The 57671-nt window shown below is 58.3% G+C and carries 41 protein-coding genes (2 of these 41 cut by a window edge); 18 read left to right on the top strand and 23 right to left on the bottom strand.

The features are described 5' to 3' along the window. Positions 1-219, top strand: partial view of a hypothetical protein gene (locus VFQ24_12005; protein HET9179072.1) — the final stretch only. Its footprint begins 855 nt before the window's first position; the window shows 219 of its 1074 coding nt (coding positions 856-1074); the start codon falls outside the window, past its left edge; it ends in the stop codon at positions 217-219. Between the two features lie 16 nt (positions 220-235). Here the strand turns inward: VFQ24_12005 and VFQ24_12000 are convergent, their stop codons facing one another. The 3 genes from VFQ24_12000 to VFQ24_11990 form a co-directional block, all read right to left on the bottom strand. Beyond that, positions 236-2113 (bottom strand): ABC transporter ATP-binding protein, encoded by a 1878-nt coding sequence (locus tag VFQ24_12000; protein ID HET9179071.1) that lies wholly within the window; start codon positions 2111-2113, stop codon positions 236-238. Between the two features lie 137 nt (positions 2114-2250). After that, positions 2251-2862, bottom strand: coding sequence for a VTT domain-containing protein (locus tag VFQ24_11995; protein HET9179070.1), 612 nt, complete (start codon positions 2860-2862; stop codon positions 2251-2253). A gap of 169 nt (positions 2863-3031) precedes the next feature. Next, positions 3032-3238 (bottom strand): CsbD family protein, encoded by a 207-nt coding sequence (locus VFQ24_11990; GenBank protein HET9179069.1) that lies wholly within the window; start codon positions 3236-3238, stop codon positions 3032-3034. 973 nt (positions 3239-4211) lie between these two features. On the opposite strand from VFQ24_11990, the gene VFQ24_11985 reads away from it, so the two are divergent. The 6 genes from VFQ24_11985 (at position 4212) to VFQ24_11960 (ending at position 10152) form a co-directional block, all read left to right on the top strand. Next, complete coding sequence (locus tag VFQ24_11985; GenBank protein HET9179068.1) at positions 4212-4625, top strand: hypothetical protein; 414 nt, start codon at positions 4212-4214, stop codon at positions 4623-4625. Positions 4626-4677: 52 nt separating this feature from the next. Next, complete coding sequence (locus VFQ24_11980; protein ID HET9179067.1) at positions 4678-5028, top strand: hypothetical protein; 351 nt, start codon at positions 4678-4680, stop codon at positions 5026-5028. Positions 5029-5585: 557 nt separating this feature from the next. Beyond that, on the top strand, positions 5586-6707 hold the full coding sequence (locus VFQ24_11975) for a PAS domain S-box protein (protein ID HET9179066.1): 1122 nt from the start codon (positions 5586-5588) through the stop codon (positions 6705-6707). A gap of 124 nt (positions 6708-6831) precedes the next feature. Next, on the top strand, positions 6832-7371 hold the full coding sequence (locus tag VFQ24_11970; protein HET9179065.1) for a response regulator transcription factor: 540 nt from the start codon (positions 6832-6834) through the stop codon (positions 7369-7371). A 612-nt stretch (positions 7372-7983) separates the two neighbouring features. Beyond that, entirely contained in the window at positions 7984-8643 is a 660-nt protein-coding gene (locus tag VFQ24_11965; protein HET9179064.1) for a response regulator transcription factor, read from the top strand. 504 nt (positions 8644-9147) lie between these two features. After that, positions 9148-10152: a hypothetical protein gene (locus VFQ24_11960; GenBank protein HET9179063.1), complete on the top strand. Its 1005-nt coding sequence runs from the start codon at positions 9148-9150 to the stop codon at positions 10150-10152. A 112-nt stretch (positions 10153-10264) separates the two neighbouring features. On the opposite strand, the gene VFQ24_11955 is transcribed toward VFQ24_11960, so the two are convergent. The 8 genes from VFQ24_11955 to VFQ24_11920 all read right to left on the bottom strand — a co-directional run bounded on the left by VFQ24_11955 (position 10265) and on the right by VFQ24_11920 (position 19073). Then, positions 10265-11743, bottom strand: a complete 1479-nt coding sequence (locus VFQ24_11955; GenBank protein HET9179062.1) for a sulfatase-like hydrolase/transferase — start codon at positions 11741-11743, stop codon at positions 10265-10267. Between the two features lie 274 nt (positions 11744-12017). Beyond that, entirely contained in the window at positions 12018-12890 is an 873-nt protein-coding gene (locus VFQ24_11950; GenBank protein HET9179061.1) for a cupin domain-containing protein, read from the bottom strand. 190 nt (positions 12891-13080) lie between these two features. Beyond that, positions 13081-13461, bottom strand: coding sequence for a cytochrome c (locus VFQ24_11945; GenBank protein ID HET9179060.1), 381 nt, complete (start codon positions 13459-13461; stop codon positions 13081-13083). A gap of 15 nt (positions 13462-13476) precedes the next feature. Next, positions 13477-14016 carry a quinol:electron acceptor oxidoreductase subunit ActD gene (locus tag VFQ24_11940; protein HET9179059.1) on the bottom strand — a complete coding sequence of 180 codons (540 nt, stop codon included), beginning with the start codon at positions 14014-14016 and terminating at the stop codon, positions 13477-13479. Next, entirely contained in the window at positions 14017-15375 is a 1359-nt protein-coding gene (nrfD, locus tag VFQ24_11935) for an NrfD/PsrC family molybdoenzyme membrane anchor subunit (GenBank protein HET9179058.1), read from the bottom strand. Then, positions 15359-16066: a 4Fe-4S dicluster domain-containing protein gene (locus VFQ24_11930; protein ID HET9179057.1), complete on the bottom strand. Its 708-nt coding sequence runs from the start codon at positions 16064-16066 to the stop codon at positions 15359-15361. The genes nrfD and VFQ24_11930 overlap by 17 nt, the downstream gene beginning before the upstream one ends. 51 nt (positions 16067-16117) lie before the next feature. Continuing rightward, positions 16118-18382 (bottom strand): molybdopterin-dependent oxidoreductase, encoded by a 2265-nt coding sequence (locus VFQ24_11925; GenBank protein HET9179056.1) that lies wholly within the window; start codon positions 18380-18382, stop codon positions 16118-16120. Positions 18383-18443: 61 nt separating this feature from the next. Beyond that, positions 18444-19073, bottom strand: coding sequence for a cytochrome c3 family protein (locus VFQ24_11920; protein HET9179055.1), 630 nt, complete (start codon positions 19071-19073; stop codon positions 18444-18446). A gap of 575 nt (positions 19074-19648) precedes the next feature. Between VFQ24_11920 and VFQ24_11915 the strand changes: the two genes are divergently transcribed. Further along, on the top strand, positions 19649-21361 hold the full coding sequence (locus VFQ24_11915) for a DUF4091 domain-containing protein (GenBank protein HET9179054.1): 1713 nt from the start codon (positions 19649-19651) through the stop codon (positions 21359-21361). 190 nt (positions 21362-21551) lie between these two features. Continuing rightward, positions 21552-23252, top strand: a complete 1701-nt coding sequence (locus VFQ24_11910) for a CRTAC1 family protein (protein ID HET9179053.1) — start codon at positions 21552-21554, stop codon at positions 23250-23252. A 19-nt stretch (positions 23253-23271) separates the two neighbouring features. Here VFQ24_11910 and VFQ24_11905 read toward each other — a convergent pair whose 3' ends face one another. The 5 genes from VFQ24_11905 to VFQ24_11885 form a co-directional block, all read right to left on the bottom strand. After that, positions 23272-24423: a tetratricopeptide repeat protein gene (locus VFQ24_11905; GenBank protein HET9179052.1), complete on the bottom strand. Its 1152-nt coding sequence runs from the start codon at positions 24421-24423 to the stop codon at positions 23272-23274. 53 nt (positions 24424-24476) lie between these two features. After that, entirely contained in the window at positions 24477-25520 is a 1044-nt protein-coding gene (locus tag VFQ24_11900) for a tetratricopeptide repeat protein (protein ID HET9179051.1), read from the bottom strand. Next, positions 25517-27631, bottom strand: coding sequence for a sulfatase-like hydrolase/transferase (locus tag VFQ24_11895; GenBank protein ID HET9179050.1), 2115 nt, complete (start codon positions 27629-27631; stop codon positions 25517-25519). The genes VFQ24_11900 and VFQ24_11895 overlap by 4 nt, the downstream gene beginning before the upstream one ends. 75 nt (positions 27632-27706) lie before the next feature. Next, positions 27707-31309, bottom strand: a complete 3603-nt coding sequence (locus tag VFQ24_11890) for a TonB-dependent receptor (protein HET9179049.1) — start codon at positions 31307-31309, stop codon at positions 27707-27709. 404 nt (positions 31310-31713) lie between these two features. Continuing rightward, a complete protein-coding gene (locus VFQ24_11885) occupies positions 31714-35679 on the bottom strand; it encodes a beta-galactosidase trimerization domain-containing protein (GenBank protein HET9179048.1) in 3966 nt (1321 codons plus the stop codon). A 313-nt stretch (positions 35680-35992) separates the two neighbouring features. Here VFQ24_11885 and VFQ24_11880 point away from each other — a divergent pair, with 313 nt between their 5' ends. Both VFQ24_11880 and VFQ24_11875 read left to right on the top strand, forming a co-directional pair. After that, positions 35993-38068 carry a S9 family peptidase gene (locus VFQ24_11880; protein ID HET9179047.1) on the top strand — a complete coding sequence of 692 codons (2076 nt, stop codon included), beginning with the start codon at positions 35993-35995 and terminating at the stop codon, positions 38066-38068. Positions 38069-38742: 674 nt separating this feature from the next. Beyond that, complete coding sequence (locus VFQ24_11875; protein HET9179046.1) at positions 38743-39294, top strand: transposase; 552 nt, start codon at positions 38743-38745, stop codon at positions 39292-39294. Positions 39295-40260: 966 nt separating this feature from the next. Here the strand turns inward: VFQ24_11875 and VFQ24_11870 are convergent. From VFQ24_11870 to VFQ24_11860, 3 genes are all read right to left on the bottom strand, one after another. Then, positions 40261-41118: a sugar transferase gene (locus VFQ24_11870; GenBank protein HET9179045.1), complete on the bottom strand. Its 858-nt coding sequence runs from the start codon at positions 41116-41118 to the stop codon at positions 40261-40263. Continuing rightward, a complete protein-coding gene (locus VFQ24_11865) occupies positions 41109-41369 on the bottom strand; it encodes a helix-turn-helix transcriptional regulator (GenBank protein HET9179044.1) in 261 nt (86 codons plus the stop codon). Before VFQ24_11865 ends, VFQ24_11870 begins: the two co-directional genes overlap by 10 nt. Positions 41370-41785: 416 nt before the next feature. Next, a complete protein-coding gene (locus tag VFQ24_11860; GenBank protein HET9179043.1) occupies positions 41786-43063 on the bottom strand; it encodes a right-handed parallel beta-helix repeat-containing protein in 1278 nt (425 codons plus the stop codon). A 1108-nt stretch (positions 43064-44171) separates the two neighbouring features. On the opposite strand from VFQ24_11860, the gene VFQ24_11855 reads away from it, so the two are divergent. The 4 genes from VFQ24_11855 to VFQ24_11840 all read left to right on the top strand — a co-directional run bounded on the left by VFQ24_11855 (position 44172) and on the right by VFQ24_11840 (position 48831). Then, on the top strand, positions 44172-44813 hold the full coding sequence (locus tag VFQ24_11855) for a TetR/AcrR family transcriptional regulator (GenBank protein ID HET9179042.1): 642 nt from the start codon (positions 44172-44174) through the stop codon (positions 44811-44813). 113 nt (positions 44814-44926) lie between these two features. After that, positions 44927-45754, top strand: coding sequence for a prephenate dehydratase (gene pheA, locus VFQ24_11850; protein ID HET9179041.1), 828 nt, complete (start codon positions 44927-44929; stop codon positions 45752-45754). Between the two features lie 176 nt (positions 45755-45930). Next, positions 45931-48153 carry an alpha-galactosidase gene (locus VFQ24_11845; protein HET9179040.1) on the top strand — a complete coding sequence of 741 codons (2223 nt, stop codon included), beginning with the start codon at positions 45931-45933 and terminating at the stop codon, positions 48151-48153. Between the two features lie 156 nt (positions 48154-48309). Then, positions 48310-48831, top strand: coding sequence for a hypothetical protein (locus VFQ24_11840; protein HET9179039.1), 522 nt, complete (start codon positions 48310-48312; stop codon positions 48829-48831). A gap of 8 nt (positions 48832-48839) precedes the next feature. On the opposite strand, the gene VFQ24_11835 is transcribed toward VFQ24_11840, so the two are convergent. Then, a complete protein-coding gene (locus VFQ24_11835; protein HET9179038.1) occupies positions 48840-50150 on the bottom strand; it encodes a ribonuclease H-like domain-containing protein in 1311 nt (436 codons plus the stop codon). 101 nt (positions 50151-50251) lie between these two features. Beyond that, positions 50252-52660: a DEAD/DEAH box helicase gene (locus tag VFQ24_11830; protein ID HET9179037.1), complete on the bottom strand. Its 2409-nt coding sequence runs from the start codon at positions 52658-52660 to the stop codon at positions 50252-50254. A gap of 214 nt (positions 52661-52874) precedes the next feature. Here VFQ24_11830 and VFQ24_11825 point away from each other — a divergent pair, with 214 nt between their 5' ends. Continuing rightward, positions 52875-54986, top strand: coding sequence for a dehydrogenase E1 component subunit alpha/beta (locus tag VFQ24_11825; protein HET9179036.1), 2112 nt, complete (start codon positions 52875-52877; stop codon positions 54984-54986). Positions 54987-55102: 116 nt separating this feature from the next. Here the strand turns inward: VFQ24_11825 and VFQ24_11820 are convergent, their stop codons facing one another. After that, positions 55103-55258, bottom strand: coding sequence for a hypothetical protein (locus VFQ24_11820; GenBank protein ID HET9179035.1), 156 nt, complete (start codon positions 55256-55258; stop codon positions 55103-55105). Between the two features lie 49 nt (positions 55259-55307). Beyond that, complete coding sequence (locus VFQ24_11815; protein HET9179034.1) at positions 55308-55973, bottom strand: alpha/beta family hydrolase; 666 nt, start codon at positions 55971-55973, stop codon at positions 55308-55310. A 296-nt stretch (positions 55974-56269) separates the two neighbouring features. On the opposite strand from VFQ24_11815, the gene VFQ24_11810 reads away from it, so the two are divergent. Together VFQ24_11810 and VFQ24_11805 are read left to right on the top strand one after the other, a co-directional pair. Continuing rightward, positions 56270-57208 carry an SH3 domain-containing protein gene (locus VFQ24_11810; GenBank protein ID HET9179033.1) on the top strand — a complete coding sequence of 313 codons (939 nt, stop codon included), beginning with the start codon at positions 56270-56272 and terminating at the stop codon, positions 57206-57208. Positions 57209-57245: 37 nt separating this feature from the next. Continuing rightward, positions 57246-57671 carry the 5' portion of a hypothetical protein gene (locus VFQ24_11805; GenBank protein HET9179032.1) on the top strand. 975 nt of this gene lie beyond the right edge of the window, so 426 of the gene's 1401 nt are visible here — the first part of the coding sequence; it begins with the start codon at positions 57246-57248; its stop codon lies off the right edge, out of view.

Genomic DNA, 57671 nt, shown 5'->3' with positions numbered 1-57671 from the left:
TTCTTCCTGAACCTGCCGGAGTACATCGTCCGGCTGCAGATGGGACAGGTTTGCAAAAATGTTCCCCGAGAAGACGTCCAGTGGATCGGGCATCTTCTGGCACAGTTGTCGCCTGAGCAGATTGACGACGCATTCCGGGCCGCCGGATATACGCCAGAAGAAGTGGAAGGGTATTCCAAGGTTGTCCTCGAGAGAATCGCAGAGCTTAATGACCAGTGACCGGAATTCCAGAAGTTTACGGTGCGCCTCTTCGTGAAGTCTCCGGCTCCGCCAGGTCCCCGCGGAATTGGATCTCGTAGAGCTTCGCGTAGAGGCCGCGGGCGTCCAATAGCTCCTGGTGTTTTCCACTTTCTGCAATGGTCCCATTGTCCACCACATAAATAATGTCAGCGCGGCGGACGGTTGAGAGCCGGTGCGCGATAACGACACAGGTCTTCCCCTCCATCAGGCGGTCTAATGCTTCGAACACCAGCTTCTCTGAATTTGCATCAAGCCCTGAGCTTGCCTCATCCAGAAGGAGAATCGGAGTGTCGCGGATAATGGCGCGCGCGATGGCAATACGCTGACGCTGGCCGCCCGAGAGCGTCACCCCGCGCTCGCCAATCAATGTATCGTAACCTTCGGGCAGTTTCTCAATAAACTCGTGCGCGTTTGCCAATTCGGCAGCCCGGAGGATTTCAGCCCGCCTGGCTTCCGGCTTCCCGTAAGCGATGTTCTGCCAGACCGTAGCTCGAAAAAGCAGAGTTTCCTGCAGAACAAAACTGATCTGACTCCGCAGAGACTTCACGCGGAAGGTCCGAATATTGTGGCCATCGATCTTTACATTTCCCGAGACCGGTTCATAAAAACGGGCAACAAGGCTGATGATGGTGGTCTTCCCAGCGCCCGTCGGGCCTACCAGAGCGGCCACCTGTCCAGGTCCAATCTGAAGGCTGAGATCTTTCAGCACCGGCGGGCCATTGACATAATTGAAGCTGACGTCCTCAAATTCAATTTTGCCTTTGAAGCGCGGAGCAGAGCGCGCTTTGCGAACGTCCCTGATCAAGGGGTCCGTTTCGAGGACTTCGCGAATGCGTTCGTAGCCAACGGCAGCTCTCGAATACGTGTCCGTCATTTTTGAGAGGTTTTGCATCGGCTTGTACATTTTGCCGAGGTACAGAATGAAAACGATGAGTGAACCTACCGAGAGCCTGTTGCTCATGACTGCCTGCGCTCCGAACCATAGGACCAGGCACGTGCCGGTGGCCACTACGATGCCCACCAGAGGCGTAAGCCTGGCTTTCAGATTACGCGCGCACAATCCTGCTTCGACACTTTCGAGGCTTTCTGCTTCAAATCGGCGCTCCTCATAATCCTCACGTGCAAACGCCTTGACCACTCGCATCGAGGAAAGGACTTCCTGCACGATGGAGGTGATCTCACCCTCCTTCTTGCGTACCTGCCGTGACGCTTTCTTGATCCGGCGTGTATACGAATAAACAATGACAAAGAGGACAGGTGAAATTGAAAGGGCGATAAGGGTAAATCGCCAGTCCAGGTACAACATCACGCCGAGCATGCCGAAGAGCGTTATTCCGTCGACCAAAGATCCAAGCGCGGCGGTGGTGATGAAACTTCGGATGGCATCGATGTCGCCGGTGATCCGGCTGATCAGATCGCCAGTTTGCTTCTGGTCATAGTAAGCAAGAGAGAGCCGGTGGATGTGCGAGTAGAGCATCCGGCGCAGATCGTGCATGACCCACTGGCCGACACTGGCCATTAGAAAGCTTTCTTCGTACGAGCAGAGGGCGTCCAGAAGAGCAATAAGGGCGAGGGAGCCGACGGCGAATTCCAGAATGGCGGTCTTGTCCGTTCCGATAGTGGAAAAAATCCATTCGTTCAACCATCCGTGCCCGGATTTCGACCGGAGCACGTTATCGATTACGATCTTCAGTGGCCACGGCTCGAGCAGTCCGGCGGCACTTTCGCCGACCGCTGCAAGCAATCCGATTGCAAAAGCTTTCGAGTGTGGCTTGAGCAGGTCCCAGATGCGAAACCTGTGGGCGGATTTTCTGTCGCCTTTTTCCATGACGCTGTTCGCAATTTCGATGTCCTTGTCAGGGATGCAAATCAAGGACTATCTGCTAACTTCTCTCGAGCGCACATTGCGGCCAGGCTGGCCCATTGTAACGGATTCGCTTCCGAGATTCTCCAAGACCGCGTGACCTCCACGTTCACACAAGTGGTCTCAGAACTCACCCGCGTTTCGGGTCAAGCCGGCTTTTCGTGTTTCTTTCGCTTCTCGACCCATTTGTAGGCTGTTAAGACGCTTCCCGCCAGAGAGATGACTATGAGGATGATTACCGCCAGTTCCACGCCCTTCGACCTGGAAATTTCCATCAACTGGTGGCCGAAATAGAGCGCCAACAGCGCCTCCGTCATGTATCGTGCGAGGCGAGCGATGCCGACAACTGTCAACAGCTTTCTCCGAGGGTATTGCAGTGCCGAAGCCGCGATGATGATGGGAGTGAATGGAAAGGGAGGCGGCATCAGCGATGCAACCGACAGGGCCCAGGGAGCGCTTTTCCTCACTCGTTTGGTGACGGATTGGACCCGATGCCGCGATAGCAGCCTTTCCAGGCCCTTCTCTCCTTCTTTCCGGCTCAAGGGGTCTATGATCGCGCATCCCGCCACAGATCCTGCGGCCGCCAGTAGAGCATAAAAAGGCGCCATCGTATGTTCTCGAGCCACCATGGCAACGAGCAGAAAATCTGGTCCAAAGGGGATAAACAGGAAAGAAGCATCGAGGAGGGTCAGCGCAAACAGGCCAAGTCCGCCGAAGCGGCTTACAAATGAAAAAAGGTTGGATACAAGTTCGTGCAACCGATGCGGCCTCGCAGACCAGTTCCACGGCCCTCTGAAGCCTCCATGATTGGCCGGTGCCTTGCATGTCTGGGCGACTTCGGCAGCGATTTCCCCATCGGACCCTGCAATCTCTCCATCCAAGCGAATGTTAATAGCATCTGCCGTCTGCACGCCCCATGCTGTCATGTCATCCTTTCATAACGACCTTAAACCAGGTGTAGACCTGGCGCTCAGCAGCCTCTTTGGGCACTCCATATCTTTCGCGGATTTTCCCGACAAGGACATCTTTTCGACCACCGATCGTTTCCAGATCAGACTCCGTCAATCTGCCCCACCTTTGCCTGACCGGCGTCTTAAATTGTCTCCAACTGCCTTCGATTTGATGCCAGTTCATAACATGCCTCGCTTCCAAAGGTTTCAGACCGCTTCAGCAGGCCGGACCGATACCTATCGAGTGCCGCAGACGGCCCGCAGTCGCCTGTGCGATGGCCAGCAGTCACGTCACGCTCGCCACACACCAATGGCTTGGCTTTGGCCCGCGTGCCATTGCCCAGAAAGTTCAGAATTGCCTCGACCCGCAACGGAGGTGCGTCCGGCGCCGCACGCCTTGCAGCGCGCAATCAGCGGGCCAAAAGGCACGCGATGTGAAACCACTGAAACGACAGGCCCAAATCGAATGCAGTTGACAAGCGGGAATTGACGCACATGGAAGAATTTTCACAATAATGGCCGGCAGTGCAGCAATTCATGGACGTTTTGTTGCCGGAAGTCCCTCATATCCTTTCCGTTGGCCGAACCGCATGGGCGGGGACCCTTCGTCGGCAAGGGATTTGCAACGCCAGATGTTGCACTGCAGGAATACCCCTTGCGTGAGCGGGTGTAAGACTTGATATAAGGTTGGTGCGACCATTGCGTCACTCATCGTGCCGTTGGGGCGCACACCAGTGGGACGGTGCGACTGGGGGAGGGCCGCCTGGCCGCCTGCCGCGAAACAGCCCGCACGCGCTCAAATTGAAAGTGGTTCTCTCAGCTTTGCTTCCATGCTGGACCCATGCGTAAATGTACTTAGCACGGCGGTACGTACACTTCCGAATTGAACAAAAGCAGCCCTGCAAGATACATTAAGCCTTCCAAGGCGGAGCGAATCCAAACATCGTCCACGGAGGAGGGCGTGCATTTGACTTCATTCTTCCTCCCTTTGAAGGAGGGCCGCTAGCCCATATCGTTACTACGGCTGCGGATGATGCCCGCTCGCGGAGAGTGCGACTGTCCGTAACGGCAGTGGCATGATTGCCAAAGCTTTGGACCGTCCGGAATGTCTTCATGCCGCGCACAGAGAGATCAGGCAACTAGCACGGAGGTGCATTATGGGCCCGCAAGTATCGGAGTCTTCGGCCAGGTCAGAGAGCGCCGAAGGATGTGTGGTTCTTGTCTTCAGCACTGACCGCGATTTTCTCGAACACTATCGTGGAGTTTTCCTGTCTCTGGGGTTCGTTCCCATTACAGCGGCCACCGTCGAAGCGGCGTTGGCCATTCTGCGGTTGATGGTCGTCGCATTCGTGGTCGTGGACCAGAGCAGCGGGATCGAGGCAGACCGCAACATCCTGAAACGCGTCCAGAGTGCTCAGCCGCACGCCCTGGCCCTGGTGATTGCGGAGCAACCCGATCCACTCTTTCGCCGCGAAGCGCTTGCGCTGGGAGCTGCGGAGTATCTGCACCACCCGGCGGATTCTAAAGATTTCGCGCATGCGTTCCACCTGGTCTGTGAAGAGGTGCAGTAACGGCGACCAGGGCCGAAATCGCCAATTGCCGGCCACAGGGAGGTCAATCAGTATGCCAACATCATTCGAATATGGAAGGGTTTTGACTCAGGCCCAAAAGCCAGTCAAGGAACCCACGGTACTGTTCATGTGCGAAGATTCCGCGGAAGCCGAAAGGTGGAGCAAATTGCTTACGTCTACCGGTTGTGCGGTGAAGGTATGCAGCAATTTTGTTGAAATGCTCCTCTATCTTGAACATGAGATCTTTCACCTGGTCATCATCCTCGAGGGTGAAACTCACAGCCCAAGCTGGCGGACGGCGGCTGAATTTATCGCCGAAGCCAACCAGGGCACTCCTTTCTTCGTGATCAATCGCATGGGAGAAGCCGCTGGTCTTGCGCCTTCGGTAGGGAGCCTGAATTAGGTAGGCGTTCGAGGACGCCGTTTTCGTTCACTGTAATCACAGGCGTCAACCAGCGCCGGCACGAAAAGAGCGTGCGTTCCAGGATGGTGCGGGTCCAACCGAGGCCCAGCCGAGGCATGAGGGCGAGGATGGACCCCAACGTTAAGTCACAGTGTTGAGTCCTCGATTTAAAAATCATAAGCTCCAACATCCTGGCAGCCTCCCGCCGCCCGGAGGCTTTTTTGACCGGCCCGTCGGACCTCTTCCCGCATTCACATGGCCGGCATTCCCGTTAAGCCGGATGACTGATGTTGTGGTGAGCAGCGGGCCTGAATAATGTGCTTTCGGCAGGGGACCGGCCGTGTTAGCTTGAAAATTCACGGAATCCCGACCGGGGCTGGCGAAACAGCATACAGGGCAGGGCAATCTAGGGAAGATTGCATAATCTAGTGACGTCGTTTTTGTAGCGCCGCCGTCTCGGCAGCTTTTATCGAGGCCGGTCCCGCTTGGCGGGACCGGCGCTACGCGAAAACGTCACTATATTTTGAAATCCTCAAAAACAAGGGCCTGGGTGAGACGTGATTGAATCTCCCTCTCGGATTGGGCAACCATCTGGCATTCTCGACGAGCGAGGCCATGACACACGATGGCACGTCGAGGAGCAGTTCCGCCTGGTGGTGGAATCGGTCAAGGACTACGCGATTTTCATGCTGGATACGCGGGGAAACATCGTGAGCTGGAACCAGGGCGCGGAAAGGATCAAAGGGTATCAAGCCAGTGAGATTATCGGCCGCCACTTCTCCGTTTTCTACACACCGGAAGATATAAAATCCGGCGTGCCGGAAGAAGTGCTCCGCATCGCCGCCAGAGACGGCCGCTTTGAAAGGGAAGGCTGGCGGCTCCGCAAGGATGGCTCGCGTTTCTGGGCTGATGTGGTGATCACCGCCCTGACGGACCCCCAGTCACGCCTGATAGCATTTCTGAAGATCACGCGGGACCTCACTGACCGCGTGCAAAAAGAGCGCGCGCTCCAGGCATCTCAGCAAAGTTTGCGCGAGCTTTCTGCCCAGATCCTTCGCGCCCAGGACGAAGAACGGCAGCGAATTGGCAGGGACCTGCACGATGGCGCCGGCCAGTATCTGGCCATGCTGAAAATGCATCTGGAATCGCTGAAATCCGGGCGGGTCCCCATCGAGACGGTCCAACAAAGGCTCCCTGACCTTGTCCAATTGGCGGAAGAAGCCTTGAAAGAAATAAGGGCCACCTCCTATCAATTGTCTCCTCCGATGCTGGAAGAGTGTGGATTGGCGCTCGCCATCCCGTGGCTCCTGGACGGATTCATGGACCGTAGCGGGATCGCCACGACTTACGACTTATCCGGTTTCGACAGGCTGCCGCGCAGCGTTGAAGTCGTGATTTATCGAATCCTTCAGGAATGTCTGGCCAATGTTGGGCGGCACTCCGGGAGCAAGACAGTTTGCGTTAGCTTACGGAAGAAGGATGGCTCGATGTGGATGGAGGTCAGAGATCAGGGCAGAGGCATCCCCCAGGACGTTCTGGAGGCTTTTCGTCATGATTCTCCGGGCAAGCTCGGCGTGGGGTTGCGAAGCATCAAGGAGCGCGTCTATCACCTTGGTGGCGAACTGACACTGAATTCCGATGGGCAGGGAACCATCATCGGCGCCAGGCTCCCGGTTTAGAAGTTGTTGAAAACTCCCTCTGCCACGGGACCGGCTTTTTAACGGCCTGCCAGGGATCTCGCGGCATGATTTCGGGTCAGGAGGTCAGGCTTGGCGCGGAGATTACGCGCCGGAAAGGTTAGCAATGGAGTGGACGGTCCTTATCGCGGATGACCATGAGATCGTGCGCAAGGGTATTCGCGATATGATCCGGCAGTTCAGGCCCGAATGGAAAGTGTGTGGCGAAGCCGGCAACGGCGCCGATGCCGTGGAGATGGGCAAGACATTAAGCCCTGACGTTGTCATTCTGGACATCGCAATGCCCGGCATGAGTGGCATCGAGGCAGCATCTCAGCTTGCAAGGTCTCATGTTGCGTGTCGCGTCCTTTTGTTTACGATGTACGAATCGAGCAGGCTGGCAGAAGCGGCGCGGGAAGCCGGAGCACATGGGTACGTGTTAAAGTCCCAGGCTGCGCATCACCTGATTCTGGCAATTGATCGCATCATGGCAGGTGGCACATTTTTCGGCGCTCCTGAGGCCAGCGGCGACCCTGACGGGAAGACATCCTCAGGGGGAGGGCCCATACTCTGCGAGGACCTGGGCGCTCGGGGGGCGATTGCTCCCCCGAAAAGGAGCATCGAAAAATTTCGCTGGTTGTGGCCGGGGAAAGGACTTTCAACCTGACGGGGACATGTTACATCTCGCGCGGTCTGGTGGTAATTTCGCCAACTGATTTCGGCCTATGGCCTGCGTGCTGGGAAACCCCGCCGCCCCGCGTGCGGGTCACCGCCACGCCGTAAGAAGTCACGTGCGGCGGGTTGGAAGAAGCCTAAAGGGGCATCAGAATTCTCTGTTGCTTTTTGAGTCATTGAGGTGTAGTGTACGGCCATCAGGAGCATTTGAATACCGCTAGTCGGTTGAGACGTTGCCGCAATCTTTTTCTGCGTTGCGAAGGGACTGGTGTTCTTGATTTTTTGCGGGGGGGGCCTTGTGGGGTGTTTTGTTTTACACGTCTCGTCTCGACGCCCTCCGAAAAAGGTAAATCAAGAAAAATCTGATAGAGCAGCAGTCCAGCGCTTTGGGTTGCGCGCGCCGGAGATACTACGACCGCTGACTCACACGGCCGGGTAATACTCCGGATTCGCGTCGCGCTCCTCGAGGGCGAGAGGCGTGGTAAGACCTGGCGGCCTCCGCGCTGGGTTTGGCCGTGTCCCAGGAGCGTTTTCGATTTCCCAAGGATACGGTAGCACCGAGGGTCCCTTCGTGAAAGTCAACGGGGAGAAAGGAGGCCCTTATATGATGAATGCCATTCGCATATTGATTGCAGACGATCATCCGGTGGTCCGGCGAGGGGTGCGGACGCTGCTGGAAACTCGCGATGGATGGTCAGTCTGCGGAGAAGCTCGCACAGGCGAGGAGGCTTTGGAGCGGGTCAAGACGCTGAAGCCCGACATTTTGATCATGGACATTTCCATGCCTGGAATGCGGGGCTTTGAAGCGATCCGGAAAATCCATGAGATCGACCCGAACGTCGGCATTCTCACGCTGACGATCCACGACACCGAGTCAATGTTCCGGGGGGCGATGGAGGCAGGGGCCCACGCCTACGTGCTGAAGTCAGACCTCGACGGCCGGCTGATCGAGGCCGTGGAAGCTTTATGCGAAAATCGGGAATTCTTCAGCCCCGGCATTACTCAGACCGTTCTGAAAAGCTGCATTGAGGATTATCATGACCGGCAGCCTGGACCGCAGGACCCTAAGGTCCTCACACCTCGCCAGTTGGAGGTCCTGAGACTGGTGGCCCGCGGAAACAGTAACAAAGAAGTGGCAAACATCCTGGGCATCAGCAACCGTACGGTTGAGGCGCACCGTTATCAGATTATGAGCCGGTTGCATGCCAACACGTTAAGTGACCTGGTCATCTTCGCCGTGCGAAATAAACTGATCGGGACTTAGCGGCGTTCAGGAAAAACGGTCCGCCACTATCGAGATTGTCTGCACAGGTCAGATCCAACTCCATGCTTCCATTTCCATGCGCCTGCATTTTTGCCATCACCCAAATCTCAGCCGCCGCGCGCCGTGATTAGCTGCGGGACCCGCCATCAAACCACTAAAACTTCAAGTATCACGGAAGTGAGTAATTTGGATCGGTATTTATCGCGACGAATGCAGCCACGTTCCATGGCCGCCAAGAATTCCACCGGGAAGAACTTTGTGCATCATTGAAAAGGCAGGCGGGCCCCGCGCCACGTCCGTTAACCCTCCGGCATTCAATGACTTTGAGAATTGCAGAGAACGGAACTGGAGTTGCTCATGTAAAAGAGGGATAGCTGCTAGCTGTGTTCAACAGCATCGTCTGCGGCCGCGGACCGGAACAGTTGAGGGTCTTGCTGAACCTGGAAAGCGCCATGGCTGCGCAGGCGAGCCCGCACGGTGGCGAGGGACCGGAAGAAGAACCACGTGAGATTGCATGAACAACAGTACAATGCAACAGCCACGGTTCCACTGCAAATCAGGTCCCAGTTCGAGATACGGCACAAAGGCCCGATGACGCCCACGGTGGAGTGGGTCGAACGGTGGGGATGTTCGATAGTAATTCTGGGCCTGTTGCTCAACGGGCCAGGAGCTCTTTTCTGCGCCTCAGCCAAGGGCAAGCAACCGGCTCATCTCAGCGCCCGCGACCTCGTCAAGGATGTTACCCGCAAGGAACAATTCGCTCGCAAGAATCCGCAGAATTATTACAAATTTGTTCAGGAAGAGAAAAGCCCCGACGGCACACAAACAAGCATCAGAATAGAAACCCCGAACGGAGAAATTGGAGAGGTGGTTTCTGTCAACGGGAAACCGCCTTCACAAGCGCAATGCCGCAAAGACTCTGATTCTTTGAAGAAACTTGCCTCGGACGCAAAACTTCAGCAGCGCCAGGCACGGGACGAAAAAGAACAATCGGACCGGATTGATACGTTGATGGCGGCGGTCCCGGACGCTTTCATTTTTAAATATCAGGGAGAGCAGCAAAGCGGCCAATGGATTGTCATCAAGTTTCGTCCCAATCCAGGATTTCAGCCACAGTCGCATGAAGCTTCCTTGCTCAAGGGCATGCGAGGCACTCTCTGGGTGGACCCCGCAAGTCACCGCCTGGCCAAAATCGAAGGCACCTTATTCGAGGACGTGAATTTTGGGTGGGGATTTCTGGCGAGCCTTAAACAGGGAGGTCATTTCACGATGCAACAGTCAATTGTTCCGGGCGGAAGTTGGAAACAAACATTCCTCAAAGTAGACCTTGATGGCAGCAAATTGGTGCTGGGACGAATCCACGTGCATTTCAAAGACGTTTCCGAGTCGTTTGTCAGACTCGACGATCCGGGCACTGTGGCCGGCGCGGTGAGCATGCTCGAACATAGCCCGGTGGCGTGCAACAAAAGCCAGGACACGGCGACGACTGCCCAGGCCGAAGCCCGTTAAAGGCGCGCGATAGACGAAGGTCGGAGGGACCCAACTGCGGCTGGCGCGCGTCTCCTCCGCTGCCTCTGAAGAGCGCGCTGATAAAGGACGACCGCGGCGACGGCAGAGGTCCTCAGGGATAGAAGCGGGCTGGATCGATTTGCGGCGCTTCCTCACCGGCATCAACCATCCGCGCCATCAGCCTTTCACGCAGGTACGCAGCAATTTCGGGCAGCGGCCGGTCACCCTCATAATGGACCAGGTGCGGCGGGTCTTTGCGGCCGGCCAGATTCAGCAACTGGTGCGGATCGGCACCAAGGTTGTACATCTGATATTCCTGGTAGTGCATGCTGTGGGGATCGCGGTCTCCGTTGCCGTTGGGATCGAGAACGCAGTAGGTCCACTGATCGGTCCGCAGCGCCCGGGCCACCATCGACGCGCTGATTTGAATGAACGCTTCGCTCCGCCAGTTTGCCCGGCCTTTCGGCTGGTTGAGCAGCGGCAGGAAGCTTCGGCCTTTCATCGAGGCAGGGACCGGAATGCCCGCGGCATCCAGCAAAGCAGGGGTCACGTCCACCATGCTGACCACTTCGCTTACTCTCCGCGACAGGTTCAGCCCTGGCCCTTGCATGATGAGCGGAATGCGGATGGAACTATCGTGCGGGCTTCGCTTGTATTCGGTGTTCCGGGTGCGGAAATGGCAACCATGGTCGCTGATGAACAAAACGATCGTGTTCTCCTCCAGGTTTTCCTCCGCCAGAGTTTTCAGCACGGTCCCAACCGATTCATCAATGCGCTTGATGTCGCCGTAGTAGCCCGGAAGCTGCGCCTGCCAGTCACCGGGAAAGAAGCGCAGGTCTTCGGGCGCGAAGGGATTCTGGTAGCGCTCCGTATATCCCCTGGGCGGCACGAAAGCGTTGACCTCGTTCTGAAAATGCGGCTCGAGCTGCGAAAGGACCAGCAGAAACGGCTTCTGATGGCGCTGCTTCAGGAAGCGCACCGCCAGGTCGGTCAGATAGTCCACCCGGTAAACGTCCTTGAAATGCATCGGCTTGCCATCGCCGTCCCATATAGTGCCTTCATAAGGATGCGAAGTTAATTCAATAACGTTGGACGCTTGCCACAGGTCGAGGAAACCACCGCGATCCTGTGGCTCAACGAATCCCAGACCTGTCTTGCCGTCCGCACTGATCGGCGCCAGGTGCCATTTGCCGACGTAGTTGGCTGTGTATCCGTGACTTCGCAGAATGCTGGCCAGGGTTGGCAGGCTGCGGTCCAATTCAACTCCGGGCGGCAATTTCCACATTCCGGTTTCGGTGGCGTAGCGGCCGGTAAAAAGGCACGCCCGCGAAGGAGAGCACAAGGGCTGATTGGTCACCGCGTTCAGCATCGTGACGCCGCGTTCGGCCATTGCGTCGAGGTTTGGCGTCACGCCCATCGGGTTGCGGCCATTCGCGCCAATAAAATCCCCCCGAAACTGGTCAGCAATGATGATGACAATATTGTGCGGTTTCAGGTTCGGAGATTCCCGAGGCTGCCCGTCAGCGCCCTGCGCCGCTGCGCCCCCTGCCGAAAGAGGAGCCGACGCAGCGGCGGCAAATGACTTCTTCAAAAAATCACGCCGGCTGGATGTTGTTCCTGCTAGATCATCAGCTTCTTGCTTGCTCAATTCTGTCGCACCCCGCAAATGATAATCTCAGCGAGCGTATACCCGTTATTTCGGCTGACGAACGGATTCTTCCGGCCACCGGTTCTCAGCCGCCACAAACGCAAGTATTGTAATCCTGTCCGCGCAGAGGCAACACTCGCAAGTTCAGTTTGTGAGAAACAATTGGCAGCGGCCTGTACGGTTGCTGGAGGTGGCAAAGGCTGCCAGGCGCGGGACGCTAGTTCTGGAAGTCGCGATTAGGAAATGGATACCATGATCGCACCGCCAGAATATGCGCCTTGGTTTTCCCCCGGTTATAGAAACCGACCGTGGAGTTCAGCCGGAAAAAGTAGGCATCGCCGGCGCTGCTGGGATGGAGACCCTCGACGCCGTTATTGCCTCCTCCGGCCACCATGTCGCCGTGCCCGTCGAGGACCAGGTAAATCTCTTCCGCCATCTCGTGGTGATGAGGAAAGTTGGTCCCGTCCGGGGCAAACTCCATCAGAAACAAGCTGGTCACCACAATTCCGCAATCGAGCTTGTCCCTGGTCCCATGCCTGCCTCCCAGAAGCAATCGGTATTGGGTTGATTCCGGATGTCCTGACACCGCTTGCAGCTTGACGTCGTTGGCGTTCGCGATCTGGAGTTGAGAGGGTGGCGCTGGTATGGACGTGCTTCGCGGAATGTTGAATCCCATCACCACAAAGCGGAGCGGCGAGTTCGATGGGTTTGCCATGCCGTGGCGGACCTGCGGTGGAAGGTACATGAAATCGTCTTTCTTAACGGAGGCCTTCTGTCCTCCGTAGCTGAGGGTCCCGCCGCCCGCGAGAACGTAGTAAATCTGTTCTTCGCCCGGGTAGGAGACATCCTTGCACTGGCCTTGGGGATCAATGATGACTTCGCCGAAGCGGGCAACGCTGCGGACGATCCTGGTTTCAGAATCGCCTGCGCCAAAAATAGCTTTGTAGTGGCAGCTCGGCGTGCTGATGTCTGTGGGTTTTTCGGGAGCGTCCGCCAGTTTCCGATGGAGCCAGGTGGGGGCGACCGTCCTTTCCGCGCCGAAAGCGCATGGCACAATGACCAGCAGGAATGCGAACGCGAGACTCTTCATCTTCTTCGACCTCCGATGAGCCTGGGCCTGCCAGAGCCAACAGGCAGTGTGAGGTAGAATACGCCCCTTCAGGATTTCTGGAAAGATGTTTGAGTGGCCCCAACCCGTTGCCGTTCTACCGGTCCTGAGCACCACGGCGGGAAGGGCTCTCAGGCACGGCCTCGCCATGCTGGCATCGAGGCCGGCGGCGTCACAAGGTCTTCAGGTAGTCGATCAGGCTGCTGATGTCTTTCGCTGAGAGCTTGCCCGCAAAGGGCGGCATTGGCATGGGTTTGCCCTGCGGGTTGCCCTTCTCGATCTGCTCGCGGACGTTGGCAACCGTAGCGGGTTTGTGAGAAAAAGGAAGCTGTTTGTTTTTCAATATTCCCTTCAGCCCCGGGCCGATCTTGTTCTTCGCCTGGTCGGAGTAGTGGCACAACGCGCATTGCTGCTCGAATATCTGCTGGCCCGCCTTCGCCGCCGGAGATAATTCTGATTTGCCTTGCGCCCACGAGACAGTAGACGCCGGCAGGGCCAGCGCCAGCGCCGCCACACCAAACCCTCTGACGGCTTTCAACACTCTTCGTCGCATCGTGCCTCCTCAGTTTTAGTTCCCGAACTCTTTCACAGCTTCCGCACCCGCGGCCCGCAACAGGGTCCCAAGCGCTGCGCGCGCGGTCTCCGGCGGGTTGACGACTCCAATCAGGATTTTGCCATTGCTGATGGCGGGATCGTACAGCTTGCGACCGCTCCAGTCCGGAATTCGCGCCGCGATCAACAGCACAAACAAGGTTGTCAGGATGGCTCCCAGCATGGTTAGCTCATAGGTGATGATGCCGTTCGGCCACTTGGTCACCAGTTGCATGCCGCCTGAAATCATCGGGTAGTCCTTCTGGGTAAAGACAACGAATACCCAGCCGCTGAGGCCGCCCACCAACGCGCCGAGCGCGGCAATCCACGGCATCCGTGTCACGTTGTCGCGCTGGCCAAATCCGTACCCCTCATACGGCTCCCCAGAGAGCACCGCGATATCCCTGTCGCTGAAGCCCAACTCGCTCTCGGCGCGCTCCAGCACGTTGAACGCACGCTGCGCTGATCCGGGATCAGGATAAAGTCCGTAGATGGCGTTCATCGGGTTCGTCTCCATTCACCCAACCTGGGCCTGCCCGGCAGCGGCTTCCTGCTGCGCCAGCTCCGGCGCCTCTTCTTTTTTCGGCAGGCCCAGCTTCAGTTCCCAAATCGAGATAATCGGGAACACCCTGGAAAAGATCAGGTACAGCAGGCCGATAGCGGCAAATGTCCCGATTGTGATGATGATTTCCACCCAGCTCGGCCGATACGTCCCGAAGTTGTAGGGCAGATACTTGTAGGAAAGCGATGGAACAATGATCAGGAAGCGTTCGAGCCACATTCCAATAATAATCGGGATGGAAGCCGCCACGGTCCAGCCGATCTTGTTCCGCAGGCTCTTGATGGCCAGAATGGGCGCCGGAATAATGAAATTGCAGAAGACCATGGTCCAGAACAGAGGACCGAAACTTCCAACCTGCGTCGCCCAGAACACAGACATTTCGCCGGGGAAATTGCCATACCAGGTGGTCAGCCGCTCGGCAAAAACAAAGTAAAACCACAGCAGGCTCATCACCAGCAGCAGCTTGCCCAGATTATCAAAATGGATGGGCCTGAGGTATTCCTCCAGGTGCAGCAGCTTGCGCAGCAGGGCCATGGCAACAATCAGGGCGGCGATGCCGCTGAAGATCGCACCGGCCACGAAGTACGGGCCAAAGATGGTGGAATGCCATCCGGGCACCGGCGCCATGGCGAAATCCCATGAAACGATGGTGTGGACTGACACGGCTACCGGAATGATGGCCACCGCCATGATGCGCATGGCCATCTCGAGGCGATGCCACTGCTTGGGCGTGCCCCGCCAGCCGAGCGATATGATGCCGTAGACCTTTTTTCGCCAGCCGCTCGCCCGGTCGCGGATCAGCGCAAAGTCCGGAAAACTGGGGAGCAGGAGGAACGTCACGCTGCCGATCAGGTAGGTGTTGATGGCGAAAAAGTCCCACAGCAGCGGCGAGCGGAACTGCGGCCAGATGCCACGCTCGCTGGGATAAGGAATCAGCCAGAAAAACAGCCACGGCCGTCCCAGGTGAATCAGCGGGAACAATCCCGCAATCGAAAGAGAAAAAACCGTGATGGCTTCCGCGCAGCGGGTCACCGGCCGCCTCCAGCCGGCGTTGCACACGCGCAGGATGGCGGAGATCAGCGTTCCGGCGTGGCTGATGCCAATCCAGAAAACAAAATTGGTGATGTAAACAGCCCAGAATACCGGCCGGTTCAGGCCGGAAACCCCGAGGCCGTAGTACATCTGATAACCCCAGGCGAACAACGCCGCCGCCACCAGAGCGGCCAGCACTGCAGCCGTCACATAGAAACGCCACGTGGCGTGGTAAATCGGCCGCAGTAAATCCTGGTTGATCTGTTCAGGCGTTTTGTTCATCGTGCCAGGTGTCGCGTTTGAGATAAACCACCTTGGGATGAGTTCCCAGTTCTTCCAGAAACGTTGTGCCACGATTCGACTTCGAGAGCCGCGAAACTCTGCTCTCCGGGTCATTCAGGTCGCCAAAAATCATTGCGCCCGCGGGGCAGGACTGCACGCAGGCGGGATTGAATTCGCCATCTTTCAACGGGCGCTTCTCCGCTTTCGCGTTGATTTCCGCAGCCTTGATGCGCTGGATGCAGAATGTGCATTTCTCCATGATCCCTACGGACCGAAGAGAAACGTCAGGATTGAACTGCAGATCAAGCGGCTTGTCCCACACCGGGTTGTAGAAATTGAAGAAGCGCACCATGTAAGGGCAGGCGTTTGCGCAATAGCGCGTGCCGATGCATCGGTTGTAAATCTGGGCGTTCAAGCCTTCGTTGTTCTGATAGCTGGCGTAGGTGGGGCACACGGGCTCGCAAGGCGCATCACTGCATTGCTGGCAGAGCACAGGCCGGTACTTCACCCTGATGTCCGGAAAATCGCCCTCGTAATACCGTTCCACCCGTATCCAGTGCAGGGCGCGCCCGCGCGCCGCCTCGTCGTCACCCACAGTCGCAATATTGTTTTCGGCATGGCACGCCGCCACGCAGGCCTCGCACCCCGTGCATCGGTCTTCGTCGATCACCATGCCCCATCGATGTCCCATAGAGATTTTCACCTTCCAGCCTTCTTGCTGGTTAATCCGCGCCGCTTCTGTCTAGCGCCGGCGGTCTTCGCGCGGCCACTCGCGCAGCCCGCTGCCAAACAGGACCAGCTTGCCCGGCTTGCCGATGCGCGCGATTTTCACCCGCGTTGACGCCCATGCCAGCGCGCCCGTTTCGGCCTGGGCCACCGGGGCCAGAATTTTTACAGGATTTGCGCCCCGGCCACTGGCGTAGCGGCCATAGTTCTCATGCCCCTGGCCCACCGGCATTGCCACCACGTCGGGGGCAATCCCGGGTGCGATCAGGGCCGGCGCCTGCAATTTGCCGTGCTGCGAGGCCACTTCCAGCAGTTCGCCCTGCCGGATGCCTATCCGCTCAGCGGTCTGCGGATTGATCTCCACCCAGGCGCTCCACATGGCGGTCGAGATCGCGTCCGGCATCTCCTGCATCCACGGCAGGTTTGCGTGGCGACCGTCGCCAAACTGCATGGAAGCGTAGGGCAGAAAATTAAAAGGATACTCCTGGGCGTCGCCGTCAAACTGCGGCCCTGACAGCTTAACCGCCACAGACGGTTTCCTCGTCGCGCGCGGTGCTGATGGCGAACCTGCGCCCCACCAGCCGCCCTTCTCCTGGACCTCACTCCAGAAGTCGTCGGCGGATTTTGCGGTAATCGATCCCGGATGGCTGCGAAGCGCGCCGAACGCCGCCTGGAGCATCTCCTGATAGGTCTTCCACGGCAATGCTTTGGCCGCATTCCCGCCCAGTTGCTGCGCCACGTCCAGCAAAACGTCCGGCATGGCGCGCGTGTGGTGCAGCGGATGCATCGTCGGCGGCGCCAGGCTGGCGACCGCCTGCGTCGTTCCCGATTCGGGAATGCTGTCCACCCACGATTCAAGATAAGAATGGTCCGGCAGGACCAGATCCGCCAGAATGCTGGTCTCATCTACAAAGCTTCCAAAGCTTGCGATGAATGAAACCTTCTCCAGCGCCTCCCGCACTCGCCACGCCGGCGGGCTGGCAAAAACCGGATTGGCGTTCGAGACCAGCAGGGTCTCAACAGGCGAAGACCCTTTCAGAATGCCTTCGCAGAGGGCTGCGACAGTTGCTCCCTCCTTGCGGCTCGCGACGTCCGGCATGGGTGGCTGTGGCGTAAAGAATACTCCCCCTGGTTTACCAACGCTTCCCAGCAGCGCGTTGAGCGCGTTGGCCGCCAGCGCACTGGCCAGGCCATTCGTCTGGGCCAGCGGCGCGCCGCCAATCAGGACAACAGCCGGCGGATGCGCTGCCAGCTCACGCGCCAGCCGCTCGATTCTCGCCGCTTCCACCCCGGTCAGTTTTGCGACGGACTCGGGCGGATAGTCCGGCAGTCCTTTCGACCAGCCATCGATCTGCCCTCCTGCTTCGCCGGCGCTTCCGGCGGGCCGCAGGTTCTCTTTCAAAATCACGTGCGCGATGCCAAGGGCCAGCAGACCTTCCGTTCCCGGCTTCGCGTAAACCCACTCGTCAGCGTTTGCGCCGGTCTGCGACATTCGCGCTTCCACCTGCACAAACTTGCCGCGCTGCCCGGGCCGGCCCTGGCGCATAGTCCCATAACCCACATTCTGCGCAACGGGAGAATTCCACGTTCCGAGAAAATCCGCGCCAAAGGAGAGCAGGTAATTTGCGTTGGCGAGGTCAGCGGTCGGCAACTGATGATGGCCGAAACTCAATTCATTGGCACGGCGCAGGACCGTCTGCTCGAAGAATTCAAACTCGACTGCCGGCGGGGCGCCGATCGCGGCAAGGAACTTCTCAATCAGCACCGAGCGGTGACCGGAAAGCGGCGCGGTGAGGAAGGCAACCGCCGACGGCTTGCCCGCCGTCTTCGGCTGCGGCAGGTGCGAGGCCAGTTCCTTGATTCCCTCTTCCCAACTGATTTCCTGGTATTCGCCCGAGCCGCGCGCCCCGGAGCGCCGCAACGGAAATCGTATGCGGTCAGGATTGTAAGTCACCTGTAAGCCTGCCTGCCCCCAGGCGCACAACTTGCCCCGGTTGACAGGATGCGCGGCATTGCCTTCCAGCTTCTTGGCCAGCCCCATGCTCATCAGGCCGATCTGCCCCTTGCGGGTTACTTCAGCCTCGCCCTCCATCACGCGCACCTGAAGGCCGCATCCGGCTGCGCATTGCGTGCAGACCCCGGGCTTCCACTGGGCAACTCCTGGAATCAGCTCCTCTTCCGGGATAAAGCGAATGAGCTGGCGCTCCGGTTTGCCGCAGGCATCGAGCGCCGCTGTAGCGCTGCCCACTGCCGAGATTTTAAGAAAATTGCGACGGTCCATAATGCCCTTCAACTAATGTGCTGCGCAGGTTTCCGCCCGTTTTCGCGCGAAGCCGAAACGCCTAAAAATGACAAGTCGTGCAATCCGTCGGCGCCTTGCGCATCCGATGGCAGCTTACGCAGAAACCCATGTTCAATCCTGCCTTGCGTACGGCGACGGTTTCCTGCCTCATGTCGCCGTGACACGTTGCGCAATCAACGCCCGCGCGGATGTGGGGCGCGTGCCGGAACTTCACATGTACCGACGGGTAGAACCAGAAAACGCGCTGCCAGGGAATCAGCTCACCCTTTTTCTGATAGGCGGCCACTTTCTTGATTTCCGGCTTGTCAGTTGCAATCACCTGGTGGCAGGTCATGCAGAGCTGAACATTGGGGATGGTGGCGTCCGGGCCGTCAGCCACGCCCTTGTGGCAGTCTGTACACTGCATGCCATTCTTCAGATGCACCTTGTGAGTGAAGGCGATTGGCTGCTCGACGTGCGTCGGATATTGGTCAAAGTAGTCCCTGGCCGCTGACTGCATGTTGGGGTGAGCAACGGTGAACTGCCCCGAGGTCGTGTATGAAGGATGTTTCTCCTGCGGCCGATTCCCACTCGAGCAGGAAACACAAGCTGCAAAGAGGCCGGCTGCGATCAGGCCAAATCCAATCCTGTTCCACCCCCTGAAAGTTGCCATCTCGAGCAGTCGACTCATCCTTGAGCGCCGGCCTCGCCGGGAGCGTCACCCGGCAAATTGTCAGCCTTTCCTTTTCAGCCTCTATTATCTGCTGCCGATGAATTCAATAAGCAGGCAAAGTGTCGATTTTTTGTAATCTCTTCGAGACATCAGCCGATTGCGAATCTGGAGCATCAGACTCTCAACAGGTTCACAATTTCCCTGCGGCATCCGATCCTGGCGCATTGTGCCTTCCCGCGAAACTACTTCCTGCTCCACCGAACAGCGTATGACTAAAATCACACCGGAGTTAAGCGTGCCTGAGGATTAAAGATTGCGAACAGGCCGACTGTTGCTTCCATGCAGATGTACCAGGCCAATTGTGAGTCCAGTTTTATACCCTACCGGAGATGGAATGTAAAGTCCATGATAGCAGGATGGAGGGCCCGCATTCGCATGATCTTTTCCCAGCTTGTTGACGGCGCCGGTTACCGAAGCCAGCTCGTTCCACTCTCGCAGATGGCGGTGGGCGGTAATCTGCATAGGGCATTGAGTTCCCAACCGTCGTTTGCTAGTATGGCTGCGCACTGAATCCCGATCAGCGGAAGGTCCCAATGACGTCACGATCGCGCGCAATTTTTCTCTTCAGCTTTGCAGCGGTTTTACTCCTGCTTTCCTGTGGCCCGGGGACGGGCTCGCATGGCCTCAAAGCCTGGTTTGTGGACTCACTGGTCAAGATATTTCCAGGCGACGCTGTTGGCGCCAGCCAACTGGCATCGGCAGAATTCATGGCGGCCCGCAATCAGCACATCAACATCCAGATTGCGCTTCGTTCGACGAGGGCGTTCACCGGCCTGACAGCGAGCCTCGATCCGCCCGAGGACACAACAGGCCACGCGATTGCCGCGTCCAACTTCAGCCTGCGGCAGGTTGGTTACGTGGTGGTCGGCTCTCACACCCAGGGCCCGCCCGCCGATGAACTGGTGGGCACGGCGCCCGGCTGGTATCCCGATCCACTGCTCGCGCTTCCGCTTAACCTTGAAGCGGACCGTACTCATTCCATCTGGGTCGAAATTCACGTACCGCCCGATACCCCGGCGGGCGATTACCGCGGCGCCATCGATCTCAGCGCCGGCCAGGCGGCCCTGGCGCACCTCCCCTTCCATCTGAAGGTCGTGGCGGCAACCGTTCCCCAAAAGCAGACGCTTAACGTCACCAACTGGTTCACACTCGACGGCCAGAGCACCCAGCAGTTCTTCGGCGTGCCCGCTTTTTCTGACGGCTGGTGGAAGCTGGTGGGCAATGTGGCCCAGGTGTTTGCGGAGCATCGCCAGAATGTGGTGATTACTCCGCTGATGGTGCTGGTGCAGCCCAAATGGGCGCGCGGGAAAATGAATTACGACTTCAGCAACTTTGATCGCTGGGTGGAAACCTTCCAGTCCGCGGGCGCTCTGCGATACATCGAAGGCAGCCACCTGCTGACCCGGCCCTACTACACGGCGCCGCTCGGCGTCGAGGTTTTCGCATACGAAGGCGGCAAAATCGTCACCAAAACGCTTCCGCCGGACTCGCCTGAAGTCCGCCGCTTCCTTGCGGACTTTCTCACCGCGCTCGATAAACACCTGGAGAGCAAAGGTTGGAAAACAATTTACCTGCAGCACGTGCTGGACGAAGCCCACGGCGACGAGATTCCTTATTACGGCAAGATCGCGACGCTCGTTCGGCGCTACCTGCCCGGAGTCGAGACCATTGACGCCATCGATGCCCAGCAGATTCCGGAAATCGTCCGCAGCGATTGCGACATCTGGGTGCCGCAACTGGGCAGATTTGACAACGCCGTGGACCTGCTGGAACAGAGGATCAAGAGCGGGCATCCCGTCTGGTATTACACCTGCCTTTACCCACGGGGAAGGTACACCAACCGCCTGATGGATTTCCCGCTGATTAAAACGCGGCTGCTGCCCTGGCTCGACTTTCGCTACAACTTCACGGGCTTCCTGCACTGGGGGGGAAATTACTGGACCCCCGACCCCATTCTTGACACGCAGCCCGTGATTGACAACAACACCGAACTGCTGCCCTCCGGCGATGCGTTTATTTACTATCCCAACCGGAAGCAGTTGACCTTTGACAGCTCAATCCGCATGGAAAGCTTCCTGGCCGGAATCGAAGACTACGAATTGCTGCAGCAACTGAAGGCCACAAATCCTTCTGAAGCCAATCGCCTGGCATCGACCGCCATGTCATCCTTTACGGACTACGTTCGTGATGCGGCCGCGTTCCGGAAGATCGAATCCGATCTCCTGACCGCCGCCTCCCAACCTTAGTTGCCTCGGAGAAAGGCTTATCCATACCTCGCCGCGTGAATTCGTGAATGCCGAGTCCGCAGACCCCGCACCGCCCCACTTGCGAGGGAAGTCGTAGCCGCAAACCTGGAGGACCGTATTTTGCAAGTCTCCAGGTTGTTCCTTGAAAGTTTGCGGATTATGATACTGACCTCTCGATTGGAGGTCTGAGATGAAAAGCTGGACACGCCGTGATTTGTTAAAGACCGGCCTGCTTGTGCCAGCGGTAGCAGCGGCGGCGCATGGAGCTACTGCTCACGAAAAGCCTGCAATGGACAGGCAAGAAACTGCTCCCGCGCCTGTTCGTTTCCAGAATGTTACGGCCGCGTCGGGCGTGCAATTCGTGCTGGAAAACAATCCGACTCCGAGCAAGCACCTGGTCGAAACCATGGCTGGGGGCGTGGCGGCGTTCGATTACGACGGCGACGGGCTGACGGATATCTACTTCACCAACGGGGCGGCTTGGCCGTCTCTCGAGAAGACTTCGCCCAAATACTGGAACCGGCTATACCGGAACCTGGGTGGGTTTCATTTTCAAGATGTGACTGAAAAGGCGGGAGTCGCCGGCGCAGGATACTCCATGGGCGCCGCCGCGGCCGATTACGACAACGACGGCCATGTCGATCTCTTCGTGACGGGGGTCGGCAGGAACATTCTTTATCACAATCGCGGTGACGGGACGTTCGAAGACGTGACCGCACAGGCGGGAATCAAAAGCAGTCCCTGGTCGATTGGCGCCGCCTGGTTTGACTACGATAATGACGGGCGATTGGACCTCTTCGTGGTCAGTTACCTGAAATGGTCGCCGGCGTCAGAACCCTTCTGCGGCGATGCGTCCCGCCAACTGCGCGTCTACTGCCACCCTCGCGCCTTCGAAGGCCTCTCCAATACCCTTTACCACAATGAGGGAAATGGGAAGTTCAAGGACGTTTCGCAGGAGTCCGGCATCGCTGCGTATATCGGCAAGGGAATGGGCGTCGCCATTGGCGACTATGATGGTGACGGTCTCATGGACATTTTCGTCACCAACGACAAGATGCGGAATTTCCTTTTCCACAACCTCGGGCACGGCAAGTTTGAAGAGGTGGGTATGCAGGCGGGCGTTGCTTTGCTTGACACCGGCAATCCCGTGTCAGGGATGGGCGCGGATTTCCGGGACTACGATAACGACGGGCTGCCGGACATTGCTTTCTCGGCGCTTGCAGGCGAGACCTTCCCTCTCTACCGAAATCTGGGGCACGGAGCGTTCGAAGATGTGACCTACTCGAGTAGCATGGCGCTGGCCAGCAGGGTTTACAGCGGGTTTGGACTTGGGATGTTTGATTTTAACAATGACGGCTGGAAAGACCTTTTCACCGCCAACGCTCACGTGAACGATCGGGTGGAGCTCTACGAAGCGACCCAATACAAGCTGCACAACGCCATCTTCCTGAACCGGGGCGACGGAACTTTTCAGGACGCTTCCCAGACCGCCGGACCGGATTTCCTCACGCCGCGGGCGCACCGGGGCGCCGCCTTTGCCGATTTCAACAATGATGGCAGGATTGACGCCGTCGTCACCTCGTTGGGCGAGGCCCCCGAGTTATGGAAAAACGTTACGCCCGGTGAAAATTCCTGGCTGATCTTGAAGCTCGAGGGCGTCCGGAGTAATCGCGACGGAATCGGCGCGGAAATCCATGTGGACGGCCAGTTCAATCACATGACCTCCGCCATGAGCTATGCATCTTCCAGCAACTTCGGCGTCCATTTTGGGACCGGTAAGCTGAAAGGCGCGAAGAAAATCGAAATTCGGTGGCCCAGCGGGACGAGGCAGGTGCTCACCAATGTTCCTACGAATCAGGTGCTGCGCGTTCGCGAACCGTCGTTGCGCTGAACGCGAATTCGCAGTTGCCTCAACGGTAGGGGCCGCCACTCACAGTCGAGGCCTGGGACGGCCCTTTCTTAAACTCCTCGTAATCCGAAAGTGCCTGCTTCGCTGCCCCGGCCTCGCCCGCCATCGCGTAAGCGCGGTAAAGCTGGAAGTGGATGGTCCCATCGTCGTCGGCGGAAAGCGCGGCTCGAAGCAACGGAATCGCCTCCCGGGCTTTGCCGGTCTGCAGCAGCGCCTGGCCGAGCGCGGCCTTGGCAGGCAGGAAACCGGAGTCGGCGGCGATGGCTTTCTCCAGATATGGAATGCTTTTCTCCGGCTGCTGCAAGTTAAGCCAGCATCCTCCCGTTAGAAAGTTCAACACGGCGGAATCGATGCCGTCCTTCCGCATTTCTGCAATCACCTCCAGCGCCGATGCGTAGTCACGCGCTCGAAAGAGCGCCCAGGCCAGGCCCGCCCGCGCCCGCTCATCGTGCGGCTCGAGCGCCAGCGCCTCGCGCCACTGTGTTGCCGCTTCCACCCACTCCGAGTTCTTCTCGCGCAATTCAGCAGCGTGGATATACATTTCGGGCGAGCGAGGCAGTTGTTCCAGCCGGTTGTAAGCCTGCCGGGCCAATTCCCGGTAATGTTCGCTCTGTCCGTTCGTCTGCTCGGAAAGCTTTTCGTAGCACTGGCCCAGGCCATACCAGACCCTGGGATTGTCGGGAATGATTTCGGCAAGTCTCTGGAACTGTTCGGCGGCCTCTTCGTACCGCCGCGCGCCCGAGAGCGCTTCTGCCAGTGCGAGCCGCGCATTGCGGTCAGCGGGTTGCTCTGCCAACGCCTTCTGAAGGGGCGGGATGGCAGAGGCGAATTCACCCAGTTGGAGATAACTGGCGCCCAGAAACAGATTGGCGGCGGGCAATTTCGGCCGAAGCTTGAGCGCTGCCTTTGCCTCCTCCGCCGAATCCTTGTAGCGCCCGGCCTTGTACTGGGCGACGCAAAGGTCAACGCGAAGGCCCGGATGGTTGGGAAACTTTCGAACCAGTTCCTGATAGATGGCCGCGGCCTGCTCGGGTTTTCCTGCAATCACCAAGTCTCTTGCGCGGCTTAATGCCTCCGGAGGCGGAGCAACCTGGGCCCAGAGGGTTGCCGCGCACAGTAATCCTGCGCAGACCCGCCAGGAAAATGTGGCCATTCGCGTGAGACGCCGGGCCCGGCCCGAGGAGGAATTGATTTCGGACATCATGCCTATTTGCGCTGGCTCGGCTGCTTAGCCTTTGCCTCGCGGAACTTTTCCAGGCTCTCCTTCGCTTTCACCTCTTGACCCAGTTTTTCATAAACGTGGGCCAGCAGGAAGAGCGGTTCCGGATAGTTTGGATCAAGCGCCGAAGAGCGCTGCAGCCAGTTGAGACACAAGTCCGTTTTGCCGAGATCGCAAAGCGCTTTTCCGCCCAGATAGAAGTTGCGGGCCGAGTAAGGGTTGCGGTCAGCCGCTTGGGAGGCCAGCGCAAAGGCCTTCTGGGCGTCGCCTTGTTTCAGGTAAAGCTCGGCCAGGTTCCCCAGGAGCCAATCATCGTTCAAGTGTTGCTCATCCACGAGCTTGATGGCCGCCCAAAAGTAGCGCTCGGCTTTCTCATCCTGCCCGCTGGCCTCATAGCACAGGCCGAGGTTGTCATAGGCCTTATACGACCGCGGATTGACCTTCAGCACCCGCTCGAACAGGCCGACGGCCTGGTCCAGCCGGCCTTCCTGATAATAAATCCGGCCCAGCATGTAGGCGCCATCCTCATCGTTGGGGTACCGGTCGAGCAGATCGATCAGGCGATTCTCCGCGGCAGGCACATTGCCGAGAAGATATTCTGCATTGGCTTCGATTTCCATCGCGGCGAGGTTCCGGGGATCTTTGCTTAGCACGCCTTCCGCTTCCCGTTTCGCCTCTGCGAGGCGTTGCGCCATGAAATATACGTTGGCCAGCGCGACCTGGGCGGGAACCGATCCCGGCTGCTGCTTCAGATAGGCCTCGAGCGAGCTGATTGCCACGTCAAACTGCCGCAGATGCGCTTGCGCCTGCGAGAGCTCGATGACAATCTCGGGCTGCGCGGGACACTCACGAAGCGCCTCGGAAAAATCCCGCGCCGCGATTTCATACTGATTTTTGTCGAGAGCGGCTTGCGCGCTTTGCCGGAGCGCCAGGCTGTGGACAGTGTCGCAGGTGGTGTCCAGATTGAGCTGTCCCGTTGTGGGTCCGGGGGCCGCAGCCTGCAACAGCAGGATGAGCAGGAGATAATTCATGGCTCCTTTTGCCCAAGGGACGCCAGCTCGTGGCGCACCTTCGGGATCACGCTGGCGTACTGCGCGGGTGAGGCTTTGGCGAGGAAGGCTTCAAAGCACGCCCGCGCCCGCTTGCGATCGCCCTGCATCTCGTAAATCAGGCCCAGGTTCACCTGCGCCTCCAGCAGGTCAGGGTCAAGCTGGACAGCGCGCTCGAAATACCCGCGCGCCGCTTGAGGCTCCCGGCGTTGAATGGCGATCAGGCCCAGGCCATTTTGCCCCGTGGCATTGTCGGCATCGATTGTCAGAAGTCCTTTGAACGCGCGCTCAGCGTCATCAAGCCTGCCCGATTGCAGGTAGGCTGTGGCCAGGTTGGCCAGGCTCTCCGTGTCGGCGGGATTGTATTTCGTTGCTTTCTGATATTCGACGATGGCTGCGTCCTTCTTCCCTTCGCGAAGCAGCAAGGTGGCGATGTGTGAGTGCAGTTGCCCGCTCTCAATGCCCTTCGCGAGCGCCGTCTCGTAGACTTTCAACGCATCCTTGGGCCGGCCCTCCTTCTGGTATCGCCCTCCAAGCTGGTAGTAGATCGAGGGATTCGTGGGGTCCTCAGCGAGCGCCTGGCGTTCCAGTTCGAGGCGGCGCGCCTCGGGCGTGTTTGACGTCGGGTTCTCGGCCTCGTAAATCAGTTTCAGAACGTGCGTTCGGTCCTTGGGATCAATGCCCTGGCTCGTCAACTCATACGTTCTGGGTGAGTATCCCGAAAGATACCCCAGCGAGAACAGTTCCTCCTCCGTCTGCTTGTTAATCAACTTCATTTCCACTTTTTCCGTCGTCCCGTGGCCTTCGGCTGAGATCACTCCATTCAAAATCGATTGGAACCTTGCAACCTGCACCGGATGCTGCTGAAGCACATTTGTCGTCTCGCCGGGATCGCGGGACAGATCATAGAGCTCCGGCTTCGGGGCGCGGATGTACTTCCAGTGGTCTGTTCGAATCGCGCGAAGCTCCGCCCAGCCCATATTGATTTTGGGATAAAGCGTCTCCGCGTAGGAAATCCCAGTGGAAACCAGCTTGCCCGAGAATGCCGGCGCCAGGCTTGTGCCCTGCACCCGGTCCGGCGCTTTCCCGCCCATCAGCTCGAGCAACGTGGGCAGAAAATCGATGCTTCTCACCTGCTGCTTGATGCGCATTCCGGCGGGGATTCCTGGTCCCGACATCATAAAGACGATCCGCAAGGTTGAATCGTAAACAAAAACCCCGTGCGTGTACTCGCCGTGGTCGCCTAGGCTTTCTCCATGATCGGAGAGAACGGCAATGATCGTGTTACGGGGGTCCTTCTTTCCCAGAACGTCGATCAACCGGCCAAGCTGCTGGTCCACATAGGCGATCTCGCCGTCATAGGGATGCGCCCGATACTGTTCCCGGAAAGGGCTGGGCGGTTCGTAGGGAAGATGCGGATCGTACACGTGTATCCAGAGGAAAAACGGCTTTCCCGACTGCGAGTTCAGCCAGTGAATGGCGTGGTCAACAACCACCCCGGCACGCCGCTCCGGGTCTTCCAGAAATTGCTGGGAAGGCCCCGGCGTGGGCATCTGGTCGTCGTAAACATCAAAACCCAGATTGAATCCAAACCTCTTCTTGAGGACGGCTGAGCCCACAAACGCCGCCGTGTCCCATCCCTGCTGCTGCAGGATTTTCGCCAGGGTAACGGAGGACGCCGGGAGCACGAAACCGCCCGTGTCACGAACGTGGTGCCGGGTGGGATACTCGCCCGTGAAGATGCTGGCATGGGACGGCAGGGTCAGCGGGGCCTGCGCCACAGCCTGCTCAAACAGCACCCCGCGCTCAGCCAGCGCGTCGAGCGTCGGCGTTTTGATATCCTGGTATCCATAACAGTGCAGATGGTCTGGCCGCAGAGTGTCGATGGTGACCACCACCACATTGAGCGGCCGCAACTTGACTGGCGCTTCGCTCTGAGTTTTATGCGAGGAGTTGCAGGAGGTAAACGCCAGCAGGCCCAGGAAACAAAAACCCGCGCACAGGGGCGCAATCCGCCAGCCGGTCCGGCCATGCCGGGAGTCAGCCTTAAGCCACAGCCCTGCGCCGAGAGGGATGATCAACCGGCGCGTCATGACCCTGTATGATAGCACGCGGAGCGGGTAGGTAACACCCGCCCCGCGGAAAGAATCGAACGGCCCGCAGGCGAACTAAAATTCGATGCGGCCGTCTAATTGGACGGTCCGCCCACCGCCACCTGCTAACAACCCGCCAAACTGTGAGGAAGTGACATCGGTGGAAGAGATGTAGGCGTTATGGCGGTTGAAGGGATTGGTCATGGTCATGCCAAGGCCGAAGAACGTCCCCTCCCGTTTGGTGAATGGAAACTTCTTTTCCAAGCGGAAGGTTTCGCCCGGGCTAGCCGGGCCTCGTAGGTTCGTAAGGAATCTGGGAGCTGAACCCACGCGCAAAGGCACTCCATTTCCCGTTTGCGGAACAAGGGAGAATGCCGCCGGATTGATGTACGGCGTCGGGTTGTTCACGTCGACGTTGCTTGCGGCGCCCCCAAGGGTCAATTTCTGGCCCGTCACATCCGGCCGAATCCCGCCAGCGATCCCATCAGGAATCAACAGATTACCCTCTGAGACCTGGACCGAACTTCCAGAGGAATAGTGTTGGATGGCCGACAACTGCCACCCTCCTAGGATTGGGTTGGCCCAGTGCAAGTCGAACTCTCTGCCTTTACCTACCGGGGTCTGGTACACCCAGGTCAACTTGAAATCCGAGGGAATGTTGAACGCAGTAACAGACCTCTCCAACGAGCGGTTTTTATAGTCCTGCATGGTCGCGTAGTAGGCCCCAGGGCCGTTGGCATCCACATAGCCAATCGCCTTGGACCAGGTGTAAGCGGCCAGGAAGCCCAACCCCTTGGTCAGGTGTTTCGTCGCTGTTATTTGCAAGGAGTGGTAATTGGAGTTGGTATTGTAGGGGAAATTCTCGTCCACCCCAAAGTACTGGGGATAGGGTCTCATTGCCTGGGCCACAGTCAGGTTGGTGGGGAAGCTGGCATACGGCAGGAACTGCGGGTGCGCGCCGACCTGTTCAGTGAGGATATCCCCCATGGAAAGCAGGCTCGAGGGCAGGCCGTCGTATTCGCTCCAACCAAGTCCGGTATAAGATTCAAAGGACTGGCCCCCCCAGTCCCGAGTTCCTTTGTTGCCGACATAGGCCACTTCCAGCACCGTCTCCTTGGGCAACAGGTATTGCACCGTGAACTCCCAGTTCTGCACGTAGGTCGGGCGGTTAGCGTCTTTTGCGGTGGTTATTACATTGCTTTGGTAGTTCAACTGGGTCGGGTCCGTGTTGGGAAGCGTGCCCGTAAAACTGGGGTACGGATTGCCCAGGTAAATTGCGGGATCATCCACGAATCCCGTTGGGCTTGTGCCCCCCACCACGTTGTTTGTGCCATTGAATCCGTTCAGGAAACCCGAATAGCCCCAGCCGTTGGCAATGGGCGGCGTGTTGGTTATGGCGTAACCGGTACGAATTACGATCTTGTTGCTGAGTTGGTATGCAAGACCGAAGCGCGGACCGATCAATCCATAGTAGGTGTCGTTGACTCGGCTTTCAAACACCAGCGCGCCCTTGCGGTTGTCCGCTCCCGGGTTGGGGGCTGTCAAATCAACCTCGGACATACGGCCGGTGCGTTCGAAGAACGACGGAATAATTCCCCACCTCAGGCCGAAATTGAGCGACAGCCTCGGGGTCGCTCTCCAGTCATCGGAAAAATAGAGCTCATGGTAAGGCTGACGGAACGCCGAACTGATACCGGAGATTCCGTGGCTGGCGTTATTGGCCCCACCGAGCAAGAAGCTCGCAAATGCATGCCCGGTGGAAGCGTCGAAGCCCGGTGCGTCAGTGGCTCGCGGGGTGAAAGTAAAGCTGCCGGCATCGGAGAGCGAGTTGTCGTTATAAAAATAGCGGGAGTACTGGTACCCGAATTTGAAGGTGTGGGCGCCTTTGATCCAGGTGGCATCGTCCGCCAAGACCTCGCTGCCGTTTTCGCTGAAATCCACGAAACCAACACCCATACGGGCAATTGTCCCACCCTGGTATTCTGCGCCAGAAAATCTGAAGACGGGGCACATGGTGTCGGGCAGGTTTTGGAGTCCCTCCGTCGCTGCGCAGCCATTATTCACGGTGGATGGGAGCGCGCCATTGTTGTTCGTGAACCCATTGTAGCCCAGCGCGGCCCGGTTCAGGAGGGAAGGCGTAATAGTGGTAGTCCATGAAAATCTGCCCATGTATCCCGGCGTGGTTTGCTGCTGCCAACTTTGGGTGAGCGGACCGGGAAAAGGCAGAAACGGCGTGCCGCCATTGTTTTGCCGGTTCCGGTAGCTGCGGTTCCAGTAGCCGGAAAGGCGGTTCTTCTCATTGATGGTGTGATCAATTTTGATGCCGATGATGTGCTCATCGAAAAACGGAGATCCGCCAATCCTGGTGATGTTGTTAATCATTTTGTCATACTGCGGGTTGACGATGCCGACCTTGTTGACAATGTTCGCGGCCGCCGGGTCAAACGCTGAAGGATCGATAATGTTGCCCGGGAAGGGATCGCGGACTGCCTGGCCGTTCACCGTCCTGGTGGTTCTGGGATCGTAGATCTGTCCAAAGATGATGGGCCGCCCCAATGCATCAAAGGCATAGGTTTTGGCGCCAGTGACAGGATCAATGGTACAAACTTGCTGGCCCGATGTCGCGCACGGCTTGGACTGGCCCGTCCAGTTCGGATCCAGGAGGCCTGAAAAATCGCCTGCTCTATATTCCGTCGCGGCCAGGGTCCCGAAACCCCGCGCTCCCAGACTGTTAACTGAGTCATGTTCAAAATTCGTAAAGAAGAAGGTCTTGTCGTGGCCATTGTAAATCTTGGGAATGACCACGGGCCCGCCCAAGGAATAACCATAATTGTTCAGGCGATTCTTGCTTTTCTTCCCACCCGCCGTCTTGGTCTGGAGATCGAGCGCACCCAGCGCTTCGTTCTGGTTGTAATAGAAAGCAGATCCGTGCAGGGCGTTGGTTCCGGACTTGATGGTGAAATTTGCCACGGCAGTCTGTCCGCCGTTATATTGGGCGCTCATGGCGCCTTCCTGCAGCTTGAACTCGCCGATGGCTTCCGCGGAGGGGCTGAATTCGTTGTTGTTGCCCCCGGAGAGATCGGAGCGGCCGACCGGAATGCCGTCAATCAAAATCTCGTGAGAGTATGCCTGTCCGCCGTTAATCGTTCCCGCAAAGGTGCTCCCTTGCGTGCCGGGCAGACTGTCGAAGATGAATTCCTGAATCTGCCGCTGGCCGTCATCAACCATGATGGGCCAGGCCTTGTACTCCTGGGCCGTAATGTAGCGGCCAATTTCGGCCGAGCCCGTTTCGAGGAGTTCGGGCGTGGAACTGACCTCCACCTGCTGCGTGACTTGGCCCACACTAAGCCTCATGTTCACCGTGAGGACCTGTGCAACGCGCAGGATGATGTTCGAGTTTTCGGCGGTTTGAAAGCCCGGGGCGGACGCCCGAATCGAGTAGGTCCCGTAGGGAAGGTAGGGCAAGGTGTAAGCGCCCGCTGAGGTGGTGGTGGTTTTTGATGCCACGCCAGTGGCGGTATTGGTCGCAATGACCGTGGCGCCAGGCACAACCGCGCCCGATGGATCCATGACGGTACCGTTGAGCGTGCCCACAGCGCCCTGCGCCCATGCTTTTTGCTGCATTGCTCCGAAGGCAAGCACCAGAACCAAGCACAATACTTTCAGTAGCGAACGCATGGAATTCCTCCTTAACGCACAGAGTTCCCTCTGTGGTTCGCAGAACTCGCCTCACTTGGATTTCGACCCACCCTACGCAAGAGGAAACAAGCTCGCTTTGCTAGCAAGTGCCTTCGGAAGCCTGACTTGTGTCCCGTCAAAGTTTTCGCACCAGCGCACCGCAGGATGCGAAGATCATTAAGTCTGGCATGAGCAATCGCGCGCTACCCAGCGCCCGACGTAATATCAGTGACTTATCCCACCCAAAATATCCTACAACGGAATTAAAATGTCAATACTATTTTGAAATTTGGAAAGCAACCGAGAGAATTCGAAAGATTTTGCCCCCTGTAGCACCGGTCTTCAGGCCGGCATGTGCCGAGCTCGCCCCAGCGTGACCGGCGCTGCATGGCTCCTGCTCTAGCCTAGTTTACCACCTGAAAACTGGCGGAAGAGGTCTGGTGGGCATACGGTCCGCGCACCGTCACCTGCCATTCTCCAGGCCGGTCATCGAGCGCCAGCGCCACGCTGAACCGTGCCTCGCCATCCTCAAGAGAAAGGTTTCTGCCGTAATATGAAAGGACTTTCCCATCCGGGTTGCGAACATCCACATGGACGGCCTCCGGAAAATCGCTCTGCCCGCCAGGCATCGAGAGTTGAATGCGGAAAGCGGCCGCGCCTCCCTCCTTTACCCTCAGGCTCCCGCCGGCGCCCGCGCCCAGTGCGGTAACTCTCAGGCTGCCAAGGGGTTCCAGAGAGAGCGCCAGGAACAGCGGCTCGCCCTCTGTGAGCGTCTCTTGCACATCTGAAACCTTACCCAGCAGGCGATGCTCTCTCAAATTGTAGACATATCGCTGGGACGGAAGGCGCAGGGTCACCGGCCCCGCGTCCCGGCAGCCAACGCCCGGAAGCACCGCCAGGTAGCGGACTTCGCCTTTCCTGTACCCCACAATTTCCGAGCAGCCAATCCGCTGCCCATTAGCATTGCTGATGTCTGCGACGGGCTGCGCTCCGTCCTCACGCAGGTAATGCTCCAGCAGCTTCAGCATGGGGCCATTCTTCCCGGCATCCCGCAGCTTGTGATAATTGCTCATCCAGAAATTCAGCGTTACCGCCCGTCCCGCGCCGAAAGAATTCTCAATCAGGAAGGGCGTGCCCCCTTCGCTGAAGCCGGCCTTGCCGGAAGTAACTTTCAGCTCCGCCTCGGCGGGAGTAACCATCGCCGGCATTCCCTGCCCATCCCACGACGCATGCAGCGTAAGCGGTCCGGCGTCCTTCGCTTCCGCGCGCGCGTTCGTGTGCTCGACGCCCAGCACATCATCGAGCAGCCCGCCGGTTGCCCAGCGCGCATGGCCGTCCATCAGGCCAGTCTGCGCATCGGCGATCAGCAGGCCGCCACGCCGCACGAATTCGCGGATGGCGGTCACCTCCGCTTTCGAGAGCGCGATGGAATCCGGCAGCACCAGCACCTTGTAGCTTGCCAGGCTGCCCTTGTCGATCTGCTCGGTGGTCACAAAATCATATGAGTATCCGGCATCGCGCAGCGCCTCGAGCCAGTTGGTGCGGTCCTGATGGAACCGCTTGAGGTTCGCGGAAGTTTTGTCACCATCGCTCACCTCGTCCGGAGCAATATGGCCGTCGGTAATCCAGTGGCCGCGAACACTCAGCAGCGAGTAGTGGACGGCAATGCCGCAATTCTCACGCTCGGCGCCGCGCAGCAGCAGCGCCAAGCCCTCATTGCGGAATTCGTTGGTCAGCGCAGCGAGATCGCGCCCCTGCTGGGTGAGCGTCAGGTCGGCATTCAGCGCCGTGTAGTGCCAGAAGAGCGACGCTCCCGTCTGTCCTGCCAGCAGCCGGTGCCAGAGCTCGTGGCGCAATTCCGCGCCGAATCGCTCATAGCCGGTGAAGCCCGTCAGAATCTGGCCTGCGTGGATCGAGCGGTGCAGGTCATCCTGATCGTCCTCCGAATAAGGCTGCAGATACCCGACCACGTGGTCCAGCAGGTACCAGTTGACCGCATTCGACGGCCCAGGCGCCTGCGTGCCGGAGATGCTGGGCAGGCCGCCAGGGTCCTGAGCCTTCACCGTTTCCGCCGCCACCTCGAGGGCGCGCGCGAACGCCTGTTCCATGAAGGTGCGATGGTCCATCCAGCCGGCATAATTTCCTTTGGCCTGCGCCTCGCGGGTGGTGAGCGGCATGACGTCGTCCCAGGCCTTGTAGTCCGTCTCCCACTCCGTGTTCAGCGCCTCCAGGCTTGAATACTGGCCGCGAAGCCAGACCCTGAGGGCCGCCAGGGTCGGCTTGGACCACGAAAAATCCAGCGGATCGCCATAGGAGGTCAGCGAAGATTCATCCGCGAGATAATAAGCAAGCGGCGCGTAGGGCTCGTCCTCTTTCATCGAATCAACGATGGCGGCCCGCAGTTTGTCGAGCCATTCGGGGCTCGAAAGGTCCGGCTCACGAATGAGATATTTGGTGTCGTGGGTCTTGAGATACTGGGCCTTCTGCTCCAGGTAAGGCTTGCGCCGGTACCAGTAAACGCCAAAGCCGGGCGAGTTGACCTCCGCGATCAGCTTGAAGTTGTTCTGCGGACGCCCCACCACCGTCACGCCGATCTTTCGGAATTGCTCTTCGAGCGTGGGCTCCCAAGGTTCGTAGGACGGCGGACCGTACCAGGGCAGAATCAGCTCATAAGCTCCGAACTTCCGGTCGAGGCTGACGAATTCAACCCGCGTCTGCGATTGATCGATGATGTTCTCGCCCGCCGCGTCGCCGCCCAGCAGCGCCGCGCGCACCCAGCCGATGTTGGTGGTGTAATTTCCCACCGGAAGCGCAGCGTGGATAACGCCCTCGCGGGCCGCAGGGGCCGCTTCCGTCACCGTGCCAACGAGGCGCTGGCGATTGTCAAGCAGGTCCACGCGAACTTTTGCCGGCCCGCTCAAGTTCTCTTTGCGTGGCACGGGCGCCCCGCCCGTGGTGGCGGCTCCGCTGCGATCTATCCTCACCGTCACCTGCATCCGGTCGCCGAGCCCGTAGAACTTTTTGTCCGTGATGATGGAAACGATCCTGACCGGCTGCCGGACCGCAAAAGACACCGACCCCCAGGCGTAGCGCTTGCCGTCCGAGGATAAAATAACGTCAACGTCATTACGCCCGGCAGAGGCCGCGCCGGGCAGGTCCAGCACGATTCTGTTGCTGCCGCGCTTCAGCCGCACAGGTTTTGTGACGCTTCCCTGCTCCGCGCCCCACTGGTTGACAAGCTTCACCGAAAGCTCGCCCCTCCTGATGGGCGCGCGGTTCTCGAGAGCAACGGTAAGAGTCTTTGCGCCGGCAGCGCGGCTCTCCACGCGCAGCGGAAGCAGGCGGACCTGCGGGTCCTCGCCGCCTGCCCACATGATCGACCGGCCGAGCAGCGAATAAAAATACTCCCACCAGTGGTCGTCCTGCTTGCCGAGAAAATTCCAGTCGATGTCCGGCGAGAGGCCGTGGTTCACATAGCCGAGCGCCACCACCCTGCCCTTCCCGAACATTTTGGTGGCTACGATGGGCTCGCCCTCGGGCCCTTCCACCAGCAGCTTCGCCTCCGGTCCCAGGCGATACTTGTAATGCTTCAGGTATTCGGCGGGAAACGAATCGAACGGGACGTTATCCGTGATAAAACTCTCCGCCACCGCCTTCCATGCCCCGCCGTTGACGGCATTGGGAAGAACGTGCAAGTGTCCGCTGCTGTCCAATTGATCGGACAGGCAATCGATCAGCGGCGACACCTCCCAAAGCTTTCCGCCGGGCGCCACCGCAACCTCCGGCGCATGGATGTTCATCGCTTGCTCTACCGGCGGCTCGCCGGGCGCGGGAACTCCGGTGGTGGGGTGGATCAGGACCAGTCCCGCGCCTTCCTGAACGCGCTTCAGAATCGCGTCGCGAGCCTCCTGCGGCAGCCGGTTCCATCCGAACAGGCTGGGCAAGACAATCACGTCGTAATGCGCGCTGCTGGCAAGGTCTTCGGAAAGATATTGATAGGTCAGCTTGTAATTCCGCGCTTCGTAATTCTTGCCTGTGCCCACTGTCCAGGTATTCACGTCCCAGGCGGTGTCAATCATTACCGTGTCATAGGTAATGGGAAAGCGTTCCGCCAGCTCCGCCAGCGTTCGTCCTTCGCTGACGCTGGGCACCACCAGGGCGTGGACCGGGTTTCCGGCCCACGGCTGCGCCCAGGCAACATGCGGCGTCTTCACGTCCATGGTGAAGGGGGCGTCAATGCGCTTTTCGGATTTCGGCTGCGCATCCGCGGCTGAACTCACGCTGCGCGCGGTAACCCAGATGCAACACGCCGTCAGAAACACGCTGGCTGCAATTCGAGCACTGCGAATAACTGATCTCGACATTTTCATAGTGTTAACCTTGGAAGCTATGCGGCGCCCCGCCTGCCGCGAAACGCTAGAGGATATACCTCGTTCCCCGTCGAAGCAAGCGCGAGTAGCACAGCCACTCCTGGCTGTGAGAACGGGATTAAAACACAGGCGAGAGCGCCTGTGCCACAGCTAGAGCAGCTTCCCGCGCTCGCCTGCGTTCGGAATTTTGGAATGTATGCGACACATGGGAATAATGTAGAATGGCGCCGCGCCTCGGCAGAAACACGATTACTGCGAGAACCATCTGCACTTCTTGACGTGGAGCGAGACGCATCCTTCGGAGGTGAACGCGATGGGGAAGAAGCGGATTTCTGTGGCAACATTTCTCATGCTGTTATCCACGGCAATGCTCTGTGCAGGACCGGTTTCTGCGCAAAATCCAATCAAAGCGACCGGCTTTCAACCCAGTGACCTTTCGCGTTTTCAATCGGTTGGGACGGTCGCGTTTTCGCCTGATGGGCGCCGCCTCGCCTACTCGATCACTTACAACGACCGCCCCGGGCGTCCCTCCTCCCAAATCTGGGTGATGGACATCTCAACCCGCCAAACCCACCGCTTGGGCGGCGAACGGGAACCGACCAGCAGCCCGGTCTGGTCGCCCAATGGCCGGTGGATCGCTTATTACGGGATGCAGGACGCTCATCGCGAGCTGAAAATCGCCGCGGCTGACGGCGGCGGTTCCCTCGGCCTCGCTGAGGTTGTCAATACAAACGCTCCGCTGCCGCATCAAGGCCACAGTATCACCTGGTCGCCCGACTCGAAGCGCATCGCCTTCATTTCGGCAACGCCCGGCCCGGAGGTTGCAGCGGCGACCGGTGATCCGATGGTCTTCACGCGCTATCTCTGGCGGCCCACCGCCGAGGAAGGCATCAATCCCTATAACGACAATCGCCGTCTCCATATTTTTGTCGTTGATGTGGACACGAAGAAGGTCCAGCAGCTTACCTCCGGGGACAATTACGAGCATTCGATCGACTGGTCGCCCAACGGCGGGGAAATTCTCTTCCTCTCCGATCACGAAGCGAACTCGGACGAATTTTTCCATTACAATCTGTTCGAGCTGCACGTTGCCGACGGCTCGATCCGGCCGCTGATCTCGAGCGAAGCCACCGAATATGTTCCTGTATGGTCCCCCGACGGGAAATCGATCGCCTACCTGGGTACCCAGCGCGGGCTTACCGACCGCGAAACCACGATGGAAGATGCCCATGTCTGGGTGATGAATGCCGATGGCGCCAACCGCCGCGAGATTGGCGCCGCCATCGACAACCGCCAGGGCGATCCTGTCTGGGCGGCTGATGGCAGCGCCCTCTATTTCACTGTGCAGGAGCGAGGCAGCGTTCATCTCTACAGTCTGCCGGTTTCCGGAGGCGCTCCCCGGCGGATCGAAGACCTGCCCGGCGGCGTTGGCTCATTCTCCATCGCCAAAGATGGGCGGATCGCTTGCAGCTACACGGGCCTTGGCGACATGGCCGAACTTTACCTGATCGAAGGCGGCCAGACCAATCAACTCACACATTTGAACGACGACGTTCTCCGCGGCAAAACAATTGCCACCGTGGTTCCCTTCACCTTCTGGAGCAACGACAACAAATTCCAGATTGAGGCGTTCCTCACTGAGCCGCTCGGCTTGGCGCCCGGCGGCAAGCATCCGCTTATCGTTGACATCCACGGCGGCCCGCACGGACAGAATGGCCCGGGGTTCGATTTCCTCGCCCAGGTCTACGCCGGGCTGGGTTGGGCCACGCTTCAGGTCAATTACCGCGGCTCGACCGGCTACGGGCAGAAATTTGCCGACGCCGTCTTCGGCGATCAGGATGGCAACGAAGGCTGGGACGTGCTCTATGCCGTCAGCGCCGCAGTCCACCGCTATCCCTGGATCGATCGCGACCGGATGGGCATCGAGGGCGTCAGTTATGGCGGCCAGCTCACCTACTGGCTCACTACGCAAACCAACGAATTCAAAGCCGCGATTCCTTTCGCCGGCATCACCAATCTGATCAGCTACAACTACCTGACCTATTACAACCAATATGAGGAGATGGAATTTGGCAAGTTTTTCACCCAGGACGACATGATGGACAAGGCATGGAAGCGCTCGGCGCTCCGCTACGTCGCCCAGGACCACACGCCCACGCTCATCATGCACGGGGCGAACGATCCCGACGTTCCCATTCCCGACGCCGAACAGTTTTATATCGCGCTGAAGGACGTCGGCGTCGAAACCAAAATGGTCATTTACCCTAGGGAAGGGCATGGCGTTCGCGAAACTGGCCATCAGATCGATCGACTGGAGCGCTCAATTGCCTGGTACAAAGCCCATTTCCCTCCGCCCGGGGCCAAAGTCTTCACTAACGTGCAGCCCTAAGCCGGCACTTCTGATTCGTCCGACCTTCCCAGCGGTGTGCGACCGTGATCGATTCGGAGCGCGGGTGGCGCATACGTTCCGGTGTTTGGAATGTATGCGGCTTTTTTGAAAAATGCCGCGCCGCTGCCGGGCATCACATAATCCGGGGAGGACACATGTGCTGCGTGGCTCCTAGGGGTTTGACCAGCGCCGTGCTGGGGTGCCATCGAGCCGCATACATCGCAGAGGCGGCGACGTATGCGCCACCCGCGGATGGCAGACCGACGAAGGCATTTGCGGAACAAAACTCCCCCCACCCGCGGGTGGCGCATACGTTCCGGTGTTTGGAATGTATGCGGCTTCTTGAAAAATGCCGCGCACCGCTGCCGGGCATCACATAATCCGGGGAGGACACATGTGCTGCTTGGCTCCCAGGGATTTGACCAGCGCCGTGCTGGGGTGCCATCAAGCCGCATACATCGCAAAGGCGGCGACGTATGCGCCACCCGCCGTCACCCCTGCGGCCGGACTCACGTCTGGCCCCTCAGGCGGCCTGCGCCGAGAGCCAGGCCGACGCCCACCACTACCAGCTGGACGATGGTTCCCATTGCCGTGCCCGCCCCGGTGGCGGGTGGCGCAGATATTGATTTTTAATATCTGCGATCAGCGAAGCTGAGTGGGGTTAAAATGGCGCGATGTCTCAACCGCCTCGATATTACGGCAATAACGACCTTCACTATCTGACCACCAGCACCTATCGCCGCACGCCGGTTTTCAATTCCGAGAGGTTCAAGCGCGAATTCGTCGCTACGCTGGCGGAACTGCGCATCGAACTGGGATTCCGACTGCTCGGCTATGTGCTGATGCCCGAGCATTTCCACCTCCTCTTGTGGCCTTCCGACGGCGCCAATCCTTCTCAGATTATGCAGCGGCTGAAAGGGCGCACGGCACGGTCGATCCTGAAGACTCTGCGGCAGGAGCGGCGCCACGCATGGTGCGCCAGGATGCTGGCTCGGTTCTCGCTGCCCTTGACGGTGCACGATGAGGCCAGCTGCCGCGTCTGGCAGCGGCGGTTTTACGACATGAATATCTGGACTGAGAAGAAGCAGATGGAGAAGCTGGATTATATGCACAACAATCCGGTGACGCGAGGGCTGGTCAGTTCGCCGCGTGAGTGGCCGTGGTCAAGCTGGAGATTTTATTTTCTCGAGGACGAATCGATTATGGCCATGGATCGCTTGCCATGAACCCAGCAAGCAACGTCCCGCTGCGCGGGAACGCAGACACGACAAACCACGTATCTGCGCCACCCAGCCGTGAAGCACACGGTCTGGCAGATTCGCGCCGACTCGATTCGCAAACTCAACCGCGGCGAGAAAGAGCCGGAGCGGGTAGCCGGCCAGGCTGTCATCTGCACTGCAACATCGGACCAGCCCCGCCAAACTCGTAAGCGCCGATGTCAATGGTGCCGATCGGGTGGCGCTGCTCGCGGGTGGCGCATACGTTCCGGTGTTTGGAATGTATGCGGCTTTTTTGAAAAATGCCGCGCCGCTGCCGGCCGCCATATAATCCGGGGAGGACACATGTGCTGCTTGGCTCCTAGGGGTTTGACCAGCGCCGTGTTGGGGTGCCATCAAGCCGCCTACATCGCAAAGGCGGCGGCGTATGCGCCACCTGCGGTGGTGCCGCGTTGGGCCTTTTCATTGGTTCGGCTGCGAATTGCGCATCGCAGGGGGTGACTCCATGAGTGGATGGCGCGAGAAAAGGAAGCAGTTTATCACTGCGTATGAGACATATGCAAAAGAACACCGTCGCAAGCCCACCCCCACATACCAAAAGGTGACGCTCTGGATCATGGTACTGGTAAGCCTGATTGTCTGGGCCTACATGCATCTTCACAGATAGCTCTAGAAGCCGGTGGCGGGTAGCCACGGTCAGTGTTGTTCTGACCGTGGGTTCTTCGCAAGGACGCGAGTGGCGCATGCGTTGATTTTCGATGCCTGCATTCAGCGGATCTGAGTGGGGTTAGAATGGTGCGGCGTCACGACCACCGCGTTATTACGTGGATTGGCTGTGGTCGAGTTGGCGATTCACTTTCTTGGAAGACGCCTCGATCATCATGATGGACCGCCTCGAATCAAGTCAAGCAAGAGCTTCTCGCTCCGTGAGACCGCAGACACGACAAAGCGCGTATCTGCGCCACCCGCGGTGCTCTACTCCTCGCGCCTCATCCAGATATCTCTGACCGCTTGGCAAAAGATGGTGAAGTCCAGTTTCAAGCTGCGATTCCGGACGTAATAAATGTCGTCGGCGAGCTCAGAGAGGGGCTCCCACGAACTTCTCAAAGTCGCTAAGCTGACGAGACCGGGGCGTACTTTGGTTCGCTCATCGTACCTAGGAACGCATTGGGACATTTGTCCGGCGATATTTACAGGGTGCGGCAAAGGGCCGATCAGGCTCATGTCCCCGCGGAATACATTGATCGCCACTGGCAGAAAATAGAGGCCCGTCTTGCGCAGAAAACCGCCAAGCCTGGTCAAAGGCTCTCGATGCTCATGGGTGCCAGAGCCAGCGCCTCGGAGTTCATAAGGGGAGGCAATGCGAAACCTCAGCATCTCAAATCTTCGACCACAAAGCCCTACCCGAGTCTCGCAAACGAGAGCGGACCCGTGGCCCGTCAGTCGTAGGATCGTCGCTATCAAACCCAGTTCCGGTGCAACCGCAACCAGGAATGCTGCGCTTGCCACCACGTCGACAGCGCGCTTGAGATTGTCTCCCGGAAGAGCGTCCCGGTACCCCGCCTTTGCCATTGCAGAAATTTTGCGCGCGGCCCTGGTGAAATTCAGCGCAACAACAATTTTGCCGATCTGGCCGGGAACCTCGTCAATGTGACTTCGCCATTCCTCCCCAAACCGATCCCGTTCGTCCTTTGGCAGTCGCTGAACCGCCCGCTGGACAAGGCGCTCAATAACCCAGCACGTCCATTCTTTGAATTCATTGGTGAGCTGTTGGCTGACTGCTCCGGCGATGATTTTGCAGATTATTCCAACAATGTCCACGATCACTGCCATGCAAGTCCCCCGATCCCGATAGAAGAGGCTACATCTCGGAAGGCCGCGCGGGCGCTTCTGGCGCCAAGGCCGGTGAGCCTGTAATATCGCCGCCTTGGCCTCCCCAGGTCGTGGGGGTTACCAGCCTCCCAGCGGCTTTCAAGCCACTTTGCCTGCTCCAAGCGTAGCAGGATGGGGTAAAGGGTTCCCGACTGTAGTTTAGTGGCGCGCGCAATATCAGCACCGGACAGTTGGGTTTCCAGAGACGACATAAGGACGCCCATGACCTTTAGTGTTTGTGCCGTGATTCTTGGTTTGTGCTTATCCATAGTTGTTAGTCTACATAGGGTGCACCGGAATGTCAAATCCTCTTTTGCCCGCGGGCCCTCAGGCATTCAAACGCGGGTGGCGCATACGTTCCGGTGTTTGGAATGTATGCGGCTTTTTTGAAAAATGCCGCGCACCGCTGCCGGGCGCCACATAATCCGGGGAGGACACATGTGCTGCTTGGCTCCTAGGGGTTTGACCAGCGCCGTGCTGGGCTGCCATCAAGCCGCATACATCGCAAAGGCGGCGACGTATGCGCCACCCGCGATCAAAATTGATTACATGCGGCTGCCAAAGGGATATCGCGGATAAAAACCCCACGGTCAGAACAACACTGACCATGGCTACCCGCTAACCACTCTCATCTGCACTGCAACATCGGACCAGCCCCGCCAAACTCGTAAGCGCCGATGTCAATCGTGCCGATCGGGTGGCGCTGCTCGCCGCAGGCTGGATGGACGTACTCGTATTTTGGCGCAAGCGAAAAGTCATTCACCGACGCCGGTTGCGATCCGGCATCGATTGCGGGCGAGCCCTGCAGCAGGTGATAGTCGTAATTGTCGATATCCGCGAGCATCGGCTCGCCGCCGGTAAAGTTGGTCATAAAAATGGCGTTGGCCTGATTGGTGATAGTGCCAGGACCGTCCAGGATATTATTTTGCAGTAAAGCGGGCGCCGCCGGGGACTTGGCAAAGACGAAGGTTCCATCAGAATACTGATTCACCACGGTGTTGTTCACCACGTAAAGATCATGCCCGGGATTGTTTGGATTGGTCCCTTCCTCCAGGTAACTCAGAATCGTGCTGTTCCCCGTATTAGGGCCCTGTTGAATCAAATTCCCGATGACGTAGGAAGTTCCCCCATTGGGCAGGTCGATTTCGTAGCTGTCAGTCCCGTTTTCCCCGGTGATGCGATTGTAGAGGATGTAGTTGACCGCTGCGCGCGACTTCAACAGATGGCCGACGTTGGCGTCGTGGGTATAGTTAAAAGCGAACAGCAGCGAGGCGCAATTCCCGATATAGAGGTTGTGGGTAAACCCGTAACCCTCGGAGAGGGCCTTGCTGCTGACTCCATTATGAGCAAACTCCGAGTACTTGATCACAACATTGCCTGGGCCGGCGCCGCCCAGGATTCCGTCCTGGTTATCGTGGAAATAGCAATTCAGGATGGTAAGGTTCCCGCCCTGCATGCGAATTCCGGCGCCATTGGCTCCGTCGTCATTGGAAACCGCCGCATTCTCAAATTCCATGTTCTCGATCACCGTGTCGTTTCCCGAAATAACCCAGATCGCCTTTCGGCCTGAAATATGCCCGGTATTGTTCTTGTCCGTCAACCCCGCAGTGTTGAGGACAGGCCGGGCGCCGCCGGGGCCGGGCAAACCGATCAGGGTCAGGCTGTTTTGGGTCCAATTGCAGGTGTCATCATAGTAGCCCACGCCCGGACCCGTGGATGGAGAATAGTCGATCATAATCGTGTCGCCATCCGCCAAAACACCCGCGTTGTTTAAACTGCAAGGCGTTTTGTAAGTTTGGGTCGGCCCCACGTGCCAGGTTGTGGCTCTGGCGCTGACGCACAAAGTCATCGATAAGACCGCCCACGAGCACAGTAGGACGGCCTTGCGTACACTACTCTTGTTCATCTTTCCCTCCTGTCTTGGTGTTTTTGCCCTGAAAGAGTGGTGGGGAGGTGCAGGCTCCTCCCAAATCAGATCCGGAGTCTTGCGCGGCAAGAGATGCGCTGCAGGCAAGCTATCGCTCCTTTGCGGAATAAAGGAATGAAAACTTGAGCCTCGTCTATCTGTGGTCTGTGAGAATCGTACGCTTAGGAACCCGAGGCGTCAAGCGGGTAATGGTGAACGATGAGATGATGCGCGGCTGGCGCAGAGGCGGTTTCTGTCTCTGCGAACCCGCGGGAGTGGATTGAAGACGGGTGGCGCGGACCTCCGAGGCTGAGGTCACGGTTCCGTTCTGAAATCTCAAATCTGAAATTTCAAATCCCATGCGGCTGGTCTCGGGGCGGACGCACCTAGGAAAAAATGTAGCGGCGAGTTTACCTCGTCCCGTACCGTCTGGTACGGGGCCTCGCCAAATGGCGGTCCCGCTCGGCGGGACCGCCGCTACGCCGGCTGGCGCCTGAATCGCGTCCTTTGCGATGTGTGCGATCTACGCGGTCTACAACTTCGCCGTGCGATTTCAGGGAAGCCTGTCCGTTGACAGCAACGACGCGCCCTCCCGGCAATAGAACCGGAAACTCCGCCGCGGCCGCTGCTCAGCGGAATTGACCAGGCCGCGCTGCGCGTGATGAGCGTGCATGGAGTCGAGCTTCTCCAGCAACTTCTTCTCACTCGAAATCACTCAGGTTGGCGAAGCCCCGCTGCCGGCCGCGGTGCTTGGAAGGGCGATGGACCGTTCTGCGCGGGGCGATTGCAATGAAACGCAATGCCAGTCACGTAGGCTATATACTTGCCCGTTTGCCCCCCCTGAATGGGACGCTTGGGATTTTTGGTGAAATTTTTACGAAAATTCTAATTTATTGTAAACATTGTGATTAGTTTATCGATAGCGCGGCGAAGATTTCGGGCTCACGAAAAATTTGTTGAAGTATGGCACAGCGTGTAAAATTTGCGTTTGCGAGCGCGCGTCTTACACGCTAGCCTCTGTTCATCGCGCCGAATACAGCATACTTCATCCCGAAGTCCGCATCGCGTGTGGTAGACTGACGGCGCATTCGTTCTGCGTAATTGCTCTATGACTGAGACCGCTGATCCCAAACAGAAGCTTCGGGAGATTTGCCGCACCGCTGCGCGCGTCTTCTACGAGAAGGGTTACGACGGCGCATCCATGCAGGACATCGCGGAGGCCGTCCACCTCACCAAGGCTGGACTGTACCATCATGTCGGCAGCAAAGACCGCCTTCTATTCGAGATCATGAACTACGGCATGGATATTCTCGATGAGAGCGTGCTCGAAAAGGTGAAGTCGATACAGGACCCCAGGGAGAAGCTTCGCCAGACGATCATCGGACACATTGACCTTGTCGTGCGCGCGCGCGACATGGAGATCACCGTGATCCTGCACGAAAACCGGTCACTGAAAGGCGAGCTGCGCCAGAAGATCAATGCGCGAAAGAAGGCTTACATCCGTTATCTGGAGGAGTTGATCGTCCAGGTCCAGGACCAGTCTGGCCATGAGCACCTGATATCGCCCGCGCTCGCCGCCTTCAATCTTCTCGGCATCATCAACTGGCTCTATCAGTGGTACCATCCCGAAGGCCCTATTTCGCAGGAAGAGCTCACGAGCGGATGCGTCGATTTCTTTTTCAGAGGACTGCTGGGCGACGGCGGCGCTTCTCTCTCCTCCCGGCCGGAAGATCATAACCCGTTTATCTAATAGCGGACCGTCACGTCTCCGTACGGGGCACTCAAACAGCGTCCGTTGTTCATCGTAGGTCGTCGTGATAGCATCTCGTCCTTGTCAAATGAAAAAGGCGCAGGTCTCCCGGCATGAAAAAAGAGACGATCGCATTCCAGGGTGAGCGCGGAGCATTCAGCGAAGAAGCAGCCTACAAGCTGCTGGGCCGCAACATTCAGGTGCTTCCCTGTCCAACTTTCGAAGCTCTGTTCGCCAGCGTGGCAAAAGGCAAAGCGTCCCGTTGCCTGGCGCCCATTGAAAACACTTTGGCCGGTTCGGTTTATGAAAACTACGATCTCCTGCTGAAGAATGACCTGCACATCGTGGCCGAAGCTAAGCTGCGAATTGTTCACAATCTGATTGCGTTTCCGGGAACCACGCTGCGCAACCTTCAACGCGTCTATTCCCATCCAGTGGCCCTGGCCCAGTGCAACAAATTCTTTTCGAGCCATCCCAAGGTCGATCGAGTTCCATTCTATGACACGGCTGGGAGCGTCAAGATGCTGGCGGCTGAACGTCCCATCGGTTCCGCCGCCATCGCAAGCCGGGTTGCCGCCTCCTTTTATCGAGCGCGCATTCTGAAGACCCATCTTGAAGATCACAGCGAAAACTTCACCCGGTTTCTGCTTCTATCGCCCAGGCCCATTGTTTCGCCGCGGGCCAACAAGGTTTCCATCGTTTTTTCAACTCGGAACGTTCCGGGGGCGCTTTATAAGTGCCTTAGCGTTTTCGCTCTGCGCGATATCGACCTCTCCAAAATGGAGTCGAGGCCTGTGAGCGGCCGTCCGTGGGAATACTTCTTCTATCTTGATTTCGCCGGCAACATCAAAGAAGAGCGCTGCAAGAAAGCGCTGGAGCACCTGGAAGAAGTCACGAATTTCCTTCGCGTCCTCGGCTGCTATGAAAGCGCCAGGCCATAGCGCCTGCGAGGACCTCTCCCCTTGATTTCTTCCCGCGTCGCGCTCTGGACACGGCTGCCTTCGCTGCTGCGGCATCCATAGACTCAACTGCATGACAGCCCAGTTTGGCCTGAAGTATAATCGCCTCTTGAACCGCGACAGAATTTCACGCGAATTTCCCCGGGGAGGATAGGTCTATGCGCCGACCATTACGTCCCATTACAGCGCTGCAATGTCTGGCTTTGGCAGGCTTACTGGCAATGATCTCCTGCCAGAACAGTTCATCGCCCACCACCGCGGGAGCGTCAAAGATTGCTGTTACGGCCAACTCCGGCGGGCCGGTCACCATTAAAACCTCTTCAGCCGAGTTTGAGGTGTTGCCGTCCGGATACGTACGGGCGTACCTTCTGAAGCAAGGCAAGAGGCTTACCTTGGATGACCCCAACTCATCCGGGCCCGGGTCCTTAAACTCGGTAACGGTCGATGCAAAAGAGATCGCGGATTTCACTCTCGACTTTGATCACGTTAAGGTCACCGACGCGCGCGGCAAGCTCGGTGAACTGGGCAAGCGGGTTGAAATCACCGGCACGAGCAAAGCGGAAAACGGAGCAGCCATCCAGGAGTCCGTCGTTTTCGAAGCTTACGATGACTTTCCCCGCCTTCTGATAACTTCCACGTCCTACAAGAATCTCGCCAACAAGCCGGTCAGCCTGGACAAAGTTGTTGTTGACAGCCACCAGTTGAACGCCTCCCTCGCCGATTCCTCCGTGCCGCCCTACCAGATGTGGTCATACCAGGGCTCGAGCGAGAAGTGGGGCAAGGACAACGTCGTCGAGATCTCGGACCACTTCTCCCAGCAGAACCTGATGGGCGGCATGCAGCGCAGGGGCGAGGGCGGCGGCATTCCAGTGGTGGCGTTCTGGACGGACAAGGTGGGCGAGGCCATCGGGCATATTGAAACGATCCCATGGGTCCTCTCGCTTCCGGTTGGCGTCAGCGCCAACGATCGCGTGAGCGCCTCCATGGTGCTGGAGCCGGGCACAACCCTCCAGCCTGGAGACACTTATTCCACGCCGCACGGGTTTGTCGCGGTCTACTCTGGGGATTTCTACGAGCCGTTGCGTCTTTATTCCGAGGCGCTGCAGCGCGAGGGCTGGGACCTGCCCAAACCCAGCGACGCTGATTATCAGATCAGTTGGTGCGGCTGGGGCTACGAATCCGAGGTGACTCCCAAACAGATGCTGGGCACTATTCCCAAGCTCAACGAAATGCACATCCGCTGGGCCACGCTGGACGATCGCTGGTTTGACACTTATGGCGACTGGGACCCGCGTCCAGACACTTTCCCGGGCGATTCCATCAAGAAGATGGTGAGTGCGTTTCATCAACAGGGGATTTCAGTGCAGATCTGGTGGCTGCCGATTGCCGTAGAGGACGGGTCCGGCGGTTACGAGTCTCACCATTACAAGACAGCCGAGGTCGTAAAAGAGCATCCTGACTGGCTGATCCTCGACAAGAATGGCAAGCCCGCAAAAATGGTTCGCGGCCTGGGCGCGCTCTGCCCGGCTGTGCCCGCGGTCCAGGAATACTACAAGAAACTGACGGAAAAATTCATTCGCGATTGGGGATTCGACGGCAGCAAGCTGGACAACGTTTACACAATCCCGGCGTGCTACAACCCCAAGCACCATCACAAATCCCCGCAGGACTCCATCCGCGCGATGGCGGAAATATACAAACAGATTTTTGAGGCTACCCGGGCACTCAAACCCGACAGCGTGACCCAAAGCTGCTCCTGCGGAACTCCGCCGAATTTCGCCTGGCTGCCTTATATGGACCAGGCGGTAACTGCGGACCCCGTAGGTTCCGTCCAGGTGCGGCGGCGAATCAAGATGTATAAGGCCCTTCTTGGCCCGCAGGCTGCCGTTTACGGAGATCACGTTGAATTGACCGATATCGTTTTCAAGGGCGGCGATGAAATCGACAAGGGAAAGGATTTTGCTTCGACCGTTGGACCCGGCGGGGTGGTCGGCACCAAATTTGTTTGGCCCAATCCCGGCCCGCACTTCAAGGAAGTTTATCTGACGCCCGAAAAGGAAGCGATCTGGAAGAAATGGACCTCGATCTACAACCAGAAGATGCTTTCAAACGGCACTTTCCTGAACCTCTACACCTATGGGTATGACTTCCCGGAAGCCTACGCCATCAGCAAGGACGGCGAAATGTACTATGCCTTTTATGCTCCTGATCCCGCAGTCCCGTGGCAAGGTAAGATCGAATTGCGCGGACTTGATAAGAACAGCAGCTACAAAGTTTTCGATTACGAACACGATAAGGACCTGGGAACCGTGACCGGCCAGGACCCTACGCTCACCACGCGTTTTACGAACCATCTGCTCCTCGAAGTCAGCAAACAGTAGCCAGTGGCGGGCGCCTGGGAACCATACGATATTTTGTGTGAACCTGGCAGCCTACGCGCCGGCAGAGGCTTGTGGCTTGCCCGGTAAACGAAGCGGGACTAAACTTTCTTCCTGGCAAAACACGGAAGGAAACAGTCAGGACAGGAGCGATTGCAAGTGGGCAGGTTCTACTGTAAAACGGGGCGGAAGGACCACCAGCCGACGCTGAATCTGGTGCAGAAAACTGCCTGGTTGGCCGTCTCTCTTATGGCTCTTGCTGCGTCGTGTAGCCTGAAGGCCCAAACGGCGGCAAGCCAGGTAAGCGACATCACGGGCGATTACGAATTCCTGCAACCCTATAACACGCTGGCGATTTTGCAGGAAGACCAGATGCTCAAAGGATACATTGACGTGCTCCAGGGGCAATCGGAGTCTGACGCTATTTTGAGCTATCCCATAACCATCGGCGAGCGCAACGGCGATCATGTTGAGTTCCGGACCCGCAAGATCCACGAGATGTACTACCGCTTTTCAGGGATCGCTCAGCGCGGAAAAGGGAGCAAGAAGGACGGTCCCGACTACCTGGAGCTTGTGGGTGAGTTGCAAACCATCAAGACAAATTCTGTGACCAATCAGGAAACCGTTGAACGGCAGCAAGAGGTCTTTAAGTACAAAGGGAAGACCAGCGAAGGACCATGACTCTGAGGCTAGTGAGACAGCCGAGGCTGGGACTCGCCGGGAACACGTTCCTTTTGCGCCTTTCTCAGCAACCTTTCGCGCCGGTGCGCGAGACGCCCCAGCCAGGCGTGGGAACCGGACGTGTCCTGAAGGCGCTGCCAGGCCGCTTCGGCAAATTCCAGAGCTTTATTCGCGTCACGTACACGATGCTCATAATGGATGGCGAGCTCTTCACAGGCCTGCACCGTATATCGTGACCCAAGGCCCGAAATCTTCATCCAGACTTCAACGGCCGCGTCATAACTTCGCTCCTTCTTGTGCTGGGCAGCGAGATGCCACAGGGCGTGCGGCTCAACCGACTCCGGCAGGCCGCGGGCAATCGCCTGGAGGCAGGTTGCGCGTGCCAGTTCTGAGGCCCCGGCGCGTTCGAGCACACGGCTGAGGCTGAACAGATCGAGGCTGTCGCAATCGGCGCCGTCGCCCGCCCTGGCAATGGCCTGTCCCACCTCAACCGTAAGCCCGGCAAGCGTCACAATGTCGAGCGCGTTGTGGAAGAACACCGGCTGCAGCGCCTGCGCGCTCCTGGTGCGGAGATAGTCGAAATAGATTTGGGGGATTTCGGAGCCTGGCACATCGCCGTTCCGCGCGATGCCCAGCAGCTCCCTCTCCAGGTTCTTGAGTTGGCAGCTTTCGAGGCGCAGTTTCCACAAGCGGCGCGCCGGATGCAGCAGATCAAGGTGGACCATTCTCGTGAACGGAGACTTCATTCGGGCCAGCGTGTAGCGCGTTTCAAGCAGCGGGATATCGAAAGTCTTGCCGTTGTAAGTCACCAGGAGTTCGTAGGGCTCGAGCGCGGCGGCCAGCGCATCCAGGGCCGCCTTCTCTTCCGTAAGGTCGCGCAGGAAAAGCTGGCGCACCCGGAAACCAGATCCCTCCGCGGCCCCAATCCCAATCAGAAATGCGCACGTGCCCGTGCCTCCGGCAAGCCCCGTGGTTTCCGTATCCAGATAAACCACCGAAGACGCCGCTGGAATATTTTCTCCCTTCAAAAACATTTCCAGCGGCGCGAGGTCTGCGTGGGCGACATCCGCAACGCAAAACTTGCCGTATGGCCTGCCAAAAGGCAGGAGCTGAGTGGCCAGAAAATACTCGCCCCGGCCATTAGAGCGAACCTCGCCGTCAATGTAATGCTCAACGCCGAGCGGCGTCTCGAGGGCGGCAACCTTCCTCGGCTTCTTTTCAAGCCGCTGCAGGTATTCAAGCTGGCGCTCGAGCGCGTCCTCATGCACCGTCTTGCTGGCCACCTTTTTGAGCTCTCGAAGTTTTTCTTCCAGATTCATGACTGCCTATTGAGGATTGCATATTACGGTAATACATTTCCCTAACGCCGGCATCCTGCCGGCCTTGAAAAATGCCGCCGGGACGGCGGCGCTACGCGGGATCAGGATGACGCCTGCAAAACAGCACTCAAAATCGCCAGTGCAACTTCTTTGCCCTTCTCTCCCACTTCACCCACGGGACCCACACACGAAGGACATCCCGACTCGCAAGGACAATTCAGGATCAGGCGCCGTGTGTTTTCAAGCAGGCTCGGGCTCAGCCGGAACAACGGTTCGCTGAATCCAACCCCGCCGGGATACTTATCGTAAAGGTAGATGTTGGGCTCAAAGATCTTTGTGTAGACCGCAGGACGGCCCTGATTCGAAGGCAAAGCTGCAAGGTCCTCCGCGACGGCCAGATTCTCACCAACCGCCACGCCCAGATCGCGCGCGTCGCACATCATCAGGAGCGTGCCAATCGCCTGCAAGGCGTGGGCAAGCCCCTGCACGCCGTTCATCCGGTCATCGCGCGAGTAGGGCATGGCGTCCAGCAATGCCTGGGGGAGCGTCAACCAGAACGCCGTCGTGTGCATCTCCTGCTCGGGCAGCATCAGTTCGCCCGAACCGACATTCTGCATGGTGTGGAATTTGATCTTCTTGAATCCCACCACCTGCGTATTCACCTGGACCTCGCCGTGGTTCCTGAATGCAGGCCCGGCGGGCGCGGAATCAAAATGCTCCAAAATCTTGATTTTCGTGTAGGAAATGGCGTCGGTGTAGTACTCGGAATCGCACTGGCGGACATAGGCCTTGCGCTCATCGTAATCCAACCGCTCCACGTGATACTGCTGGCCATCCTGGAGGTAGATCGCCTTCTCATGCACCGTGGTGAGCGCGCTGGAAAAATCCACTTCGCCGATAACGCGTGGCTCGCCGGTGACGTCAACGATGACAAAATTGTCCGAAGAAACGGACCGCAGACTGATGGCGTCCGCCGGATAGCTCTCGGAGATCCAGTGCCAGCCCTCACTGGTCTTGTGAAGGAATCCGAGATCCTCAAGATGCTTGCAGAGCATCTTGAGATCGAGGCCGCCAAATTTCTCATCCTCTTTCACAGGCAGTTCGAAAGCAGCACACTTCAAGTGGTTGAGCAGGATCTGCAGGTTGTCCGGATTGACGTGGCCGTGCTCGGGTGAGTGGTCAAAAAAATAGTCCGGGTTCTGGACGATAAACTGGTCGAGCGGCGCGCTCGAAGCCACCAGCAAAGCGGCAGAACTCCCTTCGCGGCGGCCTGCCCTGCCGGCACGCTGCCAGGTGGAAGCAATCGTTCCCGGATAGCCCGCCATCACCGCAACGTCGAGGCTTCCGATGTCGATTCCCAATTCCAGCGCGTTGGTGGCAATCACGCCCAGCAAACGCCCTTCGCGAAGGTCGCGCTCAATCTCGCGCCGCTCGAGCGGCAAGTAGCCGCCCCGGTAACCTCGGACAACTTCCGGCCCCACCGGACGCCGGGCAAAATCTTCCTTGAGATAAGTCACCAGGATTTCCGTTGCCAGGCGTGAATTGGCGAAGACAATGGTTTCCAGGCCGCGCATCATAAAGACCTTCGCCAGGCGGCGCGTTTCATTCAGGTAAGACCGGCGAATGCCGAGCTGCGGATTGACCACTGGCGGATTATAGAGAACAAAGTATTTTTCAGCCGCGGGCGCTCCGTTTTCGTCAACCAGCACGACGTCCTGCTCGATAATGCGTGTGGCCAGCTCAGCCGGGTTGGCGATGGTCGCCGAGGTGCATATAAATTGCGGGCGGCTGCCGTAGAACTCCGCGATGCGCTTGAGCCTCCGGATGACGTTCGCCAGGTGGCTGCCGAAAACGCCGCGGTAATAGTGCAGTTCGTCAATGACAACGTATCGCAGATTTTCAAACAGCCGCTCCCATTTAGTGTGGTGAGGCAGGATGCCTGTGTGGAGCATGTCCGGGTTGGTGATTACCAGGTTGGCCTGGGCCCGAATGGCTCTGCGCGCGTCCTGGGGAGTGTCGCCGTCATAGGTAAACGTCCGAAGATCATCGCCGAGTATTTCAGCCCAGCGATTCAATTCCACCAGTTGGTCCTGTGACAGGGCCTTGGTGGGAAAAAGATAAAGCGCCCGCGCATCCGGGTTTTCGACTAGGGCGCTCAGGATCGGCAGGTTGTAACAGAGAGTTTTGCCCGAGGCCGTAGGGGTGACGACAACAATATTCCTGCCTTCCCAGGCCAGGGTTGCAGCGGCGGCCTGATGCGAGTAGAGGCTTTCAACTCCCCTTGAACTCAGCGCTTTCGTCACGCGCTCGGGAAGAAAATCGGGAAATGGAACAACTCGCGCTTCCCGCGCCGGGTAATGCCGCAGGGCCGTCACGCCCCCTTCGCGCCGGGAGCCTTTGAAGCCGCTCTGAATTTCCCGAACGACGTTCTCGATGGAGGCCGCATCGCCGGATCGGCCTTGAATTCCACTGGCTTGGGGCATCAGCTTGGTTTCTGACGGGACTTTCATTTGCCTGTCTGAGCTCTGAGCATCATGTGCGTCATTCGCCTTTTATTCGCTCATGCTACCATAGACGTGCATCCACACCCAATAGAAAACTCGCCCGACATGGCCGGTTGCCGGTCATTGACATTGCCCTCTCGAATTCTAATAATATCTGGCGAGATTGCGGGCGGCGAAAAGATATACTTTACTAAGAAGGATTTCTTCCCCAAGGAGCGGAATGGCTACAGTTACTTCGACCTATAAGCCACCCCGGCCATCCAAGGACTCACTGGTCCACGCCTACCGCGTCATGTATCTGGCGCGGAAAATCGATGACAAGGAAATTCAGCTTAAGCGTCAGAACCGCGCTTATTTTCAGATCAACGGCGTTGGGCACGAAGCCATCCAGGTAGCAGCCGCCATGCATTTGAAGCCGGGGACCGACTGGATTTACCCGTATTACCGGGACCGGGCGCTTTGCCTCGAACTCGGTCTGACAGCGCTGGATATGCTTTTAGGGACCGTTGGCGCTCAAGACGATCCGAGCTCGGGCGGGCGGCAGATGCCTTCCCACTGGAGCTCGCGTCTTCTTCACATCGTCTCTTCCTCCAGCGCCACCGGGACCCAAGTGCTCCAGGCGGTCGGCGCGGCGGAAGCGAACCAGTATTACTCCCACGTCCCCGAAGCCACCGAACTGGCACCGAGCTTTCATACCGACGAAATTGCATTCACTTCCCTGGGCGAAGGCGCAACCAGTGAAGGCGAGTTCTGGGAATCCCTCAATTACACCTGCCTGCGCCAGCTTCCCATGCTTTACCTGATAGAAGACAACGGATATGCCATCTCCGTTCCGGTTGACGATCAGACCGCCGGAGGAAGCATTTCCGCGCTGGTCAAGACTTTTCCCGGCCTCCTGATCGCGGAATGCGACGGCACGGATTTCATGGAAAGCTACGAGGCTGCGGGAAGAGCTGTTACCTATGTGCGCGAGCAAAGAAAGCCGGCGCTGATTCACGCTCACGTCATCCGGCCCTATTCGCACTCCATGTCTGACGACGAAAAGATGTATAAGCCGGAGGAGGTCCGGCAGGAGGAAGCCAGGCAGGACCCCATTCAGAAGCTGGCGCATCTTCTCATTCAAGAGGGCCTGGTGACCGAGGGGGAGTTGAAGGCGCTGGAAGCTGACGTGGACCGTGAGATTCGCGAAGCCGCAGACAAGGCGCTCGCCGCAGATCCACCCGATCCGGAAACCCTGATGGACTTCGTTTATTCGCCCACGGTTGATCCGACCTCTGAGAGGTTTGACCATCCTGCAAAATCGCACGGCGAACCCAAAACCATGGTGGATCTTCTGAACGCCTGCATGAGGGACGAGATGTCGCGCGATGCGCGGGTTGTGGTCTTCGGTGAGGATGTTGCCGACTGCAGCCACGAAAGCGACCTCGCCCTGGTGAAAGGCAAAGGAGGCGTCTTCAAGGTCACCCACGGCCTGCAGCGACATTTTGGCGCCGCCCGCTGCTACAACGCCCCCATCGCAGAAGCCAGCATTCTGGGCAGGGCCATGGGCATGGCCACGCGCGGCCTCAAGCCGGTGGTCGAGGTCCAGTTTTTCGACTACATCTGGCCGGCGTTTATGCAGATGCGAAATGAAATTCCGACGCTGCGCTGGCGGTCGAACAACGTGTTTTCGTGCCCAGTCGTGGTGAGGGTCCCGACGGGTGGGTACCTGACCGGCGGCGCCATTTATCACAGCCAGTCGGGCGAATCGATTTTCGCGCACCTGCCGGGCTGGCGGGTTGTGATGCCTTCAAATGCTCTGGATGCCAACGGACTGCTGCGCACGGCCATTCGCTCGGACGACCCGGTGCTGTTTCTCGAGCCCAAACATCTTTACCGGCAGACGTACAATCGCGCGCCTTATCCCGGCCCTGATTACATGATTCCGTTCGGCAAGGCGGAGTTAGTAAGCGGAGGAAGCGACCTGACGATTATAACTTTCGGCGCGCTGGTCAACCGGTCTGTACAGGCCTCGAGGGAGCTTGAAAAGGAAGGCGTCAGCGCCGAGATTCTGGACCTGCGTTCCCTCCAGCCTTATGACTGGGAACTCATCAGTGCGTCCGTCAAAAAGACCAACCGCGCCCTGATTGTTTACGAGGACTGCATCTCCTGGGGGTATGGCGCAGAGATCGCCGCCCGCATCGCGGATGAACTCTTCGAGTTTCTGGACGCGCCTGTGCGCCGCGTGGCAGCTAAAGACGTCTATGTGCCTTACCATCCCGTCCTGGAAGACGCCATGCTGCCCCAGGTTGCTGACGTGGTGAAAGCAGCGAGAGAATTAGCGGCTTTTTGACGGGAAAAGAAGGCCAGTGAATTGCTTCGAGGGGCGATGGGGACTTGACAGGACCCCGGCCCCTCCGGGAATGAATGCCTGGGGCAGCGGATGAACAAAGGCCGCGACGGCCTGCTTCAGCCAACTCCTAATTCGTCAATTTTTTCGAGCGGAGTCCCGCACCGGCGGCATATGACGGCTGCGCAATCACCGCACACCAGCGGATCTTCAACTTCGATTTTGCACAACGGGCAGTAGAATGATCCGGCATCAGCTTCTTCAAGGTTGTCCATCGATCCACCTCGAAAGTTGATTTACTCGGGGGCGTGGCTGCCAACGCTCCTATTGTAATGGATTTAGAATGCCCTGGAGAAATTCCTCTATCTCCACCTGCAGGTCTTGCAGCTTGCCGGTCAGGAAATGGTCGGCCCCTTCGACGAAGCGCAGCCGTTTAGGTTCTTGCAAGGAGGAATAGAGTTGCGCCACCTTTTCCCTGGAGCCAAACTGGTCCTGGGCGCCCTGGACAATCAATTTAGGCTTTCGGACTTCCCGGAGAAAGCTGAAATCCGAAGAGTTTATGGGGAGCCCTATTCCTGCCAGGCTGTTGACCCGCAGGTCCGCTGAACCTACAAACAGCGCAACGACTGACCCGAACGAAAACCCCATCATCAGAACGGGGACCCGTGGAAACCGCCCCGTCAGGTAATCCAGCGCCGCGCGGGCATCCTCTCGCTCTCCGATGCCGCCGGCGTGTTCTCCTTCGCTGTGCCCCACTCCGCGGAAATTGAAACGCAGCGCGGGTACGCCCATATTGATGGCGGCTTTGGCCGCCCTGAAGACAACTTTGTTGTGCATCGATCCGCCATAAAGCGGATGTGGATGGCAAACGATGGCGAGCTGGCGCGGGATCCACTCCGGATTCAACTCGAGCAGCGCCTCAAGATTTCCCGCGGATCCGGGAATAGACAATCGTTGGATCTTCGTGGCGGCCTCCGGGAGATTGCGCATGCGTTATCGCATCCGGGCACTGTCACATTAGGCGCCGGGCGGTTCTTCTGTCAACACCACACTGCCGCCACCGCGCCCAGCCGACTGCCCCTTATCCGCTCGCGCTGCGTGCGGCCACAACGCCGGCTGACGTGCCAGATCGATGGACGAATGGCTGCAAGGACTGCCGTCCGGATGATGCGAGAGGAAAACGCGTAACATTTCGCCGGATGCAGTTGTAAACTACAAGGTGAGTTTTTTCACCTGGGGGAGAAACCATTAAGAAGAAGTCCATCATTTTCCTATCAGCCATCGTTTTGGCCGCCATCGGTGGAGCTTACTATCATTCGGTTCGCCCTTCCCGAGATTACCTGGAGCTGGAATACGTCACTTCCCCATCGCTTGATGTGCTGGACACCCCTGCCCCAGTCCACACGGTCGCTGAGGTCCTGAAGTACGGCGACCGGCTTGAAGTGCTGCAAAAAGGAGACACCTGGGCCAAGGTCCGAACAGGCAACGGCAACGAAGGCTGGGTGGTCACCAGAGAACTGGTTCCGGCAACTGTTTACGAAGACGGCCAGAAACTCCTCCAGGAGCTTAAGGGCCGCCAGGTGCAGGCGGCTGGGCACACCGTTCTGGCGGCAAACGTTCACCTCGAGCCCCGTCGAGGCGCTCCGGACCTCGGGATGTTGACGCAAGGCCAGAATCTTGAAATCTACGACCGTCGCGTAGTGGCCAACAGACCGGCCGGGAGTGAAACAAATGAGACGGCGTCACCCGCCGCGGCGGGCGACGCATGGTATCTGGTGCAGGCCGATTCAAGGGCCGGGTGGGTACTGGGCCGCCTGGTCACGCTGGATATCCCCCAGGGAATCTCGCAGTACGCTGCCAGTTTCAATCTGGTCGCCTGGTTCGTGCTGAACACCGTTCAGGATGGGGACACAAGCGTCCCCCAGTACCTGGCGGCTGACCGCGAGGGATCGGTTGAATTCGATTTCACCCACATCCGCGTCTTCACGTGGTCTCGCAGGTATCACCATTACGTCACATCGTTTGTCAAGAGCGGTCTCAACGGCAATTTCCCAATTCGGGTAGAGCACGTCGGCAACGTTCCCTATTTTCGTCTGCGACTGATGGATTCCAAAGGAAACAAGTTTCAAAGCGTCTACGGCTTGTTTGAGACCATCGTGCGCCCGGTGGGTACGTTGGACGGCTGGGAGAGCACTGCGATACCCGTGCGGCAGGGCCGTCGCTGAGGCCCCGGCAGCCGGACGCCTTTTGAGAGGAAAGGCTTTGGAACCACAAATTCAAATCCACGCTCGACCCCAGAATGCTCCGATTGGTTATCGTCTGATGCGGGCAGCGTTCCGGCTGGGACTCCGGCTATTTTTCCCCCGGCTTCGAGTGCTCGGCCTGGAAAGGATTGAGCGGCGCGGCCCCGTCATCCTGCTGATTACTCATCCGCGGACCCTGGCTGTTGGTTTGCTTCTCATCTGCGCTCTCGATCGCCGGGTCCATGGCCTGGTTCCATCCAGCGAGCTTCGTGGTTTCTTTGGCAAACTGGCAGCGCGAGCGCTGGAAATCCAGGCGTTCGATTGCACACGGGAAGAACAGAATTCCTGGCTGAATTCCTGTCTGAGCGTTCTGGCAAATCATGGGACCATTGCATTGTTCGCCGCGCGGTACGCGCGAAATGGGGGCGAGCGCCTGGCCGTGGTC

The organism is Terriglobia bacterium (assembly GCA_035712365.1).
In the GTDB taxonomy this organism is placed as follows: Bacteria; Acidobacteriota; Terriglobia; order UBA7540; family UBA7540; genus SCRD01.
The sequence above is the reverse complement of the archived record's forward strand: the minus strand, read 5'-3'. Positions and strand labels throughout refer to the sequence as shown.

Excerpts from the sequence above, each read along its gene's own strand:
- VFQ24_11990 (HET9179069.1), bottom strand. The coding sequence starts at position 3,238 with ATGAACTGGCATCAAATCGAAGGCAGTTGGAGACAATTTAAGACGCCG.
- VFQ24_11985 (HET9179068.1), top strand. The coding sequence starts at position 4,212 with ATGGGCCCGCAAGTATCGGAGTCTTCGGCCAGGTCAGAGAGCGCCGAA.
- VFQ24_11980 (HET9179067.1), top strand. The coding sequence starts at position 4,678 with ATGCCAACATCATTCGAATATGGAAGGGTTTTGACTCAGGCCCAAAAG.
- VFQ24_11970 (HET9179065.1), top strand. The coding sequence starts at position 6,832 with ATGGAGTGGACGGTCCTTATCGCGGATGACCATGAGATCGTGCGCAAG.
- VFQ24_11965 (HET9179064.1), top strand. The coding sequence starts at position 7,984 with ATGATGAATGCCATTCGCATATTGATTGCAGACGATCATCCGGTGGTC.
- VFQ24_11950 (HET9179061.1), bottom strand. The coding sequence starts at position 12,890 with ATGAAGAGTCTCGCGTTCGCATTCCTGCTGGTCATTGTGCCATGCGCT.
- VFQ24_11945 (HET9179060.1), bottom strand. The coding sequence starts at position 13,461 with ATGCGACGAAGAGTGTTGAAAGCCGTCAGAGGGTTTGGTGTGGCGGCG.
- VFQ24_11940 (HET9179059.1), bottom strand. The coding sequence starts at position 14,016 with ATGGAGACGAACCCGATGAACGCCATCTACGGACTTTATCCTGATCCC.
- nrfD (HET9179058.1), bottom strand. The coding sequence starts at position 15,375 with ATGAACAAAACGCCTGAACAGATCAACCAGGATTTACTGCGGCCGATT.
- VFQ24_11930 (HET9179057.1), bottom strand. The coding sequence starts at position 16,066 with ATGGGACATCGATGGGGCATGGTGATCGACGAAGACCGATGCACGGGG.
- VFQ24_11925 (HET9179056.1), bottom strand. The coding sequence starts at position 18,382 with ATGGACCGTCGCAATTTTCTTAAAATCTCGGCAGTGGGCAGCGCTACA.
- VFQ24_11920 (HET9179055.1), bottom strand. The coding sequence starts at position 19,073 with ATGAGTCGACTGCTCGAGATGGCAACTTTCAGGGGGTGGAACAGGATT.
- VFQ24_11915 (HET9179054.1), top strand. The coding sequence starts at position 19,649 with ATGACGTCACGATCGCGCGCAATTTTTCTCTTCAGCTTTGCAGCGGTT.
- VFQ24_11910 (HET9179053.1), top strand. The coding sequence starts at position 21,552 with ATGAAAAGCTGGACACGCCGTGATTTGTTAAAGACCGGCCTGCTTGTG.
- VFQ24_11905 (HET9179052.1), bottom strand. The coding sequence starts at position 24,423 with ATGGCCACATTTTCCTGGCGGGTCTGCGCAGGATTACTGTGCGCGGCA.
- VFQ24_11900 (HET9179051.1), bottom strand. The coding sequence starts at position 25,520 with ATGAATTATCTCCTGCTCATCCTGCTGTTGCAGGCTGCGGCCCCCGGA.
- VFQ24_11895 (HET9179050.1), bottom strand. The coding sequence starts at position 27,631 with ATGACGCGCCGGTTGATCATCCCTCTCGGCGCAGGGCTGTGGCTTAAG.
- VFQ24_11890 (HET9179049.1), bottom strand. The coding sequence starts at position 31,309 with ATGCGTTCGCTACTGAAAGTATTGTGCTTGGTTCTGGTGCTTGCCTTC.
- VFQ24_11885 (HET9179048.1), bottom strand. The coding sequence starts at position 35,679 with ATGAAAATGTCGAGATCAGTTATTCGCAGTGCTCGAATTGCAGCCAGC.
- VFQ24_11880 (HET9179047.1), top strand. The coding sequence starts at position 35,993 with ATGGGGAAGAAGCGGATTTCTGTGGCAACATTTCTCATGCTGTTATCC.
- VFQ24_11875 (HET9179046.1), top strand. The coding sequence starts at position 38,743 with ATGTCTCAACCGCCTCGATATTACGGCAATAACGACCTTCACTATCTG.
- VFQ24_11870 (HET9179045.1), bottom strand. The coding sequence starts at position 41,118 with ATGGCAGTGATCGTGGACATTGTTGGAATAATCTGCAAAATCATCGCC.
- VFQ24_11865 (HET9179044.1), bottom strand. The coding sequence starts at position 41,369 with ATGTCGTCTCTGGAAACCCAACTGTCCGGTGCTGATATTGCGCGCGCC.
- VFQ24_11860 (HET9179043.1), bottom strand. The coding sequence starts at position 43,063 with ATGAACAAGAGTAGTGTACGCAAGGCCGTCCTACTGTGCTCGTGGGCG.
- VFQ24_11855 (HET9179042.1), top strand. The coding sequence starts at position 44,172 with ATGACTGAGACCGCTGATCCCAAACAGAAGCTTCGGGAGATTTGCCGC.
- pheA (HET9179041.1), top strand. The coding sequence starts at position 44,927 with ATGAAAAAAGAGACGATCGCATTCCAGGGTGAGCGCGGAGCATTCAGC.
- VFQ24_11845 (HET9179040.1), top strand. The coding sequence starts at position 45,931 with ATGCGCCGACCATTACGTCCCATTACAGCGCTGCAATGTCTGGCTTTG.
- VFQ24_11835 (HET9179038.1), bottom strand. The coding sequence starts at position 50,150 with ATGAATCTGGAAGAAAAACTTCGAGAGCTCAAAAAGGTGGCCAGCAAG.
- VFQ24_11830 (HET9179037.1), bottom strand. The coding sequence starts at position 52,660 with ATGAAAGTCCCGTCAGAAACCAAGCTGATGCCCCAAGCCAGTGGAATT.
- VFQ24_11825 (HET9179036.1), top strand. The coding sequence starts at position 52,875 with ATGGCTACAGTTACTTCGACCTATAAGCCACCCCGGCCATCCAAGGAC.
- VFQ24_11820 (HET9179035.1), bottom strand. The coding sequence starts at position 55,258 with ATGGACAACCTTGAAGAAGCTGATGCCGGATCATTCTACTGCCCGTTG.
- VFQ24_11815 (HET9179034.1), bottom strand. The coding sequence starts at position 55,973 with ATGCGCAATCTCCCGGAGGCCGCCACGAAGATCCAACGATTGTCTATT.